The 56150-nt window shown below is 66.6% G+C and carries 56 protein-coding genes and 1 tRNA gene (2 of these 57 running past the window's edge); 32 read left to right on the forward strand and 25 right to left on the reverse strand.

Annotation, left to right across the window (positions count from 1 at the left end; translation table 11 throughout):
• On the forward strand, positions 1–132 hold the 3' portion of the coding sequence (locus SH584_RS04590; protein WP_324808914.1) for a Flp family type IVb pilin. Its footprint begins 57 nt before the window's first position; only the last 132 of its 189 coding nucleotides appear in the window; the start codon falls outside the window, past its left edge; it ends in the stop codon at positions 130–132.
• Between the two features lie 6 nt (positions 133–138).
• Here the strand turns inward: SH584_RS04590 and SH584_RS04595 are convergent, their stop codons facing one another.
• From SH584_RS04595 to SH584_RS04615, 5 genes are all read right to left on the reverse strand, one after another.
• Positions 139–1605, reverse strand: a complete 1467-nt coding sequence (locus tag SH584_RS04595; protein ID WP_322842664.1) for a M48 family metalloprotease — start codon at positions 1603–1605, stop codon at positions 139–141.
• Between the two features lie 102 nt (positions 1606–1707).
• Positions 1708–2649 carry an acetyl-CoA carboxylase carboxyltransferase subunit alpha gene (locus tag SH584_RS04600; protein ID WP_322842663.1) on the reverse strand — a complete coding sequence of 314 codons (942 nt, stop codon included), beginning with the start codon at positions 2647–2649 and terminating at the stop codon, positions 1708–1710.
• Between the two features lie 36 nt (positions 2650–2685).
• A complete protein-coding gene (locus SH584_RS04605) occupies positions 2686–3585 on the reverse strand; it encodes a tyrosine recombinase (RefSeq protein WP_416385152.1) in 900 nt (299 codons plus the stop codon).
• Complete coding sequence (locus SH584_RS04610) at positions 3582–5405, reverse strand: hypothetical protein (protein ID WP_324808917.1); 1824 nt, start codon at positions 5403–5405, stop codon at positions 3582–3584. The genes SH584_RS04605 and SH584_RS04610 overlap by 4 nt, the downstream gene beginning before the upstream one ends.
• Positions 5395–5550 carry a hypothetical protein gene (locus SH584_RS04615; protein ID WP_324808919.1) on the reverse strand — a complete coding sequence of 52 codons (156 nt, stop codon included), beginning with the start codon at positions 5548–5550 and terminating at the stop codon, positions 5395–5397. The genes SH584_RS04610 and SH584_RS04615 overlap by 11 nt, the downstream gene beginning before the upstream one ends.
• A gap of 77 nt (positions 5551–5627) precedes the next feature.
• Between SH584_RS04615 and SH584_RS04620 the strand changes: the two genes are divergently transcribed.
• Complete coding sequence (locus tag SH584_RS04620) at positions 5628–6185, forward strand: shikimate kinase (RefSeq protein WP_324808921.1); 558 nt, start codon at positions 5628–5630, stop codon at positions 6183–6185.
• On the opposite strand, the gene SH584_RS04625 is transcribed toward SH584_RS04620, so the two are convergent.
• The 5 genes from SH584_RS04625 to radA are packed head-to-tail and all read right to left on the reverse strand — an operon-like array spanning position 6182 to position 11609.
• Entirely contained in the window at positions 6182–7969 is a 1788-nt protein-coding gene (locus SH584_RS04625) for a monovalent cation:proton antiporter-2 (CPA2) family protein (RefSeq protein ID WP_324808922.1), read from the reverse strand. The two genes, SH584_RS04620 and SH584_RS04625, sit on opposite strands and share 4 nt — an antisense overlap.
• Positions 7966–8382: an iron-sulfur cluster assembly scaffold protein gene (locus SH584_RS04630; protein WP_324808924.1), complete on the reverse strand. Its 417-nt coding sequence runs from the start codon at positions 8380–8382 to the stop codon at positions 7966–7968. Before SH584_RS04630 ends, SH584_RS04625 begins: the two co-directional genes overlap by 4 nt.
• Entirely contained in the window at positions 8379–9686 is a 1308-nt protein-coding gene (cysS, locus tag SH584_RS04635) for a cysteine--tRNA ligase (protein WP_324808926.1), read from the reverse strand. The genes SH584_RS04630 and cysS overlap by 4 nt, the downstream gene beginning before the upstream one ends.
• Positions 9683–10192, reverse strand: a complete 510-nt coding sequence (locus tag SH584_RS04640) for a CvpA family protein (protein ID WP_324808928.1) — start codon at positions 10190–10192, stop codon at positions 9683–9685. Before SH584_RS04640 ends, cysS begins: the two co-directional genes overlap by 4 nt.
• Positions 10193–10241: 49 nt before the next feature.
• A complete protein-coding gene (gene radA, locus SH584_RS04645; RefSeq protein ID WP_324808930.1) occupies positions 10242–11609 on the reverse strand; it encodes a DNA repair protein RadA in 1368 nt (455 codons plus the stop codon).
• A gap of 110 nt (positions 11610–11719) precedes the next feature.
• Here radA and SH584_RS04650 point away from each other — a divergent pair, with 110 nt between their 5' ends.
• Positions 11720–12595 carry an alpha/beta fold hydrolase gene (locus SH584_RS04650; protein WP_324808932.1) on the forward strand — a complete coding sequence of 292 codons (876 nt, stop codon included), beginning with the start codon at positions 11720–11722 and terminating at the stop codon, positions 12593–12595.
• Positions 12596–12650: 55 nt separating this feature from the next.
• Here SH584_RS04650 and SH584_RS04655 read toward each other — a convergent pair whose 3' ends face one another.
• Positions 12651–13562: a hypothetical protein gene (locus SH584_RS04655; protein WP_324808934.1), complete on the reverse strand. Its 912-nt coding sequence runs from the start codon at positions 13560–13562 to the stop codon at positions 12651–12653.
• A 132-nt stretch (positions 13563–13694) separates the two neighbouring features.
• The gene (typA, locus tag SH584_RS04660; RefSeq protein WP_322842651.1) at positions 13695–15533 is read right to left on the reverse strand and encodes a translational GTPase TypA; all 1839 of its coding nucleotides are present in this window, start codon (positions 15531–15533) and stop codon (positions 13695–13697) included.
• Positions 15534–15786: 253 nt separating this feature from the next.
• Between typA and SH584_RS04665 the strand changes: the two genes are divergently transcribed.
• Both SH584_RS04665 and SH584_RS04675 read left to right on the forward strand, forming a co-directional pair.
• Positions 15787–16584 (forward strand): outer membrane protein, encoded by a 798-nt coding sequence (locus SH584_RS04665; protein WP_416385153.1) that lies wholly within the window; start codon positions 15787–15789, stop codon positions 16582–16584.
• A gap of 138 nt (positions 16585–16722) precedes the next feature.
• Positions 16723–16962, forward strand: a complete 240-nt coding sequence (locus tag SH584_RS04675; protein ID WP_324809474.1) for a plasmid stabilization protein — start codon at positions 16723–16725, stop codon at positions 16960–16962.
• Here the strand turns inward: SH584_RS04675 and SH584_RS04680 are convergent.
• The gene (locus tag SH584_RS04680; protein WP_322842648.1) at positions 16959–17372 is read right to left on the reverse strand and encodes a MarR family winged helix-turn-helix transcriptional regulator; all 414 of its coding nucleotides are present in this window, start codon (positions 17370–17372) and stop codon (positions 16959–16961) included. The two genes, SH584_RS04675 and SH584_RS04680, sit on opposite strands and share 4 nt — an antisense overlap.
• A 55-nt stretch (positions 17373–17427) precedes the next feature.
• On the opposite strand from SH584_RS04680, the gene SH584_RS04685 reads away from it, so the two are divergent.
• Positions 17428–18624, forward strand: a complete 1197-nt coding sequence (locus tag SH584_RS04685) for an MFS transporter (RefSeq protein WP_324808937.1) — start codon at positions 17428–17430, stop codon at positions 18622–18624.
• Here SH584_RS04685 and SH584_RS04690 read toward each other — a convergent pair.
• The 6 genes from SH584_RS04690 to SH584_RS04715 are packed head-to-tail and all read right to left on the reverse strand — an operon-like array spanning position 18621 to position 24993.
• The gene (locus SH584_RS04690; RefSeq protein ID WP_324808939.1) at positions 18621–19178 is read right to left on the reverse strand and encodes a cytochrome b; all 558 of its coding nucleotides are present in this window, start codon (positions 19176–19178) and stop codon (positions 18621–18623) included. The genes SH584_RS04685 and SH584_RS04690 overlap by 4 nt on opposite strands.
• Positions 19179–19218: 40 nt before the next feature.
• On the reverse strand, positions 19219–20133 hold the full coding sequence (locus tag SH584_RS04695; RefSeq protein WP_324808941.1) for a hypothetical protein: 915 nt from the start codon (positions 20131–20133) through the stop codon (positions 19219–19221).
• 16 nt (positions 20134–20149) lie between these two features.
• Positions 20150–22207: a 3-hydroxyacyl-CoA dehydrogenase NAD-binding domain-containing protein gene (locus SH584_RS04700; RefSeq protein ID WP_324808943.1), complete on the reverse strand. Its 2058-nt coding sequence runs from the start codon at positions 22205–22207 to the stop codon at positions 20150–20152.
• 13 nt (positions 22208–22220) lie between these two features.
• On the reverse strand, positions 22221–22976 hold the full coding sequence (locus SH584_RS04705) for an SDR family NAD(P)-dependent oxidoreductase (RefSeq protein ID WP_324808945.1): 756 nt from the start codon (positions 22974–22976) through the stop codon (positions 22221–22223).
• The gene (locus SH584_RS04710) at positions 22973–23749 is read right to left on the reverse strand and encodes an SDR family oxidoreductase (protein WP_324808947.1); all 777 of its coding nucleotides are present in this window, start codon (positions 23747–23749) and stop codon (positions 22973–22975) included. The genes SH584_RS04705 and SH584_RS04710 overlap by 4 nt, the downstream gene beginning before the upstream one ends.
• The gene (locus SH584_RS04715) at positions 23746–24993 is read right to left on the reverse strand and encodes an acyl-CoA dehydrogenase family protein (protein WP_324808949.1); all 1248 of its coding nucleotides are present in this window, start codon (positions 24991–24993) and stop codon (positions 23746–23748) included. The genes SH584_RS04710 and SH584_RS04715 overlap by 4 nt, the downstream gene beginning before the upstream one ends.
• 120 nt (positions 24994–25113) lie before the next feature.
• On the opposite strand from SH584_RS04715, the gene SH584_RS04720 reads away from it, so the two are divergent.
• From SH584_RS04720 to SH584_RS04730, 3 genes are all read left to right on the forward strand, one after another.
• Complete coding sequence (locus SH584_RS04720) at positions 25114–25698, forward strand: hypothetical protein (RefSeq protein ID WP_324808950.1); 585 nt, start codon at positions 25114–25116, stop codon at positions 25696–25698.
• A 77-nt stretch (positions 25699–25775) separates the two neighbouring features.
• Complete coding sequence (locus SH584_RS04725; protein ID WP_324808951.1) at positions 25776–26927, forward strand: acyl-CoA dehydrogenase family protein; 1152 nt, start codon at positions 25776–25778, stop codon at positions 26925–26927.
• A gap of 8 nt (positions 26928–26935) precedes the next feature.
• A complete protein-coding gene (locus tag SH584_RS04730) occupies positions 26936–28063 on the forward strand; it encodes an acyl-CoA dehydrogenase family protein (protein WP_324809475.1) in 1128 nt (375 codons plus the stop codon).
• Here the strand turns inward: SH584_RS04730 and SH584_RS04735 are convergent.
• Together SH584_RS04735 and SH584_RS04740 are read right to left on the reverse strand one after the other, a co-directional pair.
• Entirely contained in the window at positions 28060–28443 is a 384-nt protein-coding gene (locus SH584_RS04735; protein WP_324808953.1) for a PaaI family thioesterase, read from the reverse strand. The two genes, SH584_RS04730 and SH584_RS04735, sit on opposite strands and share 4 nt — an antisense overlap.
• 32 nt (positions 28444–28475) lie before the next feature.
• On the reverse strand, positions 28476–28625 hold the full coding sequence (locus tag SH584_RS04740) for a hypothetical protein (RefSeq protein ID WP_322842637.1): 150 nt from the start codon (positions 28623–28625) through the stop codon (positions 28476–28478).
• Between the two features lie 139 nt (positions 28626–28764).
• Here SH584_RS04740 and purS point away from each other — a divergent pair, with 139 nt between their 5' ends.
• The 6 genes from purS to SH584_RS04770 all read left to right on the forward strand — a co-directional run bounded on the left by purS (position 28765) and on the right by SH584_RS04770 (position 32289).
• Positions 28765–28995: a phosphoribosylformylglycinamidine synthase subunit PurS gene (gene purS / locus SH584_RS04745; protein ID WP_322842636.1), complete on the forward strand. Its 231-nt coding sequence runs from the start codon at positions 28765–28767 to the stop codon at positions 28993–28995.
• A complete protein-coding gene (gene purQ / locus SH584_RS04750; RefSeq protein WP_324808956.1) occupies positions 28992–29657 on the forward strand; it encodes a phosphoribosylformylglycinamidine synthase subunit PurQ in 666 nt (221 codons plus the stop codon). The genes purS and purQ overlap by 4 nt, the downstream gene beginning before the upstream one ends.
• Before the next feature lie 42 nt (positions 29658–29699).
• Positions 29700–29776 (forward strand) — tRNA-Arg (locus tag SH584_RS04755).
• 265 nt (positions 29777–30041) lie between these two features.
• Positions 30042–30785 carry a phenylalanine 4-monooxygenase gene (locus tag SH584_RS04760; protein ID WP_324808958.1) on the forward strand — a complete coding sequence of 248 codons (744 nt, stop codon included), beginning with the start codon at positions 30042–30044 and terminating at the stop codon, positions 30783–30785.
• Between the two features lies 1 nt (position 30786).
• Positions 30787–31239 (forward strand): hypothetical protein, encoded by a 453-nt coding sequence (locus SH584_RS04765; RefSeq protein WP_324808960.1) that lies wholly within the window; start codon positions 30787–30789, stop codon positions 31237–31239.
• 378 nt (positions 31240–31617) lie between these two features.
• The gene (locus tag SH584_RS04770) at positions 31618–32289 is read left to right on the forward strand and encodes a phosphatase PAP2 family protein (protein WP_324808962.1); all 672 of its coding nucleotides are present in this window, start codon (positions 31618–31620) and stop codon (positions 32287–32289) included.
• 141 nt (positions 32290–32430) lie between these two features.
• Here the strand turns inward: SH584_RS04770 and SH584_RS04775 are convergent, their stop codons facing one another.
• Together SH584_RS04775 and SH584_RS04780 are read right to left on the reverse strand one after the other, a co-directional pair.
• Positions 32431–33261, reverse strand: coding sequence for a 23S rRNA (adenine(2030)-N(6))-methyltransferase RlmJ (locus tag SH584_RS04775; protein WP_324808964.1), 831 nt, complete (start codon positions 33259–33261; stop codon positions 32431–32433).
• A gap of 49 nt (positions 33262–33310) precedes the next feature.
• Positions 33311–33859 carry a pseudouridine synthase gene (locus SH584_RS04780; RefSeq protein ID WP_324809477.1) on the reverse strand — a complete coding sequence of 183 codons (549 nt, stop codon included), beginning with the start codon at positions 33857–33859 and terminating at the stop codon, positions 33311–33313.
• Between the two features lie 130 nt (positions 33860–33989).
• Between SH584_RS04780 and SH584_RS04785 the strand changes: the two genes are divergently transcribed.
• The 14 genes from SH584_RS04785 (at position 33990) to SH584_RS04850 (ending at position 52206) form a co-directional block, all read left to right on the forward strand.
• Complete coding sequence (locus SH584_RS04785; protein ID WP_324808966.1) at positions 33990–34496, forward strand: DUF427 domain-containing protein; 507 nt, start codon at positions 33990–33992, stop codon at positions 34494–34496.
• The gene (locus tag SH584_RS04790) at positions 34493–35842 is read left to right on the forward strand and encodes an ABC1 kinase family protein (protein ID WP_324808968.1); all 1350 of its coding nucleotides are present in this window, start codon (positions 34493–34495) and stop codon (positions 35840–35842) included. Before SH584_RS04785 ends, SH584_RS04790 begins: the two co-directional genes overlap by 4 nt.
• 145 nt (positions 35843–35987) lie before the next feature.
• Positions 35988–36413: a DUF2231 domain-containing protein gene (locus tag SH584_RS04795; RefSeq protein ID WP_324808970.1), complete on the forward strand. Its 426-nt coding sequence runs from the start codon at positions 35988–35990 to the stop codon at positions 36411–36413.
• Complete coding sequence (locus tag SH584_RS04800; RefSeq protein WP_324808971.1) at positions 36410–37699, forward strand: PQQ-dependent sugar dehydrogenase; 1290 nt, start codon at positions 36410–36412, stop codon at positions 37697–37699. The genes SH584_RS04795 and SH584_RS04800 overlap by 4 nt, the downstream gene beginning before the upstream one ends.
• A 78-nt stretch (positions 37700–37777) precedes the next feature.
• A complete protein-coding gene (locus SH584_RS04805; RefSeq protein ID WP_324808973.1) occupies positions 37778–38860 on the forward strand; it encodes an ABC transporter ATP-binding protein in 1083 nt (360 codons plus the stop codon).
• Positions 38861–38987: 127 nt separating this feature from the next.
• Positions 38988–40040, forward strand: a complete 1053-nt coding sequence (locus tag SH584_RS04810) for a LacI family DNA-binding transcriptional regulator (RefSeq protein ID WP_324808975.1) — start codon at positions 38988–38990, stop codon at positions 40038–40040.
• A complete protein-coding gene (locus SH584_RS04815; protein ID WP_324808977.1) occupies positions 40037–43000 on the forward strand; it encodes a TonB-dependent receptor in 2964 nt (987 codons plus the stop codon). Before SH584_RS04810 ends, SH584_RS04815 begins: the two co-directional genes overlap by 4 nt.
• A 77-nt stretch (positions 43001–43077) precedes the next feature.
• Positions 43078–44502, forward strand: coding sequence for a glucoamylase family protein (locus SH584_RS04820; RefSeq protein ID WP_324808979.1), 1425 nt, complete (start codon positions 43078–43080; stop codon positions 44500–44502).
• Positions 44499–45761, forward strand: coding sequence for an extracellular solute-binding protein (locus tag SH584_RS04825; protein WP_324808981.1), 1263 nt, complete (start codon positions 44499–44501; stop codon positions 45759–45761). The genes SH584_RS04820 and SH584_RS04825 overlap by 4 nt, the downstream gene beginning before the upstream one ends.
• Positions 45758–46654, forward strand: a complete 897-nt coding sequence (locus SH584_RS04830) for a carbohydrate ABC transporter permease (protein ID WP_324808983.1) — start codon at positions 45758–45760, stop codon at positions 46652–46654. Before SH584_RS04825 ends, SH584_RS04830 begins: the two co-directional genes overlap by 4 nt.
• The gene (locus SH584_RS04835) at positions 46651–47463 is read left to right on the forward strand and encodes a carbohydrate ABC transporter permease (RefSeq protein ID WP_322842304.1); all 813 of its coding nucleotides are present in this window, start codon (positions 46651–46653) and stop codon (positions 47461–47463) included. Before SH584_RS04830 ends, SH584_RS04835 begins: the two co-directional genes overlap by 4 nt.
• Positions 47460–50156 carry a hypothetical protein gene (locus SH584_RS04840; RefSeq protein WP_324808986.1) on the forward strand — a complete coding sequence of 899 codons (2697 nt, stop codon included), beginning with the start codon at positions 47460–47462 and terminating at the stop codon, positions 50154–50156. Before SH584_RS04835 ends, SH584_RS04840 begins: the two co-directional genes overlap by 4 nt.
• Positions 50153–50866: a carboxylesterase family protein gene (locus SH584_RS04845; protein WP_324808988.1), complete on the forward strand. Its 714-nt coding sequence runs from the start codon at positions 50153–50155 to the stop codon at positions 50864–50866. The genes SH584_RS04840 and SH584_RS04845 overlap by 4 nt, the downstream gene beginning before the upstream one ends.
• Positions 50863–52206 carry a GH1 family beta-glucosidase gene (locus SH584_RS04850; RefSeq protein WP_324808990.1) on the forward strand — a complete coding sequence of 448 codons (1344 nt, stop codon included), beginning with the start codon at positions 50863–50865 and terminating at the stop codon, positions 52204–52206. Before SH584_RS04845 ends, SH584_RS04850 begins: the two co-directional genes overlap by 4 nt.
• On the opposite strand, the gene SH584_RS04855 is transcribed toward SH584_RS04850, so the two are convergent.
• Positions 52203–52682, reverse strand: a complete 480-nt coding sequence (locus tag SH584_RS04855; RefSeq protein WP_324809478.1) for a DUF2141 domain-containing protein — start codon at positions 52680–52682, stop codon at positions 52203–52205. The genes SH584_RS04850 and SH584_RS04855 overlap by 4 nt on opposite strands.
• The gene (locus SH584_RS04860) at positions 52570–53355 is read right to left on the reverse strand and encodes a sterol desaturase family protein (RefSeq protein ID WP_324809480.1); all 786 of its coding nucleotides are present in this window, start codon (positions 53353–53355) and stop codon (positions 52570–52572) included. Before SH584_RS04860 ends, SH584_RS04855 begins: the two co-directional genes overlap by 113 nt.
• A 46-nt stretch (positions 53356–53401) precedes the next feature.
• Here SH584_RS04860 and crtY point away from each other — a divergent pair, with 46 nt between their 5' ends.
• The 3 genes in view from crtY to SH584_RS04875 are tightly spaced (each overlapping or abutting the next) and all read left to right on the forward strand, a layout consistent with a single transcriptional unit that may run on beyond the window.
• Positions 53402–54550, forward strand: a complete 1149-nt coding sequence (gene crtY, locus SH584_RS04865) for a lycopene beta-cyclase CrtY (RefSeq protein WP_324808992.1) — start codon at positions 53402–53404, stop codon at positions 54548–54550.
• Positions 54547–56013 carry a phytoene desaturase gene (locus SH584_RS04870; protein WP_324808994.1) on the forward strand — a complete coding sequence of 489 codons (1467 nt, stop codon included), beginning with the start codon at positions 54547–54549 and terminating at the stop codon, positions 56011–56013. Before crtY ends, SH584_RS04870 begins: the two co-directional genes overlap by 4 nt.
• Positions 56010–56150, forward strand: the 5' portion of a protein-coding gene (locus SH584_RS04875) for a phytoene/squalene synthase family protein (RefSeq protein WP_324808996.1). 753 nt of this gene lie beyond the right edge of the window; only the first 141 of its 894 coding nucleotides appear in the window; it begins with the start codon at positions 56010–56012; its stop codon lies beyond the right edge, outside the window. Before SH584_RS04870 ends, SH584_RS04875 begins: the two co-directional genes overlap by 4 nt.

The raw sequence follows: 56150 nt of genomic DNA on the forward strand, positions 1-56150 counted from the left end.
GCGATTGAATATGCGTTGATCGCCTCCCTGATCGTCATCGCGATCATTGCGGCACTGGGCAATCTGGGTGGCGGTTCTGCCGGCATGTGGGGCAAGCTCGACAACAAGGTTGCCAACGCAAGGACGCCGTAAGGCGCGCTATCTACGCGCGCCGTAGACGACCAGCTTGACCTTTTGGCCGGGGACCAGCCGGCTATTGGCGTTGAGTCCGTTGAGGACGAGGAACCGCTCCAGGCGATAGTCGCGGTAGGCCATCCGTGCCGCCAGCGTCTGCGGCGTATCGCCCGCGCGCACCTGCACGACATCGATCACTCGCGGCCGGATCGCCGCCGCCTCGGCCGGACTGATCCGCCGAAGCGAATTGATCATTCCGCGATACGGCGTGATGCCCTGCCCGCCGCGGCTCAGCGTGATGAAATGATAAGCCGTGTTCGCGTCCCAGCGATAGGCGAACACGCCGACGTCGACCGGCCCCGACGAGCTTTGCGCGCGGCCGATCACATAGGTCGCCGGAATGCCGTTGACGCTGGTCTGCTGAAGCGGGCCGAGCTGCAGCGCCGCTTCCCCGCCGGTCAGCTCCTGTAGCACCGCGGCGATGTAGCGCGGCATGTCGCCGCTGAACTGGCCGCCCGAAAATTGCGCCTGACCCGCGGCGCCGCCGTCGATGCTGACTTCGCGCGTCCCGTTCTGCATCAGGAAGCCGGTCGGCACGGTAAAGGTCATCCGCAGGTCGGGGTGCGTGAACTGGCGCCCCTCGATCACGCCCTGCGCGGGATCGTCGTCGACCGTCACTCCGTCGAGCTGCGCCAGGAAGGCATCGCGGTTGCGCGCGCCCGTGCCCGCGCGTCCGGTCTGCCGCGCCGCCGCCGAGGCCTGCGTCACGCGGTTCGCGCTGAGCGGGTGAGTGCTTGCCCATTCGGGTGTCGAGCGGTTGGCGTTGCCCTGGATCCGCGCTTGCAGCGCGCTGTTGTTGGTCAGCTGGCTGAGCATCGTCGCGCTCGCCGCCGGGTCATAGCCCGCCCCGATCAGATAGCGGATGCCGAGCACGTCGGCCTGATATTCCTGCTGCCGCGAGAAGCCGAGCGTGCGCAGCTTCGACTGGTAGAGCGAGCCCTGTGCGATCGCCTGACCGAAGCCGCCGCCGAGGGTCTGGCCGAGGATCGCACCGAGCGCGCCGAGGATCGAATTGTTGCGGCTGGCCGCCTGCCGCGCCTGCGAGTGCCGCGCGGCAATGTGTCCGGCCTCATGCCCGACGACGAAGGCCAGCTCGGCCTCGTCGTTCATGATGCCCATCAACTGGCGCGTGATGTAGACGTAGCCGCCCGGCGTGGCGAAGGCGTTTTCGACCGCGCTGTTGATCGTGGTGAAGCGATACACCTGCCCCGGATTGGCGATGCCGGTGAAGGCAGCGATGCGGCGCCCGATCGATTCGACATAAGCGGCGCGCGGGCCGGTTTCGGCCCCGCCATATTCCTCGACCAGCTGCGGGTGGATTTGCCGCGACTCAGCGACTTCGCGCGGGTTGAGCGTGCCGCGGCCGACCTGCGCGGCCAGCGGCGCGGCGATCAGTGCAGTGGCGCCCAACAGGGCCATCGAAAATCGCATGTTCGTCTCCGTCACCATCGAAAAACGCCGCCATGATCGCGGCGGCCTGCTGTCGGTGCGGTGAACGGAGTCGGCTAAGTGATGGTTCCGCGAACTCGGGCGTCAGCCGATCGCGAGGAACTTCGCGCGGCGCTGCTCGAGCAATTGGCGGCGATCCATCGCGCCAAGCCCGTCGAGCTCCTCGATCACCGCGGCCTTGAGGTTGGCGATCGCGCCTTCGGGATCGCGGTGCGCGCCGCCGACCGGTTCGGGCACGACGCGGTCGACCACGCCCAGCCCCGCCAGGTCGGTCGCGGTAACCTTCATCGCCTCGGCGGCGTCGGCGGCCTTGTCCGACGTGCGCCACAGGATCGAGGCGCACCCTTCGGGCGAGATCACCGAATAGACGGCGTATTCGAACATCAGCACGCGGTTGGCGGCGGCAATCGCGACCGCGCCGCCCGATCCGCCCTCACCGACCACCGCGGCGATCAGCGGGACGCCAAGTTCAAGGCAGGTTTCGGTCGACCGAGCGATCGCCTCGGCCTGCCCGCGCTCTTCGGCCTGGACGCCCGGGAAGGCGCCCGACGTGTCGACCAGGCTGACGACCGGGATGTTGAAGCGGTCGGCCAGCTCCATCAGGCGGATCGCCTTGCGATAGCCCTCCGGCTTGGCCATTCCGAAATTATGCTTGAGGCGGCTGGCGGTGTCGGCGCCCTTTTCGTGCCCGATCAGCATCACCCGGCGCCCGTCGATCAGCCCCAGTCCGCCGATGATGGCGGGATCGTCGGCAAAGGCGCGATCGCCCGCCAGCGGCATGAAATCGTCGGTCAGCCCGGCGACATAATCCTTGAAGTGCGGCCGCTCGGGATGGCGCGCGACCTGCGTCTTCTGCCACGGGCTGAGCTTCGCGTAAGTCTCGCGCAGCAGCTTCGACGCCTTGGCCTCGATCTTGCCGACCTCGGACTCGATATCGATCTCCCCCTCGCTCGCGGTGTCGCGCAGTTCGGCAATGCGCGCATCGAGCGCGGCGATCGGTTTTTCGAAGTCGAGATAGGTCTGCATAAGAGGGTCGCGGGGTAAGCGGCGTCGCGCCTAGCGTCAACGGCGATTGGTCGCCAGCGGGTGGCGTGCATTGACCAGCTCGACCAGCCGCGCGCTGTCGACATGGGTGTATATCTGCGTCGTCGCGATGTCGGCGTGACCGAGCAGAGACTGGAGCACACGAAGATCGGCCCCGCCCGCAAGCAGGTGCGTCGCAAAGGCATGACGCAGGACGTGCGGGCTGACGCGGTCGGGCGAGATCCCGGCCTCCGCCGCGATCGCGCGGACCAGCTGGAACAGCCGCACCCGGCTCAAGTGGCTCTTGCCGCTTGGGAACAGCCACGTGCTGCCGGCGGGCACATGCGCGGTCCATGCCGCCACCGCGTCGGCCGCGCGCTGCGACACTGGCACCAGCCTCTCCTTGTCGCCCTTGCCGCGCAGCATCAAAAACGGCTGGCCCGGCCGAACCGCGCGGCGGGGCAACGACACCAATTCGGTTGCGCGAAGCCCGGAGCCGTAGAGCAGTTCGAGCAGGGCGAGGTTGCGAAGCGCGATCGGCTCGCCGCTCGCCCCGCGTTCCTCGACCACCGCGAACATGCGCGTCACCTCGTCGCTGTCGAGTACGCGCGGCAGCGGGCGCTGAAGCGTCGGGCGCGGCAGCGCGGCGGACGGATCGTCGGGCCGAAGCCCCTCGTCGAACAGGAAACCGAAGAACCGCCGCAGCGCCGACGACCGCCGCGCGACGGTCGAGGCCGCCAGCGCCTCCCATGCCGCGCCGAGCTTCTTGATTTCGTCGGCGCCGGCTTTCTCGAGCGAACCGATCGCTTCGCGCGCGGCCTCAAGGTCGCGGCGATAGGCGAGCAGGGTGTTACGCGACGCGCCAGCCTCGGCGCTCAGCATGTCGCAGAAGCGGTCGACCAGCGCGCGGTCGTCCAGCCTCCCGCCGTCGTCGATCACGTCCGCGCCAGCGCCTCGGCGGCAACCATCCGCGCCAGATATTCCTGTCCCGTCACGCGCAGCGCGTTGATCGCGTGAAATTGATAGACCGGCGCCACCGCCCCGAAATCACGGCCGCGAAGCGCGCTGGCGGAGAGCAGGATCGACGTGCCCGCCTGGCGCCGCTGCATCGCCCCGTCGATCAGCCTGGTCCAATTGGTCTGCGCGCCAAGCCCGAGGCGATATTCGCGATTGAGTTGCCCCGCCGTGGCGGCATCGATGCGGCCAAGCCCGGCAAGACCGGCGACCAGCAATCCGGTGCGCACCTTGCCCTGACTGGTGTCGCGGTCGGCAAAGCTTTCGATCCGCCCGGCATCAATCTCCAGCCCAGCCGGATCGGCCGCGCCGAGCGCAAGCATCGCCCACATTTTGTCACTCGCGGCGTCGTCGAGGTCGTCGACCACCGGGATCCAGCGCGCCGCTTCACGGTCGAAGCCGCCAGCAAGCAACGATTCGACCAGTTCGACCGCGTCGGTTTCAAGGTCTGCGCTCGGCCGGATCCGCCGCGCGGCACGCGAGACGAGGACGCGGTTGGCGTAGCGATCGAGGTCGCCCTGGCCCACGCCCCACAATTTGCGCATCGCCGCGAGCCGAGCGTCCTGATCCTTGCCGATGAAGGCAAGCCGAACCTGCCACGCGTCAGTCTGCCCGAGCGAATCGGGGTCGGTCGCGTCATAGACTGCGGCGTAGAGGTCGATCAGCGCCTGGCTCGACAGCACGCCGAGCCCGGCGGCGGTCCGCGCGGCCGGAAGCCGATCGAGAGCGCTGAACATCGGCGCGCGCGCCAGCCATGCCTGCGTCGTCGGCGTGGCCGAATCGATCAGACGCTTGGGGGGCATCATCGCGGTCGCGGTCGACAGGCCGTATCGCCACGCATTGAGCCGATCGACCGGCTCCCACTCGATCGTCACTGCGCGCGCGGTCTCGGCGCCCGCGCCGACCACCTTGTCGGCCAGCGACAGGTCGATCGGGCTCAGGCGTCCGCGGCGGCGGGCAACGTCGATGTCGGCGGCGGCACGTTCGGCCTCGCCCGAAAAAGCGGCGCAGATTGCGGTGACGAGGGTCGCGACGCGCGGCTCGACCTTCGACAGGCCGCTTTCATGCGGGCACATCGCGGCGGGATCGCTGGTCGCCAGCGCCGACTGGATCGCGACCTGCTGCATCTTGGGCGTGAAGCGGTCGCCGTCGACCCCGGCGACGAGCAGGCGCCCGCCGTCGGCCTCTCCCATGCGCAGCAGCAGCCACGCACGCTCGGCGGCCCAGTCGACCGGGTTGACGTCGCGTGGCGCAGGCGCGCTCGCCAGCAAGGTGTTGCGAAGCGCGATGTGCGCCCAGCGAGAGGCGATCGGCGTCTTGATGCCGCGCATCACGATGCTCAGCGACTGGCCGCTCGCCGCGCCCCACGGCGCCGCGGGAAGGCCCGCGTCCTCGGGCATGAAGATTCCGGCGCGCGAGGCATCGCGGCGTGCACGGGCGGGATATTCGACCTGCGGCACCGGCTGCGCGGCCAGTTCCTCGAACGGGTCGTTGGTTTCGTCGACCACCTGCGTACCGATGCGCGCGCCCGACGACGGGGTCGATGGGCTCGACGGCTGCGCGGCGGGCGCGGTCTCGTTCGTCGTCGGCGACGGGCTTGGCGTCGGCGACGGGGTCGGCGCGGGTGTCGGCGCCTGCGCGGCGGGGGGAAGCAGCGATTCGGGGCGGTCCTGCGCATGTCCGGGCAGCGACAGCGCCGCCAGCAGCGCGCTTCCGCCCAGCATCAACTGGTGGTTACGCCGCATTGCCAGTCCCGTTTGCGGTCGGCGCCTGCACCGGTTCCTCGATCGTCTGGAGCGGAACGTCGCCGGCACTTCTCGACAGCAGCACGACCGCGCCGACAAGGATCAGGAACAGGACGATCAGGATGACGATGAAGCCTCGGGGCATGGATACTCCGGTGAAGGGGAAGCGGGCTGGCAGGGCTTTTGCCCGACCTTGCCCTCGTCTGTATAGCCCCAAGCGTCGTGCCATATTCTTTCCGACCGCCCCTTCCCACCCTCGATCGCCCGATCGTGCTCGTCGGCCTGATGGGGGTCGGCAAGTCGACCGTCGGCCGGCGGCTTGCGCGGCGGCTCAAGCTTCGCTTCGTTGACAGCGACACCGCGATCGGGGAAGCCGCGGGGGTCAGCGCGGCCGACCTGTTCGAACGCCACGGCGAGCCGGCCTTCCGCGACGGCGAGCGGCGCATCGTGGCGCGGCTGGCGGCGGAAGGTCCGCGCGTCATCGCCACGGGCGGCGGCGCCTTCGCCGATGCAGAGACCCGCGCGATGCTGACCGAAAAGACGATCACCGTATGGCTCGACGCGCCGGTCGCGGTGCTTGCCGAGCGGACCGGTCGACGCGACACCCGGCCGCTGCTTCGCGGCGGCGATCGCGAGGAAGTGCTTGCGAGCCTCGCCGAGCAGCGCTCCCCGCTCTACGCCGAAGCGGCGATCCACGTGCCGAGCGACCTTGGCAGCCATGCGCAGGTGGTCGAGGTGATCGTCGGCGCGCTGGCCGACTATCTGGAGGCGCGGCGCTAGGCCTCGTCGGGCAGCGCGTTGGTCGCGCTGAAGGAGCGGTCGATCCCCGCCTTGAGGTCGCCGGTTTCACCCTGCCGCTCCATCCGCTCGCAATCGCGCAGGCGATATTCGCTTTCGACGCGTTCGATTTCCTGCCCGTCGAACCCGACCGCGCCGAGCGCCGCCTTGCCCATCTTCACCGCGCTTTCGAACATCTCGCGCTGGGCGAAGGCGAGGTCGAGGCTGCGCAGCGACAGCAGGTGCCGCCGGTCGTAGGCGCGGACCAGCACCGACGCCTGTGGAAAGGCGTCGAGCACGCGGCCCATCGCCTCGGGCGTCAGTTCGCCGTCGTGATTGTCGTTGCAGAAGACGATCAGCCGCGCCGTCTCCGCCCCCGCGGTCCTGAGCAGGTCGATGCGAAGGCCGTCGCCGAAATAGACCTTGGTGCCGAAGTCGCCCGCGGTCTCGATCAGCTCGACTTCCTTGTCGATCAGCGTGACCCCGATCGACTTGGCCATCAGCATTTGCGCGACGGTCTGCCCGAAGCGGCCATAGCCGACAACGATCGCGCTTGTCTCGGGCGACTGGTCGGGTCCGTCGAAGCCTTCACCGCCGCGCTCCTCGCGCCGTTCAAGCCAGTCGGTCAGCTTCATCAGGAACGGCGTCGCGGCCATCGACAGCGTCACCACCGCCCCGAACAGCGACGCGGCCTGCGGCAGGATCAGCTGCGCCGCGGTCGCCTGCGCGAACAGGACGAAGCCGAATTCACCCGCCTGGCTGATCAGCAGGCCGAGCCGGACGCTGCGCGGCCAGCTGTTGCCGAAGGCGCGGGCAAGCCCGGCAATGATCCCCGCCTTGATCGCGATCACCGCCAGCGCCAGCCCGACGACGGTCAGCGGTTGGCGCATGATCGTGCCGAGGTCGAGCATCATGCCGACCGCAACGAAGAACAGGCCGAGGAAGATCGAACGGAACGGTTCTACGTCGCTCTCCAGCTCGTGCCGGTAAGGAGATTCGGCGAGCATCACGCCGGCGATGAACGCGCCGAGCGCGACCGACAGGCCGAGCGAATGCATGAACGCCGAGGCACCGACGACGGTGAACAGCCCCGCGACCACGAACAGTTCGCGCTCGCCGAGCCGGCCGATCAGGCGGAACATCGGGTTGAGCACCCACCGTCCCGCGAGCACCAATGCGACGACCGCGCCGACGGTGATCAGCGCCAGCATCGCCCCGCTGGGCGCTTCGGGATCGGGCGGCGCACGCGACAGTGCGGCGACGATCGTGATCAGCGGGACAATCGACAGATCCTGGAACAGCAGGATCGAGAAGGTCCGCTCGCCCTGCGGCGTGTTGAGGTCGCCGTCGGAGCGAAGCATCGGCAGCACCTGCGCGGTCGACGAGAGCGCGAGCGGCAGGCCGATGGCGAGGCTGGCCGCGGCCGACACGTCAAGCGCGAAATGGATGAACAGGCTCAGCGCCAGCCCGCACAGCACGACCTGCGCCAGACCAAGCCCGAAAATGTCCTTGCGCAATCGCCACAATCGGCTCGGCTGGAGCTCCAGCCCGACCACGAACAGCAGCAGCGCGATGCCGATTTCGGACAGGCTCGCCATCCGCTCGGGATCGTCGACCAGCTTAAGCATCTGCGGCCCGATCAGCGCGCCGGCGACGATGTAGCCGAGCGTGGCGCCGAGGCCGAACTTGCGGAACAGAATGACGAAGATCAGCGCCGCGCCGAGCATCACCGCGCCGACCTCCAGCATCGCGCTGGTGGCGTGGGCGGTCTGTTCGGCGGCGGTCATCGCGAAGCCTCGATCGCGGACAGCAGCGCCCGGAAGGGCAGCAGGATCGCTCCGCGCCGCCCACGCCGGCTACGCGCGGGATCGAGCGTCATCAGGCCGGGCCAGGGCTCGCCGTCGGCCCCGTCGAGCCATGCCTCGATCGCGGGCAGCGCGGCGGCGATGTCGGCGGCGGCACTGCCGGTGGCGTTGGCCGCCATCAGGTTCGCGGCGGCCTGTCCGAAGGCGCATGCCTCGACCGCTTGGGTCACCGAACTCACTCGCCCATCATCATCGAGCGCGACCGCCACCCGCATCCGCGACCCACAGGTGGTCGAGCGGGTGTCCGGCACGTCGGCCAGTTCCTCGAAGCGCACCACGCCGGGGATCGTCGCGGCGAGGCGGAGAATCTCCCGCGTGTAAAGCGGCGCGCTCACGCCCGCCGCCACGTCGTGCCGGCGGGACCGTCCTCAAGCAGGATTCCCTCGGCCTTCAGTTCGGCGCGGATGCGGTCGGCGGTCGCGAAATCGCGATTGGCCTTGGCTTCGGTGCGAGCGATGACTTGTCGATCGATGTCCGCGTCGCCATCGCCACGAAACCAGGCTTCGGCGCTCATCGTCATTAGGCCGAGCAGCGCCGCAGAGGCGCGCAGGGTGGCGGGGTCGTCGATCGCACTGAGGCGCGACATGGCGAGCGGCGTGTTGAGGTCATCTTCAAGCGCTTCGACCACGCCGGCATCGACCGAGCCTGCGACGGCATCGCCCCCGACACGATACAGCCGGTCGAGCGTCGCCTTGGACTGCGCCAGCAGGCTCGCCGTCCACGGCAACGGACTGCGATAATGCGCGCTCAGCAGGGCCAGCCGCAGGACTTCACCGCGATGACCGTCGGCGAGCAGGCGATCGACGGTAACGACGTTGCCGAGGCTCTTCGACATCTTCTCCGCGCCCATGTCGACGAAGCCGTTATGGACCCAGTGCCGCGCCAGCGGGGCGCCGCCGTGGGCGCAGCGGCTTTGGGCAATCTCATTCTCGTGGTGCGGGAAGATCAGGTCGAGCCCGCCGCCGTGGACGTCGATCGTCTCGCCCAGATGCGCGCGGATCATCGCCGAGCATTCGATGTGCCAGCCCGGACGACCGCGACCCCACGGGCTGTCCCAGCCGATGACGCCTTCGTCGCTCGGCTTCCACAGCACGAAGTCGGCGGGATCGCGCTTGTAGGGGGCGACCTCGACGCGCGCGCCCGCGATCATCGCGTCGCGGTCGCGGCGGCTGAGCGCGCCATAGTCGGGGTCGGAGGCCACCGCGAACAGCACATGCCCTTCGGCGGCGTAGGCGTGACCCTTGTCGATCAGTTCGCCGATCATTGCCACCATTGCCGGAATCTCCTGCGTGGCGTGCGGCGCGATCGTCGGCGGGGCGACGCCGAGCGCGCCCATGTCGTCGAGATAATATTGCTCGTAGCGCCGGGTGACGACCTCGGGATCGACGCCCTCGGCGCGCGCGGCGTCGATGATCTTGTCATCGACGTCGGTGACGTTGCGCGCATAGACCAGACTGTCGGCACCATGAGTGTGGCGGATCAGCCGGGCGAGCGTGTCGAACACCACCGCGGGGCGGGCGTTGCCGATGTGCGCGCGGCCGTAAACGGTCGGACCGCAGACATACATGGTGATGCGGCTGGGATCGGCGGGGACGAACTCGCGCTTCTCCCGCGCCATCGTGTCGTACAGACGGATCACAGATTGACCCCCGGATGCTGGCGCGTTTCGACCCAGTCGACGATCGCGCGGCCGGTGGCGTTGAGCAAGGGATAGGTGCGGCTGTCGGTCATCCACTCGGGCCGCTCGGCATTGCCGCCATAGACCATGTCAGTGGCGAGGTTGGCGAGCAGGAAGAACAGGGTCGCGCCGATTAGCCCCTTGAGCATCCCGAAGCCGCCACCGAGCAGCCGGTCGGCCGGGCCGAGGATCGAGCGGCGCGCGCGGCCGCCGACCGCCTTGGCGAACATGCGCACCGCAACGTAGGCGGGCAGGAACAGCAAAGCGAACGCGAGCGCCGACGCTCCCGCCTGGGTCCCAACCTGGTCGACCAGCCGCTCGGCCAGCGGGGTGTGGAACAGCTTGAGCGCGACGATCCCCGCGATCCACGCGCCGAGCGCGAGCACTTCATGCGTGAAGCCGCGGACGAAGCCGATCAGCGCGGCGCCGCCGAGGAGGATGAGGACGAAGACATCGAGCGCAGTCATGATCGCGGGCTAGCGAGGTCGTGCCGTGCGCGCAATCATCGCCTGCGCCTCAGTCGCGGCCCAGTATCTGTTCGACCAGTTCGCCGAGCTTGGCGAAGCGGGTCAGCGCGATGCCCGACGGGCCTTCGGCGCCCGACGGAACCCAGCCGCGCGAGAAGCCGAGCTTGGCGGCTTCCTTAAGGCGAAGCGCGGCGTGGGCGACGGGGCGGACCTCTGCCGACAGCGCGATTTCGCCCATCACCACCGCGTCCTGCGCGACCGGGCGTTCGCTCAGCGCCGAGATCAGCGCGGCGGCGACGGCCAGGTCGGCGGCGGGGTCGCTGAGGCGGTAGCCGCCGGCGATGTTGAGATAGACTTCCGAGGTCGCGAACGACAGGCCGCAGCGCGCCTCGAGCACCGCCAGCACCATTGCGAGGCGCCCCGAGTCCCAGCCGACCGCCGATCGACGCGGGGTGGCGCCGCTCGCCAGCCGCACCACCAGCGCCTGGATTTCGACGAGCACCGGGCGCGTGCCTTCGAGCGCGGGGAACACGGCGGTGCCGCTGACGGGTTCGCCGCGCTGGGTCAGGAACAGTGCGCTGGGGTTGGGGACTTCGATGAGCCCGGCGCCGTCCATCGCAAACACGCCGATCTCGTCGGTGCCGCCGAAGCGGTTCTTGGCGGCGCGGAGGATTCGGTACTGGTGGCTGCGCTCGCCCTCGAAGCCGAGCACGGTATCGACCATATGTTCGAGCACGCGCGGCCCGGCGATGGTGCCGTCCTTGGTGACGTGCCCCACTAGAACCAGTGCGGTTCCACGTTCCTTGGCAAAACGAACCAGCTCTTGAGCCGATGCTCGCACTTGGCTGACCGTGCCCGGCGCGCCTTCAATAAGGTCGCTGTGCATCGTCTGGATCGAATCGATCACCAGCAGCGCGGGCGGCTCGCCCGACCCGACCGTGGTCAGGATATCGCGCACCGACGTCGCCGCCGCGAGCCGCACCGGCGCGTTGCCGAGCCCGAGGCGGATCGCGCGAAGGCGGACCTGGTCGGCCGCTTCCTCGCCCGACACGTAGATCACCGGCTTTCCCGCGCTCGCCAGCGCCGCCGCGACCTGCAGCAGCAACGTCGACTTGCCGATGCCGGGATCGCCGCCGATCAGCGTCGCCGATCCTGGGACCAGCCCGCCGCCGACGGCGCGGTCGAATTCGGCGATGCCGCTGTGCATCCGTGCCGGAAGCGCCACTTCGGCATCCAGCCCGACCAGTTGAATCGCGCGGCCACCACCCTGCAAGTCGTGGCGCGCGGCGAAGACGGTCGACTGTGCGGCCTCCTGTACCATCGTGTTCCATTCGGAACAGTCGGGGCATTGCCCCTGCCAACGCGAATGCTCCGACCCGCAGGCCTGGCACGTGTAACGGGTCTTCAGCTTGGCCATCGCCACGCTCTATCCGGCGCATGCGCATCAGGAAAGCCGGCTATCCGACGCAACGTCGGCGAGCGCCGATGGTTAAGCAGGTTCAACCCCCTGACTTAAGGACTACCCCCATGCCCTATGCAAAGGCAAAAGACGGCACCCAGCTTTATTACAAGGACTGGGGCAAGGGCGATCCCGTCGTGCTTCTCCACGGCTGGCCGCTGACCGGCGACACGTTCGACGACGCCGCGGTCGCGCTGGTCGAGGCCGGCAAGCGCTGCATCATTCCCGACCGTCGTGGCTTCGGTCGGTCGGACCAGCCGTGGGACGGTCATGACTATGACACCTACGCCGACGACGTCGCGGCGATCCTGGAAGATGCCGGGATCAACCAGCCGGTCGCGCTGGTCGGCTTCTCGATGGGTGGCGGCGAAGTCGCGCGTTTCCTGACCAAGCAGGGCGCCGACCGCGTGTCGAAGGCCGTGCTGATCGGTTCGGTCGTGCCCTACATGCCCCAGACCGACGACAATCCCAACGGCGTCCCGCAGGCGACGTTCGACCAGATGACCGCGGGCATGAAGAAGGACCGCGAGCATTTCTTCACCGGCTTCTTCAAGGACTTCTACGGCGTCGGCCTGGTGTCGCAGCCGGTCAGTGACGAAGTGCTGATGAACAGCTGGCGCCAGACGATGATGGCGGGGCTTCGCCCGACGCTGGCGGCGGCGCAGGCCTTCGCGACGACCGACTTCCGGCCCGACCTGAAGAGCTTCACCGTCCCGACGCTGGTCATCCATGGTACCGCCGACAAGACGGTGCCGATCGACGCCACCGGCCGCGTCGTTGCCAAGGAAGTCCCGAATGCGCAGCTGATCGAATATGACGGCAGCGCACACGGCCTGTTCGCGACCGACAAGCAGCGCCTGATCGACGACCTGCTCGCCTTCCTCGGTGGCAGCACCGCCGGCGACGAGCGCAGCGCGATCCCGCTGAACCAGACCGCATACTAAGCGGCAATCGATTGCCCGCCCGGCGACGTTCCAGTCGCCGGGCGGGCTTTTCCTTTCAACTCGGGAAGCAGTCCGGGCACAGGCGGCCGTTGTAGACCCCCGACGTCCGCTCCCAGCGCGCCTCGTACGGATTGACGACGAAGCCGCTCCACGCAAAGCCGACTTCCTCGGCATTGGGTCCGAAAAAGCGGCCGCGAAGGACGCCCTCACCCGGTGCGCCCGGAATCGCAAAGCGAGCCGAGAAGCTCGTCGCGCCGGGGACATAGGTGATCGCGGTCAGCGGGTATTGGATCGGCGTGTAGGGGCCCCACGCATCCGACCAGGCGATCCGGACATAGCCGCTGACAATGGTTCCGCTGGTGCGATTGACGATGATCAGCACTTCGCCGCCCTGCGAGATGTAGGTGACGGTCCCGCTGCTCGGGACCGATCCCTGCGGCGTGGCGATCCCGAAAATCGATTCGCCCGACAACAGCGATGCTCCCGTCCCGGCGGACCAGCCGAACGAGCCGCTGGCAATGTACGGCGGGTCGGCAAAGCCGTCCTGAAGCGTCACGTCGGCAAGATCCGCCCCGCCTGACGATCTCAGGCTGAACGATAGGCGATTGCCCGTATTGGGATAGCGGTAGGCGAGCGTGCCCGCGCCAATGTCGGGAAGCGTCATTCGATAGGTTCCGAGGTCGGCCGCCCATTCGACCTGCGCCTGCCCCACCAATTCGATCGGTTCGCGCGATCCCGCGGCGTAGGTCCATCCGATCGTGTCGAACGCCCGGCTCGCCGTAAGCTTGAAGGGCGCCGGCGGAAGCGTCGCGCTCGGTGTCGGCGTCGGTGTTGGTGGAGCCGGCTGGGATGGACCGGCGACGATTGGCGGGGGGCTCGATCCCGAACCGCCGCCACCGCCGCCACAGCCCGTCATCAGCGCGGCGCCCACCAGCGTCGCTACCCGCATCACGCTCGATACCGACATCGCGTCCTCCCCTGCCCGGACCTTAGGAAAGGGAAGATCAATAATTCAGATCAAGGAGCGCCGCAGGGCACGAAAAAGATATAGATCAAATGAAATGGGCGGCAGTCGAAACCGCCGCCCAAATCTTTATCGTTACGCCGCCTGCTTCTGGCGCGAGGCGCGCTTGCGCTCGTGCGGGTCGAGGTGGCGCTTGCGCAGGCGGATCGACGCCGGCGTGACTTCGACCATTTCGTCGTCGTCGATGTAGGCGATCGCCTGTTCCAGCGTCATCTTCTTCGGCGGGGTTAGCCGGATAGCGTCGTCCTTGCCGCCGCTGGCGCGGAAGTTGGTGAGCTGTTTGGCCTTCATCGGATTGACCTCGAGGTCATCCGTCTTGGCATTCTCACCGACGATCATGCCCTCGTAGAGGTTCTCGCCGTGGCCCACGAACAGGATGCCGCGCTCCTCGAGCGGGCCGAGCGCATAGCTGTTCGCCTGGCCGGCACCGTTGGAAATGAGCACGCCGTTCTTGCGGCCTTCGATGTTGCCCTTGTGCGGGCCGTACTTTTCGAACAGCCGATTCATGATCCCGGTGCCGCGCGTGTCGGACAGGAATTCGCCGTGATAGCCGATCAGTCCGCGCGACGGGGCGGAGAAGGTGATGCGGGTCTTGCCGCCGCCCGACGGACGCATGTCGGTCATCTCGGCTTTGCGCAGGTTCATCTTCTCGACGACGGTGCCCGAATATTCGTCGTCGACGTCGATCACGACGGTCTCGTACGGCTCGGTCTTCTTGCCGGCGTCGTCCTCGCGGAACAGCACGCGCGGGCGGCTGATGCCAAGCTCGAAGCCTTCGCGGCGCATCGTTTCGATCAGCACGCCCAGCTGAAGCTCGCCGCGGCCGGCGACTTCGTAGCTGTCCTTGTCGGCCGCTTCGGTCACCTTGATCGCGACGTTGCTTTCGGCTTCGCGGAACAGGCGGTCGCGGATCATGCGGCTGGTGACCTTGCTTCCCTCGCGGCCCGCCATCGGCGAATCGTTGACGGCAAAGCGCATCGACAGCGTCGGCGGATCGATCGGCTGCGCGTGCAGCGGCTCGGTCACGACGGGGTCGGCGATGGTGTCGGCGACGGTCGCGGTGGTCATGCCGGCGATCGAGATGATGTCGCCCGCCTTGGCCTCGTCGACCGGAACGCGCTCAAGCCCGCGGAACGCCATGATCTTCGACGCGCGGCCGGTCTCCACGACCTTGCCGTCGGGGCTGAGCGCATGGATCGGCATGTTGGTGCGAACGGTGCCGGACTGGACCAGGCCGGTCAGGATGCGGCCGAGGAAGTTGTCGCGGTCGAGCAGCGTGACCAGGAACTTGAAGTCGCCTTCAGGGTCGGCCGACGGCGCCGGGACATGCTGGACCAGCGTTTCGAACAGCGGGGTCAGATCGCCCTCGCGGACGTCGTCGCTGCGACCGGCATAGCCGTTGCGGCCCGACGCGTAGAGCACCGGGAAGTCGAGCTGCTCGTCATTGGCTTCGAGCGTGAGGAACAGTTCGAACACCTCGTCGAGGACTTCGGCGGCGCGCGCGTCGGGGCGGTCGATCTTGTTGACCACCACGATTGGCTTCAGCCCGAGGCCGAGTGCCTTGCCGGTGACGAACTTCGTCTGCGGCATCGGGCCTTCGGCGGCGTCGACCAGCAGGATGACCCCGTCGACCATCGACAGGATGCGCTCCACCTCTCCGCCGAAATCGGCGTGGCCGGGCGTGTCGACGATGTTGATGTGCGTGTTCGTTCCGCTGGGGTCGGCCCATTCGACCGAGGTGCACTTGGCAAGGATGGTGATGCCGCGCTCTTTCTCGAGGTCGTTCGAATCCATCGCCCGCTCCTCGATCCGCTGGTTATCGCGGAAGGTGCCGGACTGACGAAAGAGTTGATCCACGAGCGTCGTCTTGCCGTGATCAACGTGGGCGATGATCGCCACGTTGCGAGAGGTCATTTGTGATTTTCCGAAAAGGGGCTTAGGGGGCCGCCCGTAGCTTAATCGCCTTTATCCGGCAACCCAATCGGGATTGGCACGTTACAGGCTACGCGCAGACCGGAAAAACCGGATCGCGCAATCATAACAGACCTTGGGAGAGGCAAATACGGACCGCTTGCTGCCGGTGTTTTCACCTGCAGCGTCATTTTTATGAAGCGCGTCCCGGTCCACACTAGTCCATCTGGCAATTGCCAGAGCAGGGGTATCTAGAATGAAGAAATTGTTACTCGCAGCGGTCGCAGCGACCGTGATCGCCAGCCCGGCGATGGCCCGCGACGGCCAGCCCTACGTGGGCATTGAAGGCGGCCTGCTGGTCGCCAAGGATTCGAAGATCAAGGTCGACGGCGCCGAGTTCCTCGATGTCGACCACAAGATGGGTTACGACGTCGACCTGATCGGCGGCTACGACTTCGGTCTGATCCGCGCCGAGCTCGAGCTTGGCTACAAGCGCGCCAAGCATGACCGCTATCAGGTCAGCGGCATCGTTCCCGGCGGCAACTTCGACGCCAGCGGTCGTACCGGCGTTCTCAGCGGCATGGGCAACCTGCTCATCGACCTGGGCGACGACACCGGCACCAGCGTCTACGCCGGTGGTGGCGCGGGCATCGCTCGCACCAAGATGAAGATCGACGATCTGGCCGGCGGCGAATTCTCCGCCAAGGACAGCAAGCTTGCCTATCAGCTGATCGCGGGCGTCCGCACGGCGCTTAGCGACAACATCGACGTTGGCGCGAAGTACCGCTTCTTCAACGCCGGCAAGATCAAGGACAGCATCGACGGCACCGACGTCGAGTCGCGCTTCAAATCGCACAGCATCCTGGCGAGCCTGATCTACAACTTCGGCGCCGCAGCGGCTCCGCCGCCCCCGCCGCCCCCGCCGCCGCCCCCGCCGCCGCCTGCCACGCAGACGTGCCCGGACGGTTCGGTGATCCTGGCGACGGACGTGTGCCCGCCGCCGCCGCCGCCCCCGCCGCCGCCGCCGCCCCCGCCCGCTCCCGAGCGCGGCTAAGCGACGGCGACCTCAGGGTCGCGACAAAAGGACGGGCGGAGCAGCGATGCTCCGCCCGTTTTTTTTTGCGTCCGTCGAGGCGGCACGGCATCGGCGGTGAGGCGTTTCTTAGTGCTACGAAATCAAGGGAGCATGCCGATGCCGCGCGGAGACAAGGACGCCTACACTGACAAGCAGGAGCGCCGCGCCGAGCATATCGAGCAAAGCTACGAGGAGCGCGGCGTGCCCAAGAAGGAAGCCGAGGGCCGGGCTTGGGCGACGGTCAACGCCATCGATGGCGGCGGCAAGAAATCAGGGTCGGGTCGCAGCCAAAGCGCCGCCGACCGATCGGCCGCCGCGAAGAAGGGTTGGGAAACGCGTCGGAAGAAGAACAGCTAGCGGGCGACCCGCTCGAGGATCTCGATCCCGCGTTCCAGCGCGCGAAGCTCGCTCGCGGCCAGTTTGGCGAGGCGGCCTTCGAGCGAACTGTCCGACTTGGGCGCCTGCTGACCGGCGGCGACGCCCTGTTCGGTCAGTCGCAAGGCCAGGCGGCGGCGATTGTCGGGATCGGCTTGGCGCTCGACAAGCCCGGCGCGAACTAGCGTATCGACCGCGCGGCTGACGGCGGGCGCACCGCGATTGACGCGCACCGCGACCTGGCCAAGCGTCGCGGGCTGTTCGGCGGCGATAGCCTCTAGCAGGTCGCGCTGCTGCCCCGCGCTTTTTGCTGCGGCGGTGTCGCCGCCCAATTGTTCGACCAGTCGCGCGAAGCGCGTGGCCAGTCCGGTTGCCGATGCATTTCCCCACATGTCGTTGACGCTATCAAATATTTCGCGCGATGCAAATTTGCGATAGGCAAATGTGATGGCCGCCCGTCCCCCGCTCCCTCGCACCGTCTGGATTCTCGGCTTCGTCAGCCTGCTGATGGACCTGTCGAGCGAGATCTACCACGCGCTGCTGCCCGCCTTCCTGACCGTCACGCTGGGCCTTCCGGTGGCGGCAATGGGCGCGATCGACGGGGCGGCGGAAGGCGTCGCCAATATGGCCAAGCTGGCGTCTGGGCGGCTGAGCGACCGGCAGCAACGGCGCAAGCCGTGGATCCTGCTCGGCTATGGCCTCGCCGCCTTGTCCAAGCCATTGTTCCCACTGGCGACGACCGCGTGGCCGGTGCTCGGCGCTCGGTTTGTCGACCGGGTCGGCAAGGGCATCCGTGGCGCCCCGCGCGATGCGATGATCGCCGACGAGACCGCCATCGAGGATCGCGGACGGGCGTTCGGGCTTCGCCAGGCGCTCGACACGGTCGGCGCGCTGGTGGCGCCGATTGCGGCCGTGGGCCTGATGCTGTGGCTCGCCGGGGACATCCGCACCGTCTTCTGGATCGCGGCGATCCCGGCGGCGCTGTCGTTCCTGCTCGCGTGGGTGATGCTGAAGGAAAGTCGCGCCGCCGCCCCCACGACCGCCAAGACGGCGTGGCGCGGCTGGCGCAACCTCGACGCGCCGGTCCGGCGGCTGATCGGGATTGGCTTCCTGTTCGGGATGGCGCGCTTTTCGGAGAGCTTCCTGATCCTGAAGGCGATCGACGCGGGGCTCGCGATCGAATGGTCGCCGCTGGTGTTGACCGTGTTCAATCTCTCGTTCCTTGCGCTGGCCTATCCGGCAGGGGCGCTGAGCGATCGCGTCGAGCCCAAAAACGTGCTGCTCGCCGGGATCGCGCTGCTGGTCGTCGCCGACCTGTGGCTGGCGCAGGCGACCGCCTTGTGGGCGATCGCGATCGGCGTGCTGCTGTGGGGCGCGCACATGGCGCTGACGCAGGGCATTTTCGCCCGCATGATTGCCGACAGCGCGCGCGACGACGAGCGGGCGTCGAGCTTCGGCGCCTTCTACTTCGTCAATGGGATCGCCGCTTTGCTTGCCAGCTTGGGCGCGGGCCTGCTGTGGGATCGCGAGGGGTCGGCGGCGACGTTCACCGCCGCCGCCGGGGTGGCCGCGCTGGCGGGCGCGATGCTGTGGCTGCTCCCGGGCGACGCGCTACGCCGCGCGGCGCCCGACCGTTCGCTCTAGCGGGTCGACCGAAACGGCCACATCCGGTCGGCGGAGGGGCCGCGATCGATGAACTGGTGCTTCAACGCGCCCGCGACGTGCAGCGCGAGCAGCGCCAGCGTCGCGAACACCAGCGGCTCGTGAATCTCGCCGATCGGCAGCGGGATGGTCGGGAATTCGATCCCGCCGATCAGCTTGGTGGTCGGCCCGCCGCGCGACACGGCGGCAAGACCGGTCAGCGGGAGTGCGATGATCAGGAAATAGAACAACCGGTGCGTCCATACCGCCAGCGCCCGCTCCCACTTTGCAAGTTCGCTCGGATAGGGCGGCGGCGGATTCATCAGGCGAACCGCGAGCCGGATCAGTGCGAGCGCCAGGATCACGACGCCGACCGTCTTGTGCATGGTGAACAGTTGGTCGCGCTCGGGCGTGCCGCGCGGCAGGTCATGGAAGGTGAAGCCAAGCCACACCTGCCACACGATCAGCGCGGCGGTGAGCCAGTGAAGCCCGACGACGATCGGCTTGTAGCGCGCCGCCCGGCGACCGGTGGTTTCCTCGACCATATAATCGCTCATCGACGCGCTCCCCTGTGTTCTGGCCGGCAGTTCAGCATTCTTATCCCGCGCTTGTCGAGTCCCCGCCGCGGTGCACCACCAGCGCCAGTTGCGGCTCGAACCCCATCGACGAGTGACGCCCTGGCAAGCGGAGGAGGCACAGGCGAAGCCGCCGGGTGAGCGGGCCGAGCAGGATTTCGCGATAGGCGCTTGGCACGACCGGGTCGCTGTCGAGGCGTAGCATCTCGGCGATCATCCCCTGCAGCCGCACGTCGTCGGCGCGCAACACCGCCACGGGTCGTCCGTGGCTGCGCTTCAGGATCTGTGCGCGATCAAGAAGGTCGATCGCCGCCGCGCTGACCGCGCAAAAGCTGCCGAAGCGGTCGAGCAGCATCACCGCGGACTGGCTGTCGCCGAAATTGCCGAGGACCAGCTTCGCATGTTCGCCGCCGATGGCGAGGTGGGCGCGGACCGAGCGCTGGGCATGTTCGGCGAGCCTGGCGAAGGTCGCGACCGATTCCGCGTCGCAGGCCCCTTCGTCCCGGCCGCGCATCAGCGCGAGGCCGATGAACTGGGTCGGGTCGGCCATCAGCACCGACTGGCAGCCGTGCGGCATGTCGAGGTCGGCGACGGCGTCGTCATAGTCGGCGGTCAGGTCGGGCGCATGCGCATCGCGATACCGGCGATAATCCTCGTCATGGCTGACCGCCAGCGGCGCCTGCGACGCGCCGACGCGCCAGTTGCAGGCACCCCACAGGGCGGGATCGGTGAAATAGAGCTGCGCCCGGTCGGCGTGGCGACCGGTGAACAGGTTGAGTGAGAGGTGCAGCGGCCCGCCGATCCCGACGAGGTTCGCCGCGGTGCCGCCGCACGCCCATGTCACCCGATCGAGCGCGCGCGCCCAGCCGTCCTCCGCGAATGGCGCATTGATCAGCGCCAGTTCGGCTTCGCGGAGACGACGGGATGCGGACGCCACGCGCTGACCTTGCCCGTTAGCGGGTAAACTTTTCGCCGGCGGCCGCCTTGTCGAGCAGCAATTTGCTGAACGAAAAGTCGCTGCCCATCCGCGCTTCCTGGTTCTTCAGGCCGTCGACGATCTTCTGGAGGCCTTCGCCGTCGGCCCAATGCATCGGGCCGCCGCGATAGACCGGCCAGCCATAGCCGTAGATCCACACGACATCGATGTCCGACGCGCGCTGCGCCATGCCTTCCTCGAGGATCTTCGCGCCCTCGTTGACCATGGTGTAGAGCGTGCGCTCGACGATTTCCTGGTCGGAGATTTCGCGCTTCTCGACGCCTTCCTTCGCGCGGAAGTCGTCGATGATTTCCTGGACGCGCGCGCTCGGGCTCGGTTTGCGCTTGTCGTCATAGTCGTAGAAGCCGGCCTGCTTCTTCTGCCCCCAGCGGCCCTCGGCGGCGAGCGCGTCGCGGATATTCTCGATCCGGGTCGGGTCGCGGTGCCAGCCGATGTCGACCCCGGCAAGGTCGGCCATCTGGAACGGGCCCATCGGCATTCCGAATTCGACGTGGACGCGGTCGATCTGCTCGGGCGTCGCGCCTTCGAGCAGCAGCTTGGTCGCCTCAACCTGCCGCGGCATCAGCATGCGGTTGCCGATGAAGCCGTGGCACACGCCCGCGACGACCGCGACCTTCTTGATCTTCTTGGCGAGGCTCATCGCGGTGACGAGTACGTCGGGCGCGGTCTTGGCGCCGCGCACGACTTCCAGCAGCTTCATCACGTTGGCGGGCGAGAAGAAGTGGAGGCCGACGACGTCCTGCGGGCGCGAGGTGCTGGCCGCGATTTCGTCGACGTTGAGGTAGCTGGTGTTCGACGCGAGGATCGCGCCCGGCTTGGCGATCTTGTCGAGCCGGCCGAAGATTTCCTTCTTCACGTCCATCTGCTCGAACACGGCTTCGATGATCAGGTCGCAATCGGCGAGCGCGTTGAAATCGAGCGTGGGGTTGAGCGCGCCCATCGCCTGTTCGACCTGTTCGGCGGTCATGCGGCCCTTGGCGGCGGTCGCCTCGTAATTCTTGCGCATTACGCCGGTGCCGCGGTCGAGCGCGTCCTGCGCCATCTCGACGATCGTCACCGGAATGCTCGCCGACAGGAAGTTCATCGAAATGCCGCCGCCCATCGTGCCGGCGCCGATCACGCCGACGCGCTTGATGTCGCGGGGGCGGGTGTCGTCGGGGATGCCGTCGATCTTCGACGCCTTGCGCTCGGCGAAGAAGAAATATTGCTGCGCGCGGCTTTGGCCGCCGCTCATCAGGCCCATGAACAGGTTGCGCTCGTCGAGCACGCCTTCGGCGTAGGGCTTGGCGACCGCGGCCTCGACCGCCTTGATGTTCGCCTCGGGCGCTTCGAACCCGCGGAACTTGCGCGCATTGACCTTGCGGAAATCGGCGAAGACCGACGGGTCGACGCCGGTGACCTTGTCCTGCCGTTCCGACGACTTGGGCAGCGGGCGTATGTCCTTGACCTCCTCGGCATAGGCGACCGCGTGCTGGAGCAGATCGCCTTCGATCAGCCGGTCGACAAGGCCCAGGTCGGCGGCTTCCTTCGCGCCGATCATGCCGCCGCCGGTGACCATCTCCAGCGCCTTGGGAACGCCCGCGACGCGCGGCAGGCGCTGCGTCCCGCCCGCACCCGGAAGGAGGCCAAGCTTGACCTCGGGCACGCCAAGCTTCGCCGAGGGAACCGCGACGCGGTAGTGGCAGCCGAGCGCGATCTCGAGCCCGCCGCCGAGCGCGGTGCCGTGAATCGCCGCGACGACCGGCTTCGAGCAATTCTCGATCGTGTCGACCACCTGCGGTAGCCACGGCATCACTGGCGGCTTGCCGAATTCGGTGATGTCGGCACCGGCGAAGAAGGTCTGCCCTTCGCAGCGGATGACGACCGCCTTGATGCTGTCGTCGGCTTCGGCCTGCTCGATCGCCGCGGTCAGGCCCTGCCGAACCGCCGCGCCGAGCGCGTTGACCGGCGGGTTGTTCGAAGTGACCACGAGGACGTCGTGATGCTTGGCGGTCGAAATCGGGCTGTCGGTCATGGAAGTCTCCGGGTCAGATGGCCGTGCGGCCGTAGCTCTGGTTGTTGAAAGGATGGGTCGATGACAGGCCGCCGTCGACGACCAGCGCGTGGCCGTTAACGTAGCTGCTGTCGTCGGAGGCGAGGAACAGTGCGGCCTGTGCGATTTCCATCGGATGGCCGCCGCGCTTGAGCGGGTTGAGGTGGCCGAGCCGATCCTCCTGCCCCTTGGCGCGGGCGCGTTCGTAGACGAACTCGGTCATGCCGGTTTCGATCAGGCCGGGGCAGATGGCGTTAACGCGGACGTTGGAGCCGGTGAGCTGCTGCGCCGCGGTCTTCACCAGGCTGATCACGCCCGCCTTCGACGCCGAATAGGCGGGACCGCCCGCGCCCGAGCGAAGCCCGGCGACCGAGGCGGTGCAGACGATCGACCCGCCGCCGCGCGCGCGGATCGGCTCGGCGGCATATTTAATCGCCATGGCGGGTCCGATCAGATTCACGCGCAGGATCTCGGCCCAGTCGGCCTGCTCCTGCTCGAAGATCGAGGCGAGCCCGCCCGCGATGCCGGCGTTGGCAAAGAAGATGTCGAGCCCGCCATGATCGGCGACGGCGCGCTCGACCAGTGCCTTGACCGACGCCTCGTCGCCCGCGTCGCAATCGACATCGGCGCCGCGCAGGTCCGCGCCGACGACGGTCGCGCCTTCGGCCCGGAACAGGTCGGTCGTCGCCTTGCCGATGCCCGATCCGGCACCGGTGACGATAGCGACCTTGCCCGCGAGCCGTCCGGTCATAGGCCGATCCCGATCGTGCTGCCCCCGTCGACGACCATCGCCTGGCCGGTCATGAAGGTCGAGGCCGGGCTGGCGAGATAGACCGCGGCGCCCGCAATCTCGTGCGGCTCGCCGATGCGGCGAAGCGGGGTGCCGCGCGTGACCGCCTTCAGCGTGTCGGGGTTCTCCCACAGCGCCTTGGCGAAGTCGGTCCGCACCAGTCCTGGCGCGATGCAATTCACTCTCACCCCGCTCGGCCCGAATTCGGCGGCGAGGTTGCGGGCGAGCTGGAAGTCGGCCGCCTTCGAGACGTTGTAGGCGCCGATGGTGGTCGAGCTGGTCAGCCCGCCGACCGACGAGACGATGATGATCGAGCCTTCGCCGCGCTCGACCATCGCCGGAGCGGCCATCGAGATCAGCCAGTGATTGGCGAGGACATTATTGTCGAGGATCTTGCGAAACTGGTCGTCGCTGATCCCCGCCATCGGCCCGTAATAGGGGTTCGACGCGGCGTTGCAGACGAGCACGTCGACCTTGCCGAATTGCCGCACGGTCTCGTCGACGAGGTTCTGGAGCGCGGCCTTGTCGGAGATGCTCGCGGCGACCGCGATGGCGGCGTCGGGGTGCTTGGCATTGATCGCGGCGGCGACTTCCTCGCACGCGTCCTGCTTGCGGCTGGAGATGACCACGCGCGCGCCCTGGTCGGCCATCGCCTCGGCGATCGCGCGGCCGATCCCGCGCGACGATCCGGTGACGATCGCGACCTTGCCGGTCAGGTCGAACAGGCCGCTCAAGCGTCGCTCTCCGCATGCTTGGCGAATTCGATCCGAGCGATCGAGCGATTGTGGACCTCGTCCGGGCCGTCCGCGAGGCGAAGCGTGCGAATTCCCGCCCAGCTATGCGCGAGCGGCGTGTCCTGGCTGACCCCCGCCCCGCCGTGCGCCTGGATCGCGTCGTCGATGACCTTCAGAGCCATGCGCGGTGCCTTGACCTTGATCATCGCGATTTCGGCGGCGGCGGCCTTGTTGCCCGCTTTGTCCATGCGGTCGGCGGCAAGGAGGCACAGCAGCCGGGTCGAATCGATCTCGATCCGCGCTTCGGCGATGCGCTGTTCCCAGATGCTGTGTTCGGACAATTTCTTGCCGAAGGCGACGCGTGACTGGAGGCGGCGGACCATCAGTCCAAGCGCTTCCTCGGCCGCGCCGATCGTGCGCATGCAATGGTGGATCCGCCCCGGCCCGAGCCGGCCCTGCGCGATTTCGAACCCGCGGCCTTCGCCGAGCAGGATGTTCTCGGACGGCACCCGCACGTCCTTGAGCGCTATTTCCATGTGGCCGTGCGGCGCGTCGTCATAGCCATAGACCGACAAGTGCCGCTCGATCGTGATGCCGTCGGCGTCCATCGGCACCAGTACCATCGATTGCTGGCGGTGGCGGCTTTCCGACAGGTCGGTCTTGCCCATCAGGATCGCGACCTTGCAGCGCGGATCGCCCGCGCCCGAGGACCACCATTTCTTGCCGTTGATGACATAGTCGTCGCCGTCGCGGTCAATGCGGCATTCGATGTTGGTCGCGTCGGACGAGGCGACGCCCGGCTCGGTCATCAAAAAGGCCGAGCGGATCTGCCCGCGCATCAGCGGCGCCAGCCAGCGGTCCTTCTGCGCGCGCGTGCCATAGCGATGGAGTACTTCCATGTTGCCGGTGTCGGGCGCTGAGCAGTTGAAGATTTCCGCCGACCACAGGATCCGCCCCATCTCCTCGGCGCAAAGCGCATATTCGAGGTTGGTGAGCTGCTCGCCTTCGAATTCGAAGCTTTCGTCGACGTGGCGGAGCACCCCGCCCGGCGGCATGAACAGGTTCCACAGGCCCGCAGCGTGGGCGTGGGGCTTCAGCTCTTCAATCAGGTCGATCGGTTGCCAGCGGTCGCCCGCGTCGATCTGCGTCTTATACTCGCCGACTCGGGGGCGAATATGCTCGTCGATGAAGGCGCGAACGCGGTCACGGAAAAAAGATTGGCGTTCCGTAAGGTCAAAATCCAAGTGCCTTGCTCCCGCTGTCCGGGCCCTCGGCCCGACGTGCAAACGGGCTAGGACGCACAGGCGGCGAGGGCAAGGGCGGGCCGGTGGAACGCTTGCCCCTACGGGCCGGTTGAACCGGTCATGCGTATCGCCCCGCCCCTAATCGCCGCCCTGATGCTGACCGCCTGCCAGGCCCAGCCGGCCCCCGAAAACGTGACGACGAGCGAGGCTGAAGCCCCCGCGTCGACCGCACCGCCTGCCGCGCCCGAAACGCCGGAACCGTTGAACGAGGCTGCGCCCGCTCCTCCTGCGGCCGAGCCCGTCCCGTCGGTGCCTGCGACCCCGGAGAGCGAAAAGAGCGCGGCAGCCGCCAAGCGCGTGCTCGACGATTATTTCGCTGCGCTGGCGACGAGACAATACGCCCGCGCCTATCGACTATGGGGCGACGACGGCAAGGCGACCGGCATGTCCGAAGCCGAGTTCGCCGCGAGCTTCCACAAGTACCGGATCTACGACGGAACCGCCTATGGCGCGGGGACGACCGAGGGCGGCGCGGGATCGATCTATGCCGAATTCCCCGTCACGGTGACCGGAATCCTGGCCAAAGGGGGCGGCTTTCACCTGTCGGGCCCGATGACGCTTCGCCGAGTCAACGATGTCGACGGATCGACCGCGGCGCAGCGTCGCTGGCACATTTCGGCGAGCGGCCTGAAACCCCGCCCCTAGGGAAAGCGAGCTTAATCCATGCGCCATTGACGCCCCCTGCCGAAGGCCCAAGATTGGGCCGATTAGGGAGAGGATCGATGACCGACCTGGACGCCTTCCGCGCCGAAACGCGCGCGTGGCTGGAAGCCAATTGCCCCGCCGAAATGCGGACGCCGATGCGGACCGAAAAGGATGCCTGCTGGGGCGGGCGTCACTTCGAGTTTCAGAGCGAGGCGCAGAAGCAGTGGCTGACCGTCATGGGCGAGCGCGGCTGGACCGTTCCCGACTGGCCTGCGTCCTACGGCGGCGGCGGCCTTAGCGCGGCGGAAGCGAAGGTGCTGAAGGAAGAAATGGCCGCGATCGGCGCACGGCCGCCGCTGACCAGCTTCGGAATCTCGATGCTCGGCCCGGCACTGCTCAAATTCGGGACCGAGGAGCAGAAGAAGGATTACTTGCCGCAGATCGCGCGCGGCGAAATCCGTTGGTGCCAAGGCTATTCGGAGCCGGGCGCGGGCAGCGACCTCGCCGGCCTTCAGACCAAGGCCGAGGATGGCGGCGATCACTATGTCGTCAAAGGGCAAAAGGTGTGGACCAGCTATGCCGACGAGGCCGACTGGATCTTCTGCCTCGTCCGCACCTCGACCGAGACCAAGCATGGCGGGATCAGCTTCCTGCTGTTCGACATGGAAAGCCCAGGCGTCTCGACCAAGCCGATCCTGCTGATCAGCGGCAACAGCCCCTTCTGCGAGACCTTTTTCGACGACGTGAAGGTGCCCAAGGACCAGCTGGTCGGCGAGGAGAATAAGGGCTGGGACGTCGCCAAATATCTGCTTGGCCATGAGCGCGAGATGATCAGCGGCATGGGGCTTGGCGGTGAACGCCAGGCGCTCGGCGCCAGCGTCGGTGAGGTCGAACCGCTGCTCCGCGCCGAGATTGCGGCGTTCGATGTCGACGTGCTGGCCTTTGCGGCGATGAGCGAGCGTTTCATCGACCAGCTAAAGGCGGGCGAGGCGCATCCGGCGATGCCGAGCTTGATGAAATATGCCGGGACCGAGCTCAACAAGCGCCGCCACGAACTGATCATGGCCGCGGGCGGGTCCGACGCGCTCGAGTGGGACAGCGAGCGGTCACGCGGCGGCAAGTCGGCGCGCGACTGGCTTCGCACCAAGGCCAATTCGATCGAGGGCGGCACCAGCGAAATCCAGCTTGGCATCGTCGCCAAGCATATCCTCCGCCTTCCGGGAGCCTGACGGCAATGATGACCCTGACCGACGACCAGCGCATGCTTCACGACAGCGTCGCGCCGTTCATGGCCGACGAAGGTTCGATCAAGACGCAGCTTCGCCACTGGCGCGATATCGGCTGCAAGGATGGCTTTGGCCACGGACTGTGGAAGCAGTTCGCCGAGCTTGGCCTGACCGGGATCCTGATCCCCGAGGCGCAGGGCGGCGCGGGGCTGGGCATGGTCGAGGCCGGGCTGGTGCTGGAAGAAGTCGGGCGCAATTTGACCCCATCCCCCTTCCTGACGACCGCGGTCGCGGCGGTGCGTGCGCTCGAAGGCAGTGCGCAGGCGGATCGCTGGTTCCCGGGAATCGTCGCAGGCGAGATGGTTGCGGCGCTGGCGATCGACGAAGGCCGCAGCCACGATCCCGCCAAGGTGTCGCTGGCGGCGACGCGGTCGGGCAACGGCTTCACCTTGAACGGCGCCAAGCAGTTCGTCGTGCATGGGGCCAGCGCCGATGTCGTGCTGGTCGCGGCGCGGACCGCGGGCGCTCCGGGCGAGACCGACGGGATCACCCTGTTCGCGGTCGAGCGTGATGCCAGCGGATTGCAGGTCGACAATGTCGCGCTTGCGGATTCGTCGAAGGCGGCGCGGCTGACGTTCGAGAATGTGTCGGTCGATGCCGATGCGGTGGTGGGCGAGGTCGACGACGGCTGGACGCCGCTGTCGCGCGCGCTCCGGTCGGGCCGCGCGGGTGCGGCATCGGAGCTGGTCGGGGTCGCCGCGGGGGCGTCCGACATGACGCTCGACTATCTTAAACAGCGCAAGCAGTTCGGGAAACTGATCGGCGAATATCAGGTGCTGCAGCATCGCGCCGCGCACCTGTTCGGCGAGATCGAAATCGCGCGCGCGGCAGCGCTCAAGGCGGCGCAATTGCTGGATGCGGGCGATCCGCGCGCCGACCTGTTCGTGTCGGTCGCCAAGGCCAAGGCAGGCCGGACCTCCGCGCTCGCGGTCCAGGAAGGCGTCCAGATGCACGGCGGCATCGGCATGACCGACGAACATGACATCGGCCTCTACATGAAGCGCGAAGCGGTGCTGTCGGAGATGTTCGGAAGCCACCGCTTCCACGCTGCTGAAGTGGCGCGGTTGAGCGGTTACTAGTCGCGGTCGAGCAGAAAGGTGATCCGCGCCGAGGCGATCGGCCGGTCGCGCTCGCGCTGCCAGGCGAAGGCCTCGACATTGGCGATACGCTTGCCCAGTCGTTCGACCACCGCTTCGGCCTGCGTGTCGCCATCGATCCCGCCGCGCATGTAGTCGACGGTGACGGTAATCGGCTTCATCGCCACGCCTTCTTCGTCGCCAAGGGCGGCGCGAAGCGCGTCGAAGGCGGTGAATTCGAGCAGGCCGGCAATCGCGCCGCCGTGGAGGAAGCCGGGCCGGCCGACGACATCGTCATGGAACGGCATAACCGTGCGCAACGATCCGGACGAGGTTTCGCGGCGAAGGCGAAGCAGTTGGGCATAGGGCGGATAGTCGGTCACCCGCCGCCCCTAGCAGGAGCGCGGGCGCCGGGTCACTCCTTCACTTTATACCCGCATACGATGCCCAGCGTGAACGACGCGAACAGCGCAAGCTGCACGTCCCCGCTGGGATCGGACCAGCCGAAATAGCTTTTGCCCCACGCGATCAGCGCGACAAACATCATGGCGGCGACTGCGACCATCGAAACGTCCCCAAAACTCCCGGCCCCGCGCGGGCCCCACCCCTTGTCGCCGATACAGGGTAAAGATCGGGTAAAGCTTGCCCCGCCGCTCCCGCGGCGGCATAGGCCGCGCGGGCGTCACCAACGGAAAGGCCAAGCGATGAAAGCGCGCGTGTTCGTCACCCTGAAACCGGGCGTGCTCGACCCACAGGGCAAGGCGATCCACCATGCGCTCGAGGGGCTTGGCTTCGACGGCGTCGAAGACGTCCGTGCGGGCAAGCTGATCGAGCTGGACCTGAAGGACGGCACCAGCGACGCCGACATCGAGGGCATGTGCCGCAAGCTGCTGGCCAACACGGTCATCGAGAATTTCCGGATCGAACGGCAATGAAGTCCGCGGTCCTGGTCTTTCCCGGATCGAACTGCGACCGCGACCTCGCCGTCGCCCTTCGCCAGGCGACCGGCCGCGACCCGGCGATGGTGTGGCACCGCGAGACCGAGCTTCCCGCCGATACCGACCTGGTCGCCGTTCCCGGCGGCTTTTCCTATGGCGACTACCTCCGCTCCGGCGCGATGGCGGCACGCAGCCCGATCATGCGCAGCGTCAGCGAAGCCGCGGCAAAGGGCGTGCCGGTGCTCGGCGTCTGCAACGGCTTCCAGGTGCTGACCGAAGCCGGGCTGCTGCCCGGTGCGCTGATGCGCAACGCCGGACTGCTGTTCGTCTGCCGCCCGGTCGGGCTGACGGTTGAAAGCAGCCAGTCGATCTTCACCGCCGCCTATCGCGCGGGCGAACAGATCACGATCCCGGTCGCGCATCACGACGGCAACTTCCAGGCCGATGCCGACACGCTCGACCGGATCGAGGGCGAAGGCCGCGTCGCCTTCCGCTACACCGAGAATGTCAACGGATCGGCACGGGGGATCGCGGGCATCCTCAACGACGCCGGCAACGTGCTCGGCATGATGCCGCACCCCGAACGCGCGTTCGAGAATGCGCACGGCAACACCGACGGCCGCCGCCTGTTCGAAGGACTGCTCGAAGCCGTCGCCTAAGCCTTGCGGCGCCCGCCGCCGATAGGTAGCGCAAGGGCTCGCGCGCCCGTAGCTCAGCTGGATAGAGCACGTGCCTTCTAAGCATGAGGTCGCTGGTTCGAACCCAGCCGGGCGCGCCACTCAAAGGTCCTGAAGCACAAGGATTGCTCAGCAGCCCTCAGAACTTTTCAAAGATGTTTACTATCGCGACCAGTCCGTCGAATCCGGCAATCTGGCATTCACCTACGCTGGATGATAACAGGCCTCGATGACCTTCTTGATCGCCCGCGCCCGCTATTATCGCTCCTTCACGGTGGGAAGCAGCTGACGCGCGTCTGATTGACAAGCAACCGCCCGCCCGCCCGACACCGTCCGGCGGGTTTTTTTGTGCCTGGAGAATTTGTGATGCTCGCTGAAGTCAACAATGCGGCCCGTAGCTCGCACTGGCAAAGGTTCTTGGTCGATCAGTCGTGGACGACGTTCACGCCCGACGACCACGCCGTTTGGGATGAGCTCTTCGCCCGGCAGATGCAGCTTCTTCGCGGCCGTGTCGTCAGCCCCTTCTTCGAGGGGGTCGACGAATTGGGTCTTCGTGACCCTGGTGTGCCCAACCTGTCACGCTTGAACGAGCGACTTGTCGAGCGGACTGGTTGGCGCTGCGTGTCGGTCGCGGGTCTCGTCCCCGATGAAGCGTTCTTCGCCATGCTCGCCGCACGGCTGTTCCCGATCGGCAACTTCATTCGAAGCAGGACGCAGATGGACTATCTGAAAGAGCCCGACTGCTTCCACGACATTTTCGGTCACGTGCCCATGCTCGCGGACCCGCGGATGGCGTCGGCGATGCGGTCGGTCGGCGAGTTTGGCCTGGAGGCAATCGCTTCCGGTGAAGGTCAGGTGGTCGCGCGTCTCTATTGGCACACCGTTGAATTCGGCCTGTGCAAGGAAGACGGCGAGCTCCGCATCCTCGGTGCCGGTCTTGCGTCAAGTTTCGGAGAGGCGCGCGCAAGTCTCGAGGATCCCTCCATCGACCGTCGACCCTTCACCTTCGAGGCGGCGACGGCTTCGCCCTATCGTCATGATGCGATGCAGCCGCTTTACTTCGTATCCGACAGTTTCGATTCCGCCATCGCCGCATTGCATCGACGCTGATTTGCGTCGCGGTCTGCAGCGCGCAGCTTCGGGCCGCGGCGATCCTTCCGCGCCAGGTCCGAGCATCGCGCGGAACCTGCACGCCCGCGGCCTGGTGGCGGGCCATGCGCCTCTCCACGAACCTGGACATGCAGTAACGCAGCTGTGGATCCAAGGTCCCGACGGGGACGGACCATTACAGACAATCCGGCAGATCGATCTCAATGCGACCGATGGCCGATGGACTTGGGCTGAAACTGGTGACGCCTTGCCGTTCGAAGAGATCGAGAAATACAAGTTGCCGCGCAAGCGCGACCGATTCACTAGGTCGATGCTATTTCGCTACCTGATAGCGCTCGGCATTCGGCTCGACGCGTTGGCAAAAGCGGATGCAATTCTACTCCAATTGATTGATGTGGCCGATTGGCCAATCCAAGAGGAGGGCTGGGAGGTAGGGAGCGCGCTGCTTCGTTGATTCTTTCCGCTCGGTCACCGGCGGCGGAGCAGGGGATCGTGACTATCCGCTATCATGGCCCCACACGCACATGACTTCGCGCTTGAAGCTGATACATTGCTCTCGATGGCAACCGGATCAACTTTCACTTGGTTGGATGTATGTCCGAAGCCGGATCGCAGATCGCTCGTCATATATGCGCTTGTGCTAGCGTTGCTTCCGATCACGTGGGCGGCGCTGCGACTTGGGGGCCTTCGCTTTGAGTCCTGGAATTGGTTTCTCGTCGGACTTGCCGGCGTTTTCGTTTTCTCTGGAATGATGCTCAGGCGAGCAGGCCGCGATCGGACCTCGGCAGCGTTAGAAACGATGGCACTTTTGGCGGCCCAAGGCACCGCCGTCATGATCCTGCAGTATCCTCTGATCGCTTTCGGCTTTCCCTTAGCTGACGGTGCTTTGCTGAACGCTGACCGCATGCTGGGGTTCGATTTCGCGGCCTTCGTAGCGCCCTTTAAGGACGCGCGTCTGTGGGAGATCGTGTCGTTCGGATATTACTCGATGACCTGGCAGGCGCCACTCGTACTGATCGTTATGTGCGCAGCCAATTACATCGATCGGGCCTGGCACCTGGTAACCGCCGCCATGATCGGCCTTTGCATTTCCGCGATTGGATTGATGCTTTTTCCGGCCGACGGATCTTTCGTCCTGTGCGGAGTTAGGCCGGAGGGGCTTCCTATTGTAGGTCGTGCATGCGATTACTCGGCCCTGATACGCGGGTTCCACGCCGGCGAACTGACGGTGATCGACCGCAGCATGCAACTCGGCATGATCTCGATGCCAAGTTTCCACACGACTGCAGCGATCCTTTTCGTTTGGGGTTTGTGGCCCATTCGATTGCTTCGCGCGCCGTCGATCTTACTGAATGCATTGATGATCATCGGCACGATCGTGATCGGTTCGCATTACCTCGTCGACACCTTGGCGGGAGCGGCAAACGCCGCAGCCAGCATTTTAGCTGCGAATAAACTTGCCCCCCGGAACGGTGAAAGCTGGTGCGATCCGCTTCAGGCTTGAGCCGCTGCCGTGGATGGTCGCGGGCGGCGGGCGTGGTGCGGAGTCATGGTTCCTGTCCACCTTTCGTTTGCGGCGAGACGGTCAATGACCAGTGGGAGGTGCAGTGTCGCCACACGTGGTAGATTCTAGCGTAAACCCCTTCTAGCTGCCCAACCAATCGGCACTGAGGTCGCCACGATGTCCTTCGGGGGCCAGCGCGGCGCGGAGGGCTTCGAGCAGGTCCGGGAGGATTTGCGTGAAAGCGTAGGGGGGATTGACGACGAAGAGACCCGCGCCGTTGTAGATGCCGGGCTGTTCGGCGTCGAACAGCCAATGCTCGATCGTCAGGAACTTCGGGATGCCGAGCCGGCGCATCTCCTGTTTCCATCGCACATGCGTGGCGCGGTCCTTCAGCGGGTACCAGATCAGCGTGACGCCATGCGCCCATTTGCGGGTCGCCGCGGCAAGCGTCGCCGTGATCCGATCGCGCTCGTCCGTTTGTTCGTAAGGCGGGTCGACGACCACGACGCCGCGCGGTGTTCGCGTCGGCAGCATCGCCAGCCATAATTCATAAGCGTCGCGCTGATGCACGGCGGCGGGCGTACCCCGCATGGCGGCGCGCAGGGCCATCACGTCCTGAACATGCTTTTCATTGAGGATCAGCACGTCCTGCGGCCGCAACAGCTGTGCCATGATGTGGGGCGAGCCAGGATACAGACGCCTATCGGGCGTCGAGTTCACGGCCCGGACGGCGGCACGATAATCATCCAGCAGCGGGTTGCGGTCGGCAAAGGCGCGGACCACTCCCTGCGACGCCTCGCCGGTGCGCTGGGCCGTGTCGTCATCAAGGTCGTACAATCCGCAACCGGCGTGCGTATCGATCATTGTCAGCGCACTCGGCTTTTGCTGCAAGGCGCGGACGAGCTCGATCAGCAAGCAATGCTTGACGACATCGGCGCTGTTCCCAGCGTGGAAGGAATGACGGTAGTTCATCGGCGTTCAGACTTTGCCGATCCGCCTATAGAAGGATCGGCGATCCAGCCTAGACTATGATTTCCCGAAATTGACCCGGCTCCAGAGTGCCGATGGACCAATCGCCAACCGACCATCGCACCAGCCTGAGCGTGGGCAAGCCGACCGCCGCCGTCATTCGACGGACCTGGCGGTTTCTTCCCTCGCGGATGGTGATCTTAAGCCAGTTATCGGGGATCGACCGGCGTTGGCGGATCGGCGGGTCGCGCGGCCACAAGGACGGTTCGTCGATACGCGCGATATCGGCCGGCAGGGTCATGCCGTCCTTGAGTTGGACGCCCATGCGCAAGCGTTCCAGTTCCACTTCCTGCGGGTCGCCTTCGACCTGTACCAGGTACGACTTCGGCAGTTTGAACCGCGGGTCCGCGATTTGCGCCTGAAGCCGTCCGTCGTCGCACAGCAGCAAAAGCCCCTCACTGTCCCGATCGAGCCGTCCGGCAGGGTAAACGCCCTTGACGGAAATATAGTCCGACAAGGTCGAGCGGGCGGTCGGCGAACCACGGTCGGTAAACTGCGACAGGACCCCGAACGGTTTGTTGAACAGGAGCAGCCGGGCCATCGCGCGTGCATATCGCTCGATCACCGCCATGTCTCCAGCATCGTGCTGCACGGACTTACATGCGACTTTAGCGGTCGAAATTTACGCGCCGCGCCATGGGTATTGGCGCGCCACACCCCATATGGCGGGCATGACTTTCTCCCCCTGGCCCGAGCCCGATCGCGTCGCCCCCGGACAGCGAAGTGTGTGGCACTTCCCCCGCCCCGCGGTTGCAGAACCTTGCGACGCGCGTGTCCGCATAGAGCATCGCGGGCAGGTCGTCGCCGACACCCGCGCCAGTGTCGTCACGCTCGAAACCAGCCATCCGCTCAGCTACTACATCCCACCCCACGACATCGCGCCGGGCGTCCTTCGACAGGCGGATGGATCGTCCTTCTGCGAGTGGAAGGGAACGGCACTCTATTGGGATGTCGTGTTCGGCGACCTCGTCTTGCCGCGCGTCGGCTGGAGCTATCCCTACCCGACCCGCGCCTTTGCCAGCCTGCGCGATTATGTCGCTTTCTATGCCGGCCCATTCGATCGCTGCACCGTCGATGATATGCCCGTCACGCCGCAGCCGGGCCATTTCTACGGCGGGTGGATCACGCCCGACCTTGCCGGTCCGTTCAAGGGCATTGCCGGAAGCATGGGCTGGTGAGCGACGATTTCGACGAGCCGCGCCAGCGCGCGGTCCCCAGCGGCCGGACCGCGCGGATCACCCAGTTCGGGCGGCTAGCCGCCGGAGTCGGCGGCGGAATGCTGGCCGAGGGCGCGCGACGCCTTGCCGCGGGCGAGCGGCCGCGAATGGGTGACCTGTTGATGACACCCGCCAACTTCGCGCGGCTCGCCGACCGCCTGTCGCATCTTCGCGGGGCGGCGATGAAACTTGGCCAGATGATCTCGATGGACGCGGGCGACTTCCTGCCCGCCGAGCTGGCGCAATTGCTCTCGCGCCTGCGCGACAACGCGCACCACATGCCGCCGCAACAGCTTCAGCAGGTGTTGGCCGCGCAATGGGGCAAGGATTGGCGTACGCGCTTTGCCCGATTCGAGCCGCGCCCGATCGCCGCGGCGTCGATCGGACAGGTGCACCGCGCGCATACGCATGACGGCCGGACGCTGGCGATCAAGGTCCAGTATCCGGGGGTCCGCCAGAGCATCGACAGCGACATCGACAATGTCGCGACCTTGTTGCGGGTGTCCGGCCTGCTCCCGGCCGAACTGAATATCGCGCCGTTGCTGGCGGAGGCGAAGACGCAGTTGGCCGAGGAAGCCGATTATGGCCGCGAAGGCGGGCAGATGATGCGGTTTCACGCGCTGCTGGCCGACGATCCCGCCTTCGTCGTCCCGCGGATCGACGAGGAATTTACCACCGATACGGTGCTGGCGATGAGCTTCGTCGAGGGACGGCCGGTCGAGACTCTGGCCGATGCGCCGCAGGAAGAGCGCGACGCGGTGATGACCGGCCTGATCCGGCTGGTGCTGCGCGAATTGTTCGAGTTCGGGGTGATGCAGACGGATCCCAACTTCGCCAACTATCGCTACCAGCCCGAGACGCGAAAGCTGGTGCTGCTCGACTTCGGCGCGACGCGTGACATCGCCGCTTCCACGGCGGCGGGTTATCGGCGGCTGGTCGAGGCCGCGCTGGCTCAGGATCGCGAAGCCATTAGCACGGCAGCGCTCGACGCCGGGTTCGTCGCGCGGGGTGCGATCGACAACCATTCGGCGCGCATCGACCGGATGATCGAGGTCATCCTTGGCGAGCTTCACCGCCCCGGCCCGTTCGATTTTGGCACCCGCGCCTTCGTCGACACGTTGCGCGACCAGGGAATGGAGATCGCCGCCGACAAGGCAGCGTGGCACCTGCCCCCGGCCGACCTGTTGTTCGTCCAGCGCAAGATCAGCGGCACTGCGCTGCTTGCCGCGCGGCTGAAGGCGCGGGTCGACGTCCGAACGATCGCCCAGGACGTGCTCGGCGTGACGGAACCGGCTTCCCACCTCTAGGACGGACCGCCAATTTCCGGCTTCGCGGAACCAGTGCGGGGCCTCTGGCATTGCGACTAGGCGTATCGGCTTCGTGTGGCATTTGCTGTCGCCGAGCGCGCCTTTTTGCCGGACCTCCGGCAACCACATGTCGAAAGGGTCGAGTTTGCCCAGCGCCATCCACAATCGACGGGTCATCCACCCGCTCCACGCCATCCTGTTGGCATCGACCCTGCCCCTCTTCCTCGGCGCGCTGCTGAGCGACTGGGCCTACAACTCGTCGCAGCAAATCCAGTGGCTGAACTTCGCCGCGTGGCTGAACAGTGGCGCGCTGGTGTTCGCGGGCGCGGCGCTGCTGTGGGCGGTGATCGACTTCTTTCGGGCAGACGTGCGTCGCGACCGGCCGGCTGCGCTCTACCTCTTGGTCATGCTGACGACCTTCATCGTCGGCTTCATCGCCGCGCTGGTGCACAGCAAGGATGGCTGGGCGACGATGCCGGGCGGGCTGATCCTGTCGCTGATCACCTTCGTGCTTGCCGTGGTCGCGGTGTGGCTCGGCTTCTCCACCCTTCGTTCGGGAGCGCCGCGATGAACCGGACCCACCTGCTCACCCTTGCCGGAATGACCTTGGCGCTTGCCGCATGCGGAAGCGACCCGGCGGCCGACCAGTACGGCCCCAACCCCAACCTGCCCAAGCCGCATCGCGGGCTGTTGCCCAACATGACGATCGCCGATCCCGCGGGTTGGGGCGACCGCCGTCCGACCGCGCCGGCGGGCTATACCGTCACCGCGATCGCCAACGACATGAAGATCCCGCGCCAGACGCTGGTGCTTCCCAATGGCGACATATTGGTCGCCGAAGGCAAGGGCGGCGGCGATGCCCCCGCGCTTCGGCCCAAGGACATGCTCGCCGGCTATTTCAAGAAGAAGGGCACCAGCTCGGTCAAGGGCGGCAACCAGTTGACGCTTCTGCGCGACGCCGATGGCGACGGCACCTACGAAGGGCGCTCGATCTTCGCCGAGAACCTCAACGCGCCTTACGGCCTCGCGCTGATCGGCAACCGCCTATTCGTCGCCAACCAGGACGAATTGGTCGAATTCGCCTACCAGCCTGGGCAGACCCGTGCGCCGGGCCCGCCGCGGTCGGTCACCAAGCTTCCGGCCGAGATCAACCATCACTGGACCAAGGCGCTTGCCGCCAGCGCCGACGGCCGCTTCCTCTATGTCGGCAACGGCTCGAACAGCAATATCGGCGAGCGTGGCATGGCTGCGGAAGAAGAGCGCGCGATGGTGTGGGAAGTCGACGTCGCCACCGGCGCGCATCGCCGCTTCGCGACCGGGCTTCGCAACCCGACTGCGCTCGCGGTGCAGCCGGGTAGCGGGCAATTGTTCGCGGTGGTCAACGAGCGCGACGAACTGGGCGCCAACCTCGTCCCCGATTATCTGACCTCGGTTCGCGAAGGCGCTTTCTACGGCTGGCCCTACGCCTATTGGGGCCCCAACCCCGATCGGCGCGTGCAGCCGTTCAAGGAAGATATGGTCAGGAAGGCGGTTCGCCCGGACTATTCTCTGCAGTCGCATACCGCACCGCTGGGCCTGTCGTTCAGCAGCGCGGCGATGGGTCCGCAGTTCGCCGACGGCGCGTTCGTCGGGATGCACGGCAGCTGGAACCGCGAGAAGCCGGTCGGCTACAAGGTCGTGTTCGTGCCGTTCCGCGGCGGTCGTCCCGCCGGTCCGCCGGTCGATTTCCTGGCCGGCTTCCAGGCCAACGGGAAGACGTTCGGGCGACCGGTCGGCGTGACCGTCGATCCGCGCGGCGCGCTGATCGTCGCGGACGATTTGTCCAACACCATCTGGCGCGTGACCCCGACCCGCTGACGCATCGCCCATTGCAGTTGGGCGATAGTTGGTGAACCCTGCCATTCCTCATACCGAGTGCATGGCAGGGAGAGTGCGATGGCGGGCCTGACGATCGATCGAGCGTGGAAGGCGTTCGGGATCACCGCGGTCCTGAATGGCGTCAGCCTCGACATCGCCGACGGTGAATTCTGCGTCATCGTCGGCGCATCGGGATGCGGCAAGTCGACGCTGCTCCGATCGATCGCTGGGCTCGAGCAACTCGATTCGGGGTCGATCGCGATCGGCGACACGCGAGTCGATGAATTGCCCCCGTCGAAGCGCGGCATCGCGATGGTGTTCCAGTCCTACGCGCTCTACCCGCACCTCAGCGTCTACGAGAATATGGCGTTCGCACTCCGCCTGGCGAAGCGTTCGAAAGCGGAGGTCGACGAGTCGGTACGCCGCGCAAGCGCGATCCTCGGTCTCGACGAACTGCTCGACCGCAAGCCCGCCGCGCTGTCGGGCGGGCAGCGGCAGCGGGTAGCGATCGGCCGCGCCATCGTTCGCCAGCCCGACGTCTTCCTGTTCGACGAGCCGCTGTCCAACCTCGACGCCAGCCTTCGCAACCGGATGCGGTTTGAGTTCGCCGCGCTTCATCGGCAGCTTGGAACGACCACGGTCTATGTGACCCACGACCAGGTCGAAGCGATGACGCTGGCCGACCGGATCGTGGTGATGCGCAATGGCGTGATCGAGCAGGCCGGGACGCCGTCGGATCTCTACGAACGGCCCGCAAACCGCTTCGTCGCCGGGTTCATCGGATCGCCGCAGATGAACTTTCTCGACGGACGCATCGTCGAGCGAACCGGTGGCCGCGCGCTCGAGCTGGCCGACGGCAAGCGGATCGACTTGCCGCGGGCGCCCGACGCGGACATCGGTGCACCGGTCACGCTGGGCGTCCGGCCCGAACATTGGCGCGCGGGCGACGGCGACGGCATCGACCTGACCGCACGCTTCATCGAGCGGCTAGGGAGCAGCGTGAACGTCCACCTCGACGGTGCCGGCGAAGGCGACCCGCCGCTGATCTGGCACCATGTCGAGCCCGCCCGCGTCAGCGAAGGCGAGCGCGTGACGCTCACTCCCGATCCCCGCCATTTCCACCTGTTCGACCAGGGCGGCGAGGCGATCCGCCTTTCCTGACCCAGTGTGACCAAAAAGTGACTTGCCGCGCTTCGATGTAACCGGTTACATCGACGGCGCCGGATGATTGGTCCGGCGTGCAGATCGACCAGCGGCAACAGATCGCGGCGATCCAGGAGAGGGCGCGATGGCTACCATCCGCGATGTGGCGAGCAAGGCTGGCGTGTCGGTCGCATCGGCGTCGCGTGCGCTCAACGATCATGACAATGTCACGCCCGCCACGCGTGCGAAGGTTCGGGCGGCCGCGGCCGCGCTTCGCTACGTCCCCCATTCAGGCGCGCGCAGCCTGACTCGGCAAAAGGCCGATGCGGTCGGCGTTGTACTGCCCGACCTGTTCGGCGAATTCTTCAGCGAGCTTATCCGCGGCATCGACCGCGTCGCGCATGCCAGCGGATTGCAACTGTTGCTCAGCAACATGCACGGCAACCCGCTCGAGGCGGCGAATGCGGTGCGCACGATGCGCGGACGTGTCGACGGCCTGCTGGTGATGACCCCCGACCTCGATCGCGCGAACCTGTTCGATGCGCTCGGGCCCGGACAGCCGGCGGTGATGATCAACAGCCACTTGCCCTCGCCCGGCATTGCCTCGGTCGGAATCGACAATCGCGGCGCCGCCAAGACGATGACCGGCCATCTGGTCGAGCGCGGCTATCGCCGCATCGCCTTCGTGTCGGGGCCGCGGCACAATCGCGATTCGATGGACCGCCAAGCCGGGTTTCGCGAGGCGATGGCCGCGCTGACCGGCGAGCGCGATCCGATCGTCATCCCTGGCGACTTCAGCGAAAGCAGCGGCGCCGAGGCGGCGCGCCTGCTGATCGCGGGGCGGCTTCCGGTCGATGCGATCTTCTGCGCCAACGACATGATGGCCGTCGGCTGTGCGGCGGTGCTCGCCGACGCGGGCATCGCGATTGGCGAGACCGTTGGGGTCGCGGGCTTCGACGATATTCCGATCGCGCATTATGTCGCGCCTTCGTTGACGACGATGAACGCGCGCATTGCCCAGCTTGGCGCCGCGGCGATGACCAAGCTGATCGCGCTGATGAACGGCGACGACGACGCGCGGGCGCCGACGATTTTGTCACCCACCCTGGTCACGCGCCATTCGACGCTGCGCGAGCCAGCCACCACTCCAAGTCACGATCAATCAGAACATAATTTCAAAGAGGGGATGCCGTCATGACGACTTCACATCGACCGGCGCTGATGCGCGCACTGCTGCTCGGCGTCTCCGCCGTCACCATGACCACGATGGTCGCGGCTCCTGCCGCCGCGCAGACCAGCACCGGCACCATCGCCGGCCGGGTCACCGACGCATCGGGCGCACCGGTCGCGGGCGCGGTGGTGTCGGCGGTCAATGCGGGCACGGGGCAGACGTCGAACACCACTACCGACGCCAATGGCAGCTACGTGCTCGCCGGTCTTCGTCCGGCCAACTACACGATCCGCACGACGGTCGGCGGCGCCACCGTCGAGCGCCAGTTCGCAGCGGAAATCGGTCGGCGTTCGACGCTCGACCTGTCGCCGGACGCAGTCGTCGCCGCCGATCCCGCCGCGCCGGCGGGGGCCGTGTCGTCGGGCGGCGAAGTCGTCGTGACGGGACGCCGCCTCGCCGAAGTGAAAACCAGCGAAGTCGCAACCAACGTCAGCCAGGAGCAGATCCGCTCGCTGCCGCAGACCGACCGCAACTTCCTGAGCTTTGCCAAGCTGGCGCCGGGCGTCACCTACAACGACAGCGAAACCGACAAGGAAGTGCGTTCGGGCGCATCGACCGCGGCGGGCGTCAACGTCTTCATCGACGGCACCAGCATCAAGAACCAGATCCTCGACAGCGGTGTCGCGGGCCAGGAAAATTCGCGCGGCAACCCGTTCGGCCAGATCGCTGTGCAGGAATTCCGCGTCCTCACGCAGAACTTCAAGGCCGAATATGAGCAGGCGTCGGCGGCCGTCATCGTCGCCGCGACCAAGTCGGGCACCAACGAATTCCATGGCGAGGTCTTCGGCCAGTACACCGGGAAGGGATTGTCCAAGCAGGACGTGTTCACTGAGCGGCGCGGACAGCCCGAGCCGGAGTTCAAGCGCAAGCAATATGGCGTCGCGCTCGGCGGCCCGATCATCAAGGACCGCCTGTTCTTCTTCGGCGCTTACGAAGGCAACGACCAGAACCGCGCGTTCAACGTCGCGCTCGGCAATCGCTCGCCCGAGAATCTCGCGCGCTTCGGTGAATATGAAGGGTCGTTCGTCAGCCCGTTCCGCGGCGACTTCTACTTCGGCAAGCTGACCGGGATCGCCGGCGATCACACGATCGACCTCAGCTATTCGCGCCGCAAGGAAAGCGACATCCAGGGCTTTGGCGGCCAGACCGCCTTCACCGCCGCCGAGAACAAGATCAACATCGTCGACACCTACAACGGCAAGTGGACGTGGCGCGGCGACAGCTTCATCAACGAATTCGACGTCAACTATCTGAAATATGCGTTCAATCCGACCTCGCTGAACCCCGACGATCCCAGCTTCGACTACCAGGGCGTCATTACGTTCGGCGGCAAGGATTCGACCCAGCGCCTCGTCCAGAAAAGCTTTACCGCGCGCAACGACTTCACCTTTACCGGCGTCGAGGGTCACACGATCAAGGCCGGCGTGAAGCTTGCCAACCACAGCTACGACTTCAACAAGTCGTTCTTCGCCCAACCGCGCTACTTCTTCCGCAACGATACGCGCAACACCCCCGGCACCGGCGACGACCTTACCTTCGACTTCCCGGCCGAGGCACGCCTTGGCACCGGCGATCCGAACATCCGCGCGCTGAACACCGCGATCGGCCTGTACATCCAGGACGACTGGCAGGTGACCGACAAGCTGGAGCTCAATCTCGGCCTGCGCTGGGATTACGAGAGCAACATGTTCAACAACAATTACCGCACGCCCGACGCCGCCGTGGCGGCGCTACGCGGCCTTACGCCGACCGACTATTTCGATCCCGACGACTACATCACCGACGGAAATGATCGCAAACCGTTCCTGGGCATGTTCCAGCCGCGCATCGGCTTCAGCTATGACCTGTTCGGCAATCGCGACACGGTGATCTTCGGCGGTTACGGCCGCTATTTCGATCGTAATGTGTTCAACAACACGCTCGATGAGCGTTTCCGCCTGCAGTATGACACCGGCGTCTTCTACTTCTCGCAGGACGGCCAGCCGCGTGATGGCAATCCGACCGTGCGGTGGGATCCGCGCTACCTGACGCGCGAGGGACTGCTCGAGCTTCGGGCGACCGACGCGACCGGCCTTCCCGAATTGTTCGCGGTCAAGAACGACGCGCGTCCGCCGCGTACCGACCAGTTCAGCCTGGGCGTTCGCCAGCGCTTCGGCGAGTGGCAGGCCTCGGCCACCGGAAGCTATATCCGCGGCAAGAACGGCTACACGCACCTGTTCGCGACGCGGCGTGCGGACAATGGCGATTGCTGCGACACGGCGGTCGCGCGTGCCAACGGCTTCGGCAACGTCCTGATCGGAGCGGACGAACTCGATACCCGCTACAAGGCGATCTACCTGACGCTCGACAAGCCCTACACGCGGACGTCGGGTTGGGGCTTCGGGGTCGCCTACACGCTGGCGGAATCGGAGCAGAACGGAAACGACCTGTTCAGCCTCGATAAGGCGACGCCGGACGAATACGGCTTCCGGCCCAAGCCCGGCGACGAACGTCACCGGCTGGTCCTGAACGGCATTCTCGACCTTCCGGCGGGATTCAAGATTTCGACCTTGAGCCAGTTCGGAAGCGGCGCGGCGTTCCAGGTGTTCGACGCCCGCAACGGCGGCGGGATCAACGAGCGCGAGATCACGTCCTTCTACCCGGTCAAGAATTGCATCAAGGGCGTCTTCGCCTTCTGCGAAGTCAACGTGACGGTGGAAAACAACATCCGCGTCTTCGGCGATGCGACCATCAACGTCGCGGTCGATTTCCTGAACGTCTTCAACAACAAGAACTACGGCGGATGGGACGGTTATCTGGGCAATCGCAACTATGCGATCACCACCGACTTCCTTGCCCCGGAAGACGGTTCGATCGAGTTGCTGAAGCCGAACAACCTGCAGACCCTGCCGCGCCGCATTCAGCTGCGCGCAGGCTTCCGCTTCTAGCATCCCCCTTGTCCCCGCGCCGCCACCACGGGCGGCGCGGGGATTGTTTCACCGGGGGGTGTCGGAGCGTATGATCAATGTGGACAAGACGAGAATTCCAAGCGGGCGTCGCCGCGGCCGGACTGGGCGCGTTCGCGTCAGGCTGCGCAACGGTGGGTTCGACCGGAACGCCGGTCGGCGGCTTTTCGCTCGACGACCTTGAGCGGCGGACGTTTCAGTGGTTCTGGGACACCGCCAACCCGGTCAACGGGCTCGTGCCAGACCGCTGGCCGACCAAGAGCTTTTCGTCGATCGCCGCAGTCGGCTTCGGGCTGACCGCTTATCCGATCGGCGTCGAGCGCGGATGGGTGTCGCGGGGGGACGCGCGCGCTCGCACGCTGACGACGCTGCGCTTCTTCGCCGGCCTGCCGCAAGGGCCGCAGGCGGCGGGCGTCGCGGGGCACAAAGGCTTCTTCTACCACTTCCTCGACATGGACACCGGCCACCGGTTCAAGACGACCGAGCTGTCGTCGATCGACACGGTTCTGTTCCTGGGCGGCGCGCTGTTCGCCGCGCAATATTTCGACGGCGCCGACCGCGAGGAGGCTGAAATTCGCCGGCTCGCGAACCAGCTCAACGATGCGGTCGATTGGCGCTGGATGCTCGGCAAGGGCCCGTTCGTATCGATGGGCTGGAAGCCCGAGGACGATTTCATCGCCAGCCAGTGGGACCAGTATAACGAAGCCACCCTGCTCTACGTCCTCGCGCTGGGAAGCCGCACCCACGCGATCTCGCCCGACATCTGGACGCGCTACACCGCCCAGTTCGACAAGAGCTGGGGCGACAAGTGGGGCGAGCGGCACCTGTTCTTCCCGCCGCACTTCGGTCACCAGTACAGTCACGTCTGGGTCGACTTCCGCGGCATTCGCGACCCGTGGCTGCGATCAACGGGCCTCGACCTGTTCGAGAACAGCCGCCGCGCGACGCGGGCGCAGCGCAACTACGCCATCGCCAATCCCAAGCGCTGGGCGGGTTATGATGGCGAGGTTTGGGGCCTGACCGCCTGCGACGGCCCCGGCGATTTCAAGCTGACCATCGACGGCACCGAACGAGAATTCTTTAGCTATTCCGCGCGCGGTCCCGACGACCGCGACGACGGGACGATCGCCCCGACCGCAATGGCTGCGTCGATCGCGTTCGAGCCCGAACTGGTGCGCGCCGGACTGGCGGCGATGCAGCGGCGCTATGGCCCAGCCATTTACGGGCAATACGGTTTCCTCGACAGCTTCAATCCGACACTGCGCGATCCGGCGCAGGTACCGACGTTGCTGCACGGGCGGGTCATTGCCGGCACCTGCTGGGTCGATGGCGACTACCTTGGCATCGACCAGGGCCCGATCATCGCCATGATCGCCAACGAGCGCGACAGTTTCGTGTGGGAGCGGATGAAGCGCTGCCGCCCGATCGTCGACGGGCTGAAGCGCGCGGGCTTTGCCGGCGGCTGGCTGGACCGGGCTGCATGAGCCTTTCCCGGCGCGAGTGGATGACGGCGGCGGCGGGCGTTCCGCTGATGCTTTCGGCTTGCGGCCGGGGCCGAGGGGACGGCAACGCGATCGACATGTGGGCGATGGGCGCCGAGGCGGAAAAGCTGCCCGACCTGCTCGCGGGACTGGCGCGGACCGGACAGCCGGCGGTGCGCGTCCAGCCGCTGCCGTGGAGCGCGGCACATGAGAAGTTGCTGACCAGCTTCGCGGGCAATTCGCTCCCCGACGTCGGGCAGATCGGGAATAGCTGGCTGTCGGAGCTTGCCGCCATCGGCGCGATCCTGCCGGTGCCGGCGGCGATGACGTCGCTCGTCGACGGGCAATTCGAAGGCGTGGTCGACACCAACCGCATCGGCAATCGCCTGATGGGCCTGCCGTGGTACGTCGACACGCGGCTGCAATTCTATCGCAAGGATCTGTTCGCCGACGCCGGCTACAACGCCCCGCCCGAGCGGTGGGACGCGTGGAAGGCGGCGCTGCACAAGGTCAAGCGCACCAAGCGCGACGGCTATGCGGTCCTGATCCCGATCAACGAATATGAGCATCTAACGACGATGGCGCTGTCGGCGGGTGCGACTCTCCTCAACTCCGAAGGCACGCGCGGCGCGTTCAATTCGCCCGCGTTTCGCGAGGCGCTGTCCTTCTACAAGTCGCTTTATGCCGAGGGCCTCGCCCCGATCGCGGGCGCGGCGCAGATCAGCAACGTCTGGAACGAGTTCGCGCGCGGATATTTCGCGATCTACCCGTCGGGCCCATGGACGATCGGCGACATGAAGACGCGGCTTCCCGCCGACCTGCAGGACAGCTGGGCGACCGCCCCCTTCCCCGGCCCTGACGGTCCCGGTCGGTCGACCCCCGGCGGATCGAGCCTCGTCGTCTTCTCCCGCGCCAAGGACCCGGCCGCCGCGTGGCTCCTGGTCGGCCAGCTGCTGGCGCCTGCCACCCAAGCGCGGTTGCAGGTTCTGACCGGAAGCCTGCCACCGACGCGAAGCGTGTGGGCATCGGCCAAACTGCTCGACGATCCAATCACCGACGCGTTCGCGCGCCAGCTCGACCGCACCACCGCGCTGCCCAAGGTGCCCGAGTGGGAGCGGATCGTGACCGAGATGCAGACCGTCGCCGAGCTGTTCGTGCGCGGCCGCACCTCGATCGACGAGGCGGTGCGCGATATGGACCGACGCGCCGATCGCCTGCTCGAGAAGCGGCGCTGGATGATTTCGCGGGATCGCGCGGCGTGACGGCCGCGCACGTTGGCGCCGAGGCGCGCGCGGGCTGGGCGATGACCGCGCCCGCGCTCACCGCGATCGGCCTGTTCTTCGCGCTTCCCGCGCTGGCATCGCTGGTGCTGAGCTTCACCGACTTCGACATTTACGCGCTCGCCAACCTCAACAACCTGCGCTTCATCGGGCTGGAGAATTACGAGCGGCTGATCGGCAATCCGCTGTTCTGGCAGGCAATGGGCAACACGATGTGGTTCGTCGTGTTCGGCGTCCCGCTGGTGGTCGCGGCGTCGCTTGGCGCGGCGCTGCTGGTCAATGCGCGCACGCTGAAGTGGCGCGGGGTGTGGCGCGTTGCACTGTTCGCGCCGTTCGTGACGACGTTGGTGGCGACGGCGGTGGTGTGGAATTATCTGCTCCACACCCGCTACGGACTGATCAACTATGCGCTGGGCGGGCTCGGCATCGCGCCGGTCGATTGGCTCGGCAATCCGAGCACCGCCCTGCCCGCGATCCTGCTGTTCGTCGCATGGAAGAGCTTTGGCTACAACATGATCATCTTCCTCGCCGCGCTGCAGGCGGTGTCGCGCGACCTGGAGGATGCCGCTCGGGTCGATGGCGCGGGGGCATGGATGCGGTTCCGCCATGTCACGCTGCCCGCGATCGCGCCGACCGTGCTACTGGTCGCGATCCTGACCGTGGCGGGCATGTTCCAGCTGTTCGCCGAACCCTATGTGATGACGCAGGGTGGCCCCGCCCGGTCGACCGTCACGGTCCTTTATTTCATGTTCGAAGAGGGCTTCAAATGGTGGAATCTGGGATCGGGCGCGGCGGTCGCGTTCATCCTGTTCCTGTGCATCCTCGCCGTCACGCTGGTGCAGTTGAAGGTCGCCAAGAAGGTGGGCGCGATATGATCCGCCGTTACGCCCTGACCGCCTTCACCGCGCTGGTCGCGCTGCTGGTGCTGATGCCGCTGGTGTGGATGGTGTCGGTCAGCTTCATGGCGCCGGGCGAGGCCGCCGCCTTCCCGCCGCCGCTGTTCCCCTCGTCACCGACGCTGGAGAATTACCGCACCCTGTTTGGTAGCTATGGCGTCGGGCGCTACCTGCTCAACAGCGTGATCGTGTCGAGCCTCGCGACGTTGCTCGCGCTGCTGTTCACCGTTCCCGCGGGCTATGCATTCGCCAAGCTGCGCTTCAGCGGGCGCGACGCGGTGTTTCAGGCGCTCGTCGCCGCGCTCGTCATCCCGGGTCAGATCGGGATGCTGCCGCTGTTCCTGGAGCTGAAGGCGATGGGGATCGTCAATAGCTACGCCGGCGCGCTGGTACCGTGGCTCGCAGGGATCTTCGGCATTTTCCTGGTGAGGCAATTCTGCCTGTCGATCCCGACCGAACTGCTCGAGGCGGCACGCATCGACGGCGCGACCGAGGGGCAGATCCTGCGGAGGATCGTGTTGCCCGCGCTGAAGCCGATCCTGATCACGTTGGCGCTGTTCGTCTTCCTCGGCAGCTGGAACGACTTCATGTGGCCGCTGATCGTGCTGGCCGACCAGAACCTCTACACGCTGCCCGTCGCGCTCGCCGCCTTGGCGCGTGAGCATGTGCAGGACAACGAACTGATGATGGCGGGGTCGGTGGTCACCGTGCTGCCCGTGCTGCTGCTGTTCCTGGTGCTTCAGCGCCATTATCTGAGTGGCCTGTTGGCCGGGAGCGTCAAGGGATGAACCGCCTGCTGATCCTGCCCGCTCTGTTGCTGGTCGGCGCCGCCCCGCCGATCTTCCGCGATGCGATGGAAGCCCCCGCCGTGTGGCCCGCCGAAGCGTCGGACGGAGTGACGGCGCGCGGCGCTGCAGTACCCGGAACGAGCGGGCGCGCGGTCGAGATGCGCTACGATTACGGCCGCGTGTCGGGCTATGCCTTCATGCGGCGCAAGGCGGCGGTGACGTTGCCGCGCAACTTCGAGATCCGCTTCAAGGCGCGCGGGACCGGCGGGCGCAACGATTTCCAGGTCAAGCTGACGCAGGGCGACAACGTCTGGTGGAAGGTGTGGCGCAACTATCGCCCGACCGCCGACTGGCAGGAAATCGTCATTCCTGCGGGCGAGGTCGACTTCGCGTGGGGACCGACCGCTGACAAGACGCTCCGTCGCGCCGACGGGATCGAGTTCGTCGTCGCTCGCGGCCGTGATGGCGGCGCGGGAAGCCTCGCGATCGACGACCTTCGCATCGTCCCACTCCCTGGCCTGCAGACCAAGCCGCCGGCGGCCGAGAATAAGGCGAACGATGCGCTGTCTGCGCTTGCGAAGCGGAGCCCGCGCGGCGCCTTCCCGCGCGCGTTCGTCGGTGAGCAACCGTACTGGACGCTCGCCGCCGCCGACGGCGGCGGCGTGTCGGCGCTGATCAGCGAGGACGGCGCGGTCGAGCCCGCCAAGGGCAGCTATTCGATCGATCCGGTCGTGGTCGACGGGAGCCGCCGCTACACCTGGGCCGACGTAGGGCTGCGCCAGTCGCTCGCCGACGACAAATTGCCGATCCCGACCGTTCATTGGGCGTCGCAGGGCTTTGCGCTCGACACAACCCTGCTCGCGGACGCCGACGGGCGCGCGGTGCTGGCAGGCTATCGCCTCACCAATCGCGGAACGACGCGGCGGACGATCGAGCTTCGCCTCGGCATCCGTCCGTGGCAGGTCAATCCACCCGCGCAATTCCTCGCGCAACAGGGCGGCCACAGCCCGATCCGTCAGATCGTCCGGCAGGGTCGCACCTTCCTGATCACCCAGCCGCAGGGCGAAGGCGATCCCGACATCGTCCGGGCGCTCCAGTCGTCGCGCGATCCGCAGGCGGTGATCGTCGGCGCGGTCCCGGCGGGCAAGGACATGGCGCAGGCCGACCTCGTCTATCGCCTCGATCTCAAGCCGGGGGCGAGCGAGCAGATCGTGCTGACGATGCCCGGACCCGCCGGCGCGACGCCGTCGTGGGACCGCGTGTACAAGGATACACAAAAGCATTGGCGCGACGTGCTTGGCCGGGTCACGATCACCGTGCCGCCGGCGAAGCAGGCCTTTGCCGACACCGTCGCGACAACCTTTTCGCAAGTGCTGACCAGCCGCGACGGCGCGATGCTGAAGCCCGGAACGCGCAGCTATGACCGCGCGTGGATTCGCGACGGGGCGATGATGTCGGAAGCGCTGCTGCGCATGGGCCGCGCCGACGTCGCGCGCTCCTTCGCCGACTATTACCGCCAACACCTGTTCGCCAACGGCAAGGTGCCGTGCTGCGTCGATTTCCGCGGGGCCGATCCGGTGCCGGAGAACGACAGCCAGGGCGAATATGTCTTCATGCTGTCGCAGCTGTACCGCTTTACCGGCGATCGCGCCGCGCTGGAGCGTGACTGGCCGTCGATGCTGGGCGCGGTGCGCTACATGGACACGCTGCGCCGGTCGGAGCGCACCGCCGCCAACCGCGCGCCGGGCAAGAGGATGCTTTATGGACTGATGCCGCCGTCGATCAGTCACGAAGGCTATTCGGCCAAGGCGCAGTACAGCCTGTGGGACGATTTCTGGGCGCTGCGCGGCTATCGCGATGCCGCCGAGGTGGCGGTGTTGCTGGGCAAGCCCGAGGCCGCCGAGATTGCCGCGTCGCGTGACCAGTTTGCCGGCGACCTGCACGCCGCGATTCTCGCCGCGCGCGATCATTGGAAGATCGACTATATCCCCGGTGCGACCAGCCTTGGCGATTTCGACGCGACTTCGACCACGATCGCGCTTGATCCCGGCAACGAGCAATCGCGGCTCGACCAGAAGATGCTTCGCGCCACGTTCGAGCGTTACTGGAGCGATTTCCGCCAGCGCGCGGCGGGCACGAAGGCGTGGAAGGATTATACGCCGTACGAGACGCGCACGATCGGGACGTTCGTGCGGCTCGGCTGGCGCGATCGGCTCGACGGGCTGATTGCTTTCTTCATGGCCGACCGCCGCCCGGGGACGTGGAATCAGTGGGCCGAAGTCGTCGGCCGCGATCCGCGCGAGATCCGCTTCATCGGCGACATGCCGCATGCGTGGGTGGCGTCGGATTTCCTTCGCGGCGCGCTCGACATGTTTGCATGGGACCGGCGCGACGATCATGCGCTCGTGCTCGGTGGTGGCATGTCGCAGGGTTGGCTGGTGGGCGAAGGATCGGCAATCCGAGGGCTGGCCACGCCGTACGGACCGCTCGATTTCTCGATGCGGGGGACGCCGGCTCGGCTGAGCGCGACCATCGACTGCAGGGCGCGGCCGCAGGGCGGCTTTGTGATCGCCTGGCCGTTCGCGGGAAGCCCTCCGCCGGCGACGGTCGATGGCCGACCCGTCGCGTGGCAGGGTGGCGAACTGCGCATCGCCCCCACCGGCCGGACGATCCGGGTGGAGGTCGGGCAATGATCGGCGTCGCCCTTGCCGCCGCCGCCCTCGCCGCCATGCCCGCGCCCGTCGAAGGACAGCATCCGCATGCACCGATCGCCAAGGACGGTTACGAATTCCAATTGCACCTGCCGCCCGGTTCGGCGCGGCCTGCGAAAGGCACGCGCCTTCCGCTGATGATCTTTCTCCACGGCTCTGGCGAGCGCGGCAGCGACGTCGCGCAGGTCAAGGTCCACGGCCCGCCCAAGATCGCCGACCGCGACAAGAATTTCCCTTTCCTGCTGGTGTCGCCCCAGCTTCCTGCCGAGCAGGATTGGGACCTCGACAAGCTGCGCGCGATCCTGACGTGGGCGCTCAAGACGCTCCCCGCCGATCCCGACCGGGTGATCCTCACGGGGCTAAGCCGCGGCGGACATGCGACGTGGCGCTGGGGCGCGGCCGAACCGTGGCGCTTCGCCGCGATCGCCGCCGTCGCCGGACGCGGCGATCCCGCCACCGCCTGCGCGCTGAAGGACATGCCGGTGTGGGCCTTCCATGGCGATCGCGACGACGTGGTGACGCCCGAAGGCAGTTTCGCTATGGCCCGCGCCATTCGTGCCTGCGGCGGAAGTCCGCGGCTCACCATCTACCCCGATCTCGGCCACAACAGCTGGGACCCGGCGTATGACGACCCCGCCCTTTACTACTGGCTGCTTGCCCAGCGGCGACCCCTGAACAAGGACAAGAAATGACTCGTTTTCCCGACAACTTCCTGTGGGGCGCCGCGACCGCGGCTTATCAGATCGAAGGATCGCCGCTGGCCGACGGCGCCGGCGCCAGCATCTGGCAGCGGTTCAGCCACGATCCGCGATTGATGGCGGCCAAGGGCGATACCGGGGACGTTGCATGCGACCATTACAATCGCATGGAGAGCGATGTCGCGCTGATGAAGGAACTTGGGCTTCAGGCCTATCGCTTCTCGGTCGCGTGGGGACGCGTGCTTCCCGATGGCACCGGCCGGGTCAACGAAGCGGGCCTCGGCTTCTACGAGCGGCTGGTCGACACGCTGCTCGAGAACGGCATTGAACCGCTGTGCACGCTCTATCACTGGGACCTGCCCGCGGCGCTCGACGATCGCGGCGGCTGGCTCAACCGCGACATCGCCGAATGGTTCGCCGATTATGGCCGCGTGCTGTTCGAGCGACTCGACGGGCGCGTGAAAAAGTGGGTGACGCTCAACGAGCCGTGGGTCGTGACCGACGGAGGCTACCTGCACGGCGCGCTTGCCCCCGGGCACCGCAACATGTTCGAAACCCCGATCGCCAGCCATAATTTGATGCGCGCGCACGGCGCGGCGGTGAAGGCCTATCGCGAGGTCGGCGCCCACCAGATCGGCTTGGTCGTCAACATCGAGCCCAAATATCCCGCCAGCGACAGCGCCGAGGACATCGCCGCCACCGCGCGCGCCGACGCCTATATGAATCGCCAGTATCTCGATCCGGCGATGAAGGGGTCCTACCCCGAGGAAATGGCCGAGATTTTCGGCGAGGCGTGGCCCGAATGGTCGGCCGAGGACTTGGCCGACATCAAGCAGCCGGTCGATTTCATCGGCATCAATTACTACACCCGCAACGTCGTGAAGCACGACGAGACCAGCTGGCCGCTGAAGGCGTCACCGGTGCTGCAGAAGGGCAAGACGCATACCGAGACCGGCTGGGAAGTGCATTCGCCCGCGCTCAAGGACATGCTGCTGTGGTTCAAGGACCTCTACGGCGATACCCCGCTCTACATCACCGAGAATGGCGCGGCCTTCTACGATCCGCCCGTCGCCGCGCCTGACGGCGTCCACGACCCGCTGCGCGTCGCCTATCTTCGCGACCATATCGGCGCAATCGGGCAGGCGATCGAGGCGGGCGTCGACGTGCGCGGCTACATGCTGTGGTCGCTGTTCGACAATCTCGAATGGTCGCTAGGCTATTCCAAGCGCTTCGGAATGGTTCACGTCGATTTCGAAAGCCAGAAGCGCACGCCGAAGGACAGCGCGCGCTTCTTTAGCGAGGTGATTGCCAGCAACGGCGCCAACCTGCCCTAAAGCAGGTAGCGCAGCTTGATGGTCTGGGCGCTGTGTCCGGCGGGCACGGCGAAGTGGACCTGGTCGTACTTCGGCGGGCCCATGCGGATCGCGGGATTGCGCGAGAAGCCGAAGCCTTCGCGCGGGATACCCATCATCTTGTCGAGCTTGCCGTTGCGATTCTCGTCGTGGATCACCAGCAGGCTGTAGTCGCCCGGGCGAAGCCCATCGACCTCGATGCGCCGCGCCGCGTTCGACGCGACGACGCGGGTGATTCGCGCGGGGTCGCTGCGGCATTGCAGGAACTGGTCCTGCGTCCTGCGGGTCAGGCACAGCATCACTGCGCCCTTGTCGTTGCGAAGCCCATCGATGGCGATGGCGAGGTCAGCCCCGGGCGTGGACGCCCCGGTCGTCGCGAGCAGAATTAGCGGCAGCGCGAGCAGCGACGCGCGACGGCGCGAATTGCCCGAGGCCGCGGTCGGTGCCGCACAGTCGATCCCAGTGCCGGAAATAGAGGCCATAGTTGCAGCGGTATTTCTGATGATGAAGTTCATGATGGCTCGCCGTTATCAGCCACTTCCCTAACGGCCCATTGACGAGCCCCCGCGGAAACATCTCCCATCCCATGTGATTTGTCACTCCCATCACCGTCATGATCGCCAGAACGGTGCCCAGCATCGCCGGGTGGATGGGAATGACGAACACCAGCAGCGGGATGACCAGCGCCCCGGTAATCGCTTCCCACGGGTGAAAGCTCATCGCCGCCCAGGCGGTCGGCGGGCGGCTGTCGTGATGGACCGCGTGCATCCGCTTGAACCACCACGGCCGGTGCATCAGCCGGTGGGTCCAGTAGAACCAGGTGTCGTGAAGCAGCAGGTAGGCGAGGACCGAGACGGGCATCCACCACAAGGGATAGGCCGATGCGTCGGTGTAGATGCGGGTCCAACCCCGTTCCTGCCATCCCCAGGCGACGATACCCGCCGGAATGCCGTAGATGGCGGCGGAGGCGAGGCTCCAGCCGATCTCGCGGCGGATCTGCACGCCCTGCCCGGCCAATCGCCCGGGAAAACGCCGCGCGGTCAAGCCGGCGAAGATGCCCGAGGTGATCAGATACCGGACTCCGACGATCAGGGTCATGGCCAGTGCCGACAGGATGATCGCAAGCGTCATGCGCACAGACTAGGCGCAGGCGGCGCGGACGGCTAGGGCGAACGCGATGGCCACCGCCCGTTTCGACCTGTTGATCCTCGGCGGCGGCCTGGCCGGAGGGCTGGCGGCGTTGGCGGTCACGGCAAGGCGGCCCGAGCTTCGCGTGGGGATCGTCGAAGCGGGCGAAACGCTGGGCGGCAATCACGTCTGGTCCTTTTTCGCCAGCGACCTCGTCCCAGCCGACCGCGAACTGATCGAGCCGTTGATCGTCCATCGCTGGGGCGGGTACGACGTCCACTTTCCGGCGCACCGGCGATCGATCGACGAGCCCTATCACTCGATGACCAGCGAACGGCTGGACGCGGTGGTTCGGGCGGCACTCCCGGCGGACTCGATCGTGCGCGGCGTGGTGGCCGAGGTCACTACCACTGTCGTCACGCTCGACGACGACCGGCGGATCGAAGCGGTGGCGGTGCTCGACACGCGCGGTGCGGGCGACTTGTCGGTGCTGTCATGTGGATGGCAGAAATTTGTCGGCCAGGTGCTGACCACCGACCAGCCGCACGGCATCGACCGCCCCACGGTGATGGATGCGACCGTCGACCAGGCCGAGGGCTATCGCTTCGTCTACGTGCTCCCGTTCGGGTTGAACGAATTGTTCGTCGAAGACACCTACTACAGCGACACGCCCGACCTCGACGTGGCGGCGTTGAGGTCGAGGATCGCCGACTACGCCTCCGCACGCGGATGGAAGATGAAGCCGACCAACCACGTCGAAACCGGCGTCCTTCCGGTCGTGATGAGCGGCAATTTCGACGATTATTGGCCCGCGTCCGACGGAGTCGCGCGCGGCGGGGTTCGGGCGGGACTGTTCCATCCGCTCACCAGCTATTCGCTGCCAGACGCAGTCCGCTTCGCGTCGTGGTTGTCGCGGGAGGCGCCGATCGACGGGCGACTGGCGAAGGCCACCCGCCAGCTTGCCCGGCGGTACTGGTCGCGCGGGTGGTTCGATCGCCTGCTCACCCGCATGTTGTTCAAGGCGGCGGCCCCGAGGGAACGCTATCGCATCCTCGAGCGCTTCTATCGCCTCCCCGCGCCGTTGATCGCCCGCTTCTATGCGGGCCGGTCGACCGTGGGCGATCGTATGCGCATCCTCGCGGGCAAGCCGCCCGTACCCATCCTGAAAGCCCTTCGCGCCATGATCGGACAGCCATGAAGAATGCCATCGTTATCGGATCGGGCTTCGGCGGGCTCGCGCTTGCGATCCGGCTGCAGTCGGCCGGGATCCAGACCACCATCGTCGAGGCCCGCGACAAGCCGGGCGGGCGCGCCTATCACTGGGAACGCGACGGCCACATGTTCGACGCCGGCCCGACCGTCATCACCGACCCCGACTGCCTGAAATCGCTGTGGGCGCTGAGCGGCCAGGACATGGCGCGCGACGTCACGCTGGTCCCGGTCAGCCCCTTCTACGCGCTTGATTGGCCCGATGGCACGCGCTTCGACTATTCGAACGACGACGAGAAATTGTTTGCTCAGATCGAGGCGCTCAATCCCGCCGACGTCGAGGGCTACAAGCGCTTCCTGGCTTACTCGGCGGGCGTGTTCGAGGAAGGCTATCTCAAGCTCGGCACCAAGGCGTTCGAAAGCTTCGGCGAAATGCTGAAGGCCGCGCCGGCGCTGGCCAAGTATCAGGCGTGGCGTTCGGTTTATTCGATCGTGTCAAAGTTTGTCGCCGAAGAACATTTGCGACAGGCATTGTCGTTCCACACGCTGCTGGTCGGCGGCAATCCGATGACCTGCTCGTCGATCTACGCGCTGATTCACAAGCTGGAGCGCGACGGCGGGGTATGGTTCGCGATGGGCGGCACCAACAAGCTGATCGCGGGCATGGTCGCACTGTTCGAGCGGATTGGCGGCGTCCTTCGCCTTAACGATCCTGCGGTCGCGATCGAAGTCGAGAATGGCAAGGCCAGGGCGGTGCGGACCAAGAGCGGCTGGCGCGGTGAGGCCGATGCTGTGGCCAGCAACGGCGACGTCGTCGCAAGCTATGGCCTGATCGAAGGCGACGCGCGCGGGCCGGCGCAGGTGAAGGCGCTTAAGCGCAAGCGCTACTCGCCGTCACTGTTCGTGCTTCACTTCGGGCTGGAAGGCACCTTCCCCGACATCCCGCACCACATGATCCTGTTCGGCCCGCGCTATCGCGAGCTGCTCGGCGACATCTACGATCGCGGCGTGGTCGCCGACGATCCCGCGCTTTACCTTCACCACCCGACCCGCACCGATCCGTCGATGGCGCCCGAGGGCTGCTCGACCTTCTACGCGCTCGCGCCCGTGCCGCACCTTGGCAAGGCCAAGGTCGATTGGGAAAAGGAAGGCGAGGCCTATGCCGACACGATCATCGACACGATCGCGGAGCGGCTGATCCCCGACATTCGCGGCCGGATCCGCACGCGCTTCCATTATGCGCCGAACGATTTCCAGTCGGACCTGTTCGCGCATCTCGGCAGCGCCTTCAGCCTGGAGCCGGTGCTGTGGCAGTCGGCGTGGTTCCGCACGCACAATCGGGACGACAAGATCTCCAACCTCTACTTCGTCGGCGCGGGCACGCATCCGGGCGCCGGCATCCCCGGCGTCGTGGGATCGGCGGAGGCGACCGCGGGACTGATGCTGGCGTGAACGAGGAGCGGGCCAACCTCGTCGAGGCGGCGGGCAAGACAATTGCGGTGGGATCGAAGAGCTTCCGCTTCGCCAGCCAGATCTTCGACCTGCCGACGCGTGAGCGGAGTTGGCTACTCTACGCCTGGTGCCGTGCC

The sequence above is a fragment of the Sphingomonas sp. LY29 genome, assembly GCF_035593985.1.
In the GTDB taxonomy this organism is placed as follows: Bacteria; Pseudomonadota; Alphaproteobacteria; order Sphingomonadales; family Sphingomonadaceae; genus Sphingomicrobium.

What these genes read in the sequence shown, in the direction of transcription:
- SH584_RS04595 (WP_322842664.1), bottom strand. Translation starts at nt 1,605, where the DNA reads ATGCGATTTTCGATGGCCCTGTTGGGCGCCACTGCACTGATCGCCGCG.
- SH584_RS04600 (WP_322842663.1), bottom strand. Translation starts at nt 2,649, where the DNA reads ATGCAGACCTATCTCGACTTCGAAAAACCGATCGCCGCGCTCGATGCG.
- SH584_RS04610 (WP_324808917.1), bottom strand. Translation starts at nt 5,405, where the DNA reads ATGCGGCGTAACCACCAGTTGATGCTGGGCGGAAGCGCGCTGCTGGCG.
- SH584_RS04615 (WP_324808919.1), bottom strand. Translation starts at nt 5,550, where the DNA reads ATGCCCCGAGGCTTCATCGTCATCCTGATCGTCCTGTTCCTGATCCTT.
- SH584_RS04625 (WP_324808922.1), bottom strand. Translation starts at nt 7,969, where the DNA reads ATGACCGCCGCCGAACAGACCGCCCACGCCACCAGCGCGATGCTGGAG.
- SH584_RS04640 (WP_324808928.1), bottom strand. Translation starts at nt 10,192, where the DNA reads ATGACTGCGCTCGATGTCTTCGTCCTCATCCTCCTCGGCGGCGCCGCG.
- radA (WP_324808930.1), bottom strand. Translation starts at nt 11,609, where the DNA reads ATGGCCAAGCTGAAGACCCGTTACACGTGCCAGGCCTGCGGGTCGGAG.
- SH584_RS04650 (WP_324808932.1), top strand. Translation starts at nt 11,720, where the DNA reads ATGCCCTATGCAAAGGCAAAAGACGGCACCCAGCTTTATTACAAGGAC.
- SH584_RS04655 (WP_324808934.1), bottom strand. Translation starts at nt 13,562, where the DNA reads ATGTCGGTATCGAGCGTGATGCGGGTAGCGACGCTGGTGGGCGCCGCG.
- typA (WP_322842651.1), bottom strand. Translation starts at nt 15,533, where the DNA reads ATGACCTCTCGCAACGTGGCGATCATCGCCCACGTTGATCACGGCAAG.
- SH584_RS04665 (WP_416385153.1), top strand. Translation starts at nt 15,787, where the DNA reads ATGAAGAAATTGTTACTCGCAGCGGTCGCAGCGACCGTGATCGCCAGC.
- SH584_RS04675 (WP_324809474.1), top strand. Translation starts at nt 16,723, where the DNA reads ATGCCGCGCGGAGACAAGGACGCCTACACTGACAAGCAGGAGCGCCGC.
- SH584_RS04680 (WP_322842648.1), bottom strand. Translation starts at nt 17,372, where the DNA reads ATGTGGGGAAATGCATCGGCAACCGGACTGGCCACGCGCTTCGCGCGA.
- SH584_RS04685 (WP_324808937.1), top strand. Translation starts at nt 17,428, where the DNA reads ATGGCCGCCCGTCCCCCGCTCCCTCGCACCGTCTGGATTCTCGGCTTC.
- SH584_RS04690 (WP_324808939.1), bottom strand. Translation starts at nt 19,178, where the DNA reads ATGAGCGATTATATGGTCGAGGAAACCACCGGTCGCCGGGCGGCGCGC.
- SH584_RS04700 (WP_324808943.1), bottom strand. Translation starts at nt 22,207, where the DNA reads ATGACCGACAGCCCGATTTCGACCGCCAAGCATCACGACGTCCTCGTG.
- SH584_RS04705 (WP_324808945.1), bottom strand. Translation starts at nt 22,976, where the DNA reads ATGACCGGACGGCTCGCGGGCAAGGTCGCTATCGTCACCGGTGCCGGA.
- SH584_RS04720 (WP_324808950.1), top strand. Translation starts at nt 25,114, where the DNA reads ATGCGTATCGCCCCGCCCCTAATCGCCGCCCTGATGCTGACCGCCTGC.
- SH584_RS04725 (WP_324808951.1), top strand. Translation starts at nt 25,776, where the DNA reads ATGACCGACCTGGACGCCTTCCGCGCCGAAACGCGCGCGTGGCTGGAA.
- SH584_RS04730 (WP_324809475.1), top strand. Translation starts at nt 26,936, where the DNA reads ATGACCCTGACCGACGACCAGCGCATGCTTCACGACAGCGTCGCGCCG.
- SH584_RS04740 (WP_322842637.1), bottom strand. Translation starts at nt 28,625, where the DNA reads ATGGTCGCAGTCGCCGCCATGATGTTTGTCGCGCTGATCGCGTGGGGC.
- purS (WP_322842636.1), top strand. Translation starts at nt 28,765, where the DNA reads ATGAAAGCGCGCGTGTTCGTCACCCTGAAACCGGGCGTGCTCGACCCA.
- purQ (WP_324808956.1), top strand. Translation starts at nt 28,992, where the DNA reads ATGAAGTCCGCGGTCCTGGTCTTTCCCGGATCGAACTGCGACCGCGAC.
- SH584_RS04760 (WP_324808958.1), top strand. Translation starts at nt 30,042, where the DNA reads ATGCTCGCTGAAGTCAACAATGCGGCCCGTAGCTCGCACTGGCAAAGG.
- SH584_RS04770 (WP_324808962.1), top strand. Translation starts at nt 31,618, where the DNA reads ATGATCCTGCAGTATCCTCTGATCGCTTTCGGCTTTCCCTTAGCTGAC.
- SH584_RS04775 (WP_324808964.1), bottom strand. Translation starts at nt 33,261, where the DNA reads ATGAACTACCGTCATTCCTTCCACGCTGGGAACAGCGCCGATGTCGTC.
- SH584_RS04780 (WP_324809477.1), bottom strand. Translation starts at nt 33,859, where the DNA reads ATGGCCCGGCTGCTCCTGTTCAACAAACCGTTCGGGGTCCTGTCGCAG.
- SH584_RS04785 (WP_324808966.1), top strand. Translation starts at nt 33,990, where the DNA reads ATGACTTTCTCCCCCTGGCCCGAGCCCGATCGCGTCGCCCCCGGACAG.
- SH584_RS04800 (WP_324808971.1), top strand. Translation starts at nt 36,410, where the DNA reads ATGAACCGGACCCACCTGCTCACCCTTGCCGGAATGACCTTGGCGCTT.
- SH584_RS04805 (WP_324808973.1), top strand. Translation starts at nt 37,778, where the DNA reads ATGGCGGGCCTGACGATCGATCGAGCGTGGAAGGCGTTCGGGATCACC.
- SH584_RS04810 (WP_324808975.1), top strand. Translation starts at nt 38,988, where the DNA reads ATGGCTACCATCCGCGATGTGGCGAGCAAGGCTGGCGTGTCGGTCGCA.
- SH584_RS04815 (WP_324808977.1), top strand. Translation starts at nt 40,037, where the DNA reads ATGACGACTTCACATCGACCGGCGCTGATGCGCGCACTGCTGCTCGGC.
- SH584_RS04820 (WP_324808979.1), top strand. Translation starts at nt 43,078, where the DNA reads ATGTGGACAAGACGAGAATTCCAAGCGGGCGTCGCCGCGGCCGGACTG.
- SH584_RS04825 (WP_324808981.1), top strand. Translation starts at nt 44,499, where the DNA reads ATGAGCCTTTCCCGGCGCGAGTGGATGACGGCGGCGGCGGGCGTTCCG.
- SH584_RS04835 (WP_322842304.1), top strand. Translation starts at nt 46,651, where the DNA reads ATGATCCGCCGTTACGCCCTGACCGCCTTCACCGCGCTGGTCGCGCTG.
- SH584_RS04840 (WP_324808986.1), top strand. Translation starts at nt 47,460, where the DNA reads ATGAACCGCCTGCTGATCCTGCCCGCTCTGTTGCTGGTCGGCGCCGCC.
- SH584_RS04845 (WP_324808988.1), top strand. Translation starts at nt 50,153, where the DNA reads ATGATCGGCGTCGCCCTTGCCGCCGCCGCCCTCGCCGCCATGCCCGCG.
- SH584_RS04850 (WP_324808990.1), top strand. Translation starts at nt 50,863, where the DNA reads ATGACTCGTTTTCCCGACAACTTCCTGTGGGGCGCCGCGACCGCGGCT.
- SH584_RS04860 (WP_324809480.1), bottom strand. Translation starts at nt 53,355, where the DNA reads ATGACGCTTGCGATCATCCTGTCGGCACTGGCCATGACCCTGATCGTC.
- crtY (WP_324808992.1), top strand. Translation starts at nt 53,402, where the DNA reads ATGGCCACCGCCCGTTTCGACCTGTTGATCCTCGGCGGCGGCCTGGCC.
- SH584_RS04870 (WP_324808994.1), top strand. Translation starts at nt 54,547, where the DNA reads ATGAAGAATGCCATCGTTATCGGATCGGGCTTCGGCGGGCTCGCGCTT.